The sequence below is a fragment of the Rahnella sp. ATs2 genome (assembly GCF_051851855.1).
In the GTDB taxonomy this organism is placed as follows: domain Bacteria; phylum Pseudomonadota; class Gammaproteobacteria; order Enterobacterales; family Enterobacteriaceae; genus Rahnella; species Rahnella variigena.
Map to the genome: position 1 here is coordinate 1 of NZ_JBLYPL010000004.1, position 57,671 is coordinate 57,671.

Genomic DNA, 57,671 nt, shown 5'->3' on the forward strand with positions numbered 1-57,671 from the left:
TAGTAAAGCTTGCTTATAAGCGAGCTGTTAGAAGAATAAGCGTGCTGATATGGCTCAGTTGGTAGAGCGCACCCTTGGTAAGGGTGAGGTCCCCAGTTCGACTCTGGGTATCAGCACCAGTAATAAGCGTAGAGTTCGGTAAATTACAGAATTTGCCTGGCGGCACTAGCGCGGTGGTCCCACCTGACCCCATGCCGAACTCAGAAGTGAAACGCCGTAGCGCCGATGGTAGTGTGGGGTCTCCCCATGCGAGAGTAGGGAACTGCCAGGCATCAAAAAAAGACAAAAGCCCCGTACGAAAGTACGGGGCTTTTGTCTTTTCTACATTCAAAGGCTCTGCGATTTAAGACTGAAGATTCAAACAAAAGGCCATCCTCAGGGATGGCCTTTTGCGTTTCTGAAATCAGAACAATCAGTGATTAGAACTTTGAGAGATCCCGATCCCGGTTTGTGAGCGTACAAACTGAGGATAGAAACGTTCCCTTTCTTTCTGGCCTTCCAGAGAGTTATCAGTAATCGAGAAGAACCAGGTCCCCACGAAGGCGACAATCATCGAGAATAAGGCTGGGTATTCATACGGATAAATAGGTTTGGCATGCCCTAAAATCTGCACCCAGATAGTTGGCCCGAGGATCATGAGTATGACTGCAGTGAGTAATCCCAGCCAGCCACCAATCATTGCTCCGCGCGTAGTCAGTTTGGACCAGTACATTGAAAGCAGGATAATCGGGAAGTTACAGCTCGCAGCGATGGAGAAAGCCAGACCGACCATGAACGCAATATTCTGTTTTTCAAACAAAATACCCAGAGCAATCGCCACGATCCCTAACAAGATGACTGTTATCTTCGAAACGCGTAACTCATCCCGTTCAGTGGCTTTACCATCCTTGATAACACTGGCATAAAGGTCATGCGATACCGCTGAAGCGCCCGCTAATGTCAGACCTGCAACAACGGCGAGAATAGTAGCGAAGGCGACGGCAGAGATGAAGCCAAGGAAGAAGCTTCCTCCAACGGCATCAGCCAGATGGACTGCTGCCATATTATTGCCGCCGAGCAATACACCGCTGGCATCTTTAAAGGCAGGATTCCCACTGACCAGAACGATGGCGCCGAAACCGATAATGAAGGTCAGAATATAGAAGTAACCAATAAAGCCGGTGGCATAAAATACGCTTTTACGCGCTTCTTTAGCATCGTTAACCGTGAAGAAACGCATCAGGATATGCGGCAGACCGGCGGTACCGAACATCAGCGCGAGGCCAAGAGACAGAGCTGATATCGGGTCTGAAACCAATCCTCCCGGGCTCATGATCGCAATCCCTTTAGAATGCACCGCAACGGCCTGAGTAAAGAGCGTATTGAAGTTAAAGCCGACAGATCTCATGACCATCACGGCCATGAATGTCGCACCCGCCAGCAGCAGAATTGCTTTGATGATTTGCACCCAGGTTGTCGCCAGCATCCCGCCAAACAACACATAGAGCACCATCAGGATCCCGACCAGGATCACGGCAACATGATAGTTAAGACCAAACAGCAGCTGGATTAACTTACCGGCACCGACCATCTGTGCAATAAGATACAACGCGACTACGACCAGCGAACCACAGGCTGAAAGCAGCCGGATGGGTTTCTGTTTCAGACGGTAAGACGCCACGTCGGCAAAGGTATATTTACCCAGGTTTCGCAGACGTTCGGCGATGAGGAACAGGATAATAGGCCATCCAATCAGGAAACCGATGGAGTAAATCAGCCCATCGTATCCGGAGGTGTAAACCAGCGCAGAGATGCCCAGGAAAGACGCGGCTGACATAAAGTCACCAGCAATCGCCATACCGTTTTGCAGGCCGGTAATACGCCCGCCCGCAGTGTAGTAATCCTGACGGGATCGTGTACGTTTTGCTGCCCAATAGGTGATATATAACGTCGCACCGACAAACAGTACGAACATTACAATCGCTTCTATATTAAGAGGCTGACGTTTCACTTCACCTGCAATCCCTTCGGCGGCAAACAGGCTGAAGGGGAAGGCTGAAGCCAACGCCAGTAAAAGGAGAGAGCCACGACGCGCCTTCATGGCTGCACCTCGCGGATAATATCTGCCGTCAGCCGGTCAAATTCGCTATTCGCACGGATGACATAAATCCCGGTCAGGACGAAAGAGATAACGATCAGCCCCACGCCAACAGGAATACCCCGGGTAATCGTTGCACCTTCATAAAGTGGGGTTCCCAGCCACTGCGGATCAAAAGCAATCAGCAGGATAAAGGCAACGTACAGAACCAAGGTAATCCCTGACAGTAACCAGGCAAAACGACTGCGTTTTTGCACCAGTTCCCTAAAGCGCGGATTATTTACAACTCTCTGATAAATGAGATCATTCATCTCAGTGACTCCTGTGAGGCATTGATAGAGTTCACCGCGCCAGGGCGGTGAAAATTACGACGGCACTTTCATTGATTGTTTTTCTTCCAACAATTTGTCGACTACGCCCGGATCCGCCAGCGTAGAGGTGTCTCCCAGATTACTGGTGTCACCGGCAGCAATTTTGCGCAGGATACGGCGCATGATTTTTCCGGAGCGGGTTTTAGGTAATGAGTCCGTCCAGTGAAGAACGTCTGGTGTGGCGATGGACCCTATCTCTTTGCGCACCCAGTTGCGCACTTCGGTATAGAGTTCCGGTGACGGTTCTTCGCCGTGATTGAGAGTGATATAGGCGTAAATAGCTTGCCCTTTGATGTTATGCGGAATGCCGACAACAGCCGCTTCTGCTATTTTAGGGTGTGAAACCAGCGCGGATTCAATCTCAGCGGTTCCCAGACGATGGCCGGAAATATTCAGCACGTCATCAACACGACCGGTGATCCAGTAATAACCATCTTCGTCACGACGGGCACCGTCGCCACTGAAATACACATTCTTGAACGTTGAGAAATAGGTCTGCTCGAAGCGTTCATGATCACCAAAGAGCGTACGCGCCTGTCCGGGCCATGAATCGGTGATCACCAGATTGCCTTCGCACGCACCTTCCTGTGGAACACCTTCGTTATCCACCAGCGCAGGCTGAACGCCAAAGAACGGTCGCGTTGCCGAACCGGCTTTCAGCTCAGTGGCGCCTGGCAATGGCGTTATCATGAAACCGCCAGTTTCGGTTTGCCACCAGGTATCGACAATCGGGCAATGGCTGTTGCCTATTGTTTTGTAGTACCACTCCCAGGCTTCCGGGTTAATGGGTTCCCCCACCGAGCCCATGATCCGCAGCGATTCACGGCTGGTCCCTTCAATCGCTTTATCGCCTTCAGCCATCAGTGCACGGATAGCGGTAGGAGCCGTATAGAGGATGTTTACTTTATGCTTATCAATGACCTGAGACATGCGAGCAGGTGTCGGATAATTTGGTACACCTTCAAACATCAGGCTGATTGCGCCGCATGCCAGCGGGCCGTAGAGCAAATAGCTGTGACCCGTTACCCAGCCAACATCGGCGGTACACCAGTAAATGTCCCCATCGTGATAATCAAAGGTGTATTTAAATGTAAGAGCGGCATAGACCAGATAACCGCCTGTGGTGTGCAGCACGCCTTTTGGCTTACCGGTAGAACCGGAGGTATAGAGGATAAAGAGCGGATCTTCCGCTTTCATTTCTTCGGCCGGACAATCAGCTGAAACGCCGTCAATGGCATCATGCCACCAGATATCACGACCTTCTTTCCACTCGCCCTGTTTGCCGGTGCGTTTGAAAATAATGGAATGTGTCACACTGGTGACTGAAGGATTTTTCAGCGCATCGTCCACATTCTGCTTCAGCGGAATAGTGCGTCCCGCACGCAACCCTTCATCAGCGGTGATAACCACTTTCGCGCTGGAGTCGATAATACGACCAGAGACGGCTTCAGGTGAGAAACCGGCAAAGATAACGGAATGCACGGCACCAATACGCGCGCAGGCCAGCATGGCAACGGCAGCTTCCGGCACCATCGGCATATAAATGGCGACAACGTCGCCTTTTTTAACACCCAATCCTTTCAGTACATTCGCAAACTGGCAGACATCATGGTGAAGCTGTTTGTAGGTGACGTGTTTGTTTTCAGCGTTAGGGTCATCGCCTTCCCATATCAGCGCCGTCTGGTCGCCTTTTTCCGCTAAATGACGATCCAGGCAGTTCGCGGCCAGATTGAGGGTACCGTCCTCAAACCAGCGGATATCGATATTTCCCGGTGCGAATGACGTGTTCTTCACTTTTGTGAAAGGTTTGATCCAGTCCAGAACTTTCGCCTGTTCGGCCCAGAATGCATCCGGATCTTCGACAGACTGTTGATAAAACTGCTGATATTTCTCAGGTGTGATCAGGGTACGTTCTGCGACAGAGGCAGGAATAGGGTGCTTATAAACATGGCTCATGGTTTTTCTCCTTTGATTTGTTAATGATATGTCAATCAAAGGTTAAGTGTAGTTTGCTGTTTGGCTTTGTTTGGTTTTTGGGGGTCAGATCACGCAAGCAGAGTAAAAACAGCAGGATATGCGCATGTTCATTGCGGAGCACTCCACATAAATAAAATGGAGCCAGGGAAGAGAAAAAAGGAGTGTTTAGTAAAAATTTATGATTAAAAATGTAATAAATTGGTTAAATAAAGCTTAACTCACCTTATCTAATGCGAAAATTATTATTCATTAGAGAACATTTAATATCATTTATTTTAACTTATAAGTTAATTTCCTTTCATAATGGCAATGTTTAAAGATTAATCCGAGCGTAAAACTCTTAATATTTGCATTAAGCGAATTATTATAACGTTAAATTAAAAATATCAGTATATTGATCTGGCAAGAGAGGGGTGCTCTCTTCGGTACAGCGAATAATATCGCTTAACAGCTGCTTAACGCTTAATAGCTACCGTTACAATCTCAAGGACTTACTATGTTTAACGCTAAGAACAAGACACTGGTTATCGCTTTATCTGCCCTTATTTCTGCTTCAGCTTTCGCAGATGATGTTACAACACCGCCGACAGGAACCGATCAGGGCTCTGGCCGCATTCATTTCACCGGAACCGTTATTAATGCGCCTTGCTCAATTGCTCCAGGAGATGAGGACATTAATGTGAACATGGGTCAGGTAGCAAATAAGGTGCTGGAAAGCGGTAATAAATATTCCCAGAACGTTAACTACACCATTCACCTGCAAGGCTGCGACCTGACTGCACAAACTGCGGGCACCGTCGAATATCCGGCGATGTCTAAAGTGGCCGTTTCATTTGCTGGCACACCTGACAGCAGCGCGAGTGAATTGCTGGCTAACACCGGCAGTGCAAAAGGTGCGGGCATTCGTCTGATTGATGCGAACGGCGACCTGCTGAAAGTCGGTGATACCTCTAAAGATATTAACCTTGTCACCGGTAATAATGAGCTGGTGTTTGCTGCGCGCGTTGAAGCCAACTCACAGCCAGTTTCGACCGGTACTATCGTTTCTCAGGCAACGTACGCCCTGAATTATAAATAAGCATTGTTATTATTTAGGGGAGTTATCTCCCCTTTATTTTCCAGGTGCATCTGCGCCAGGGGTTTATGTTTGATCTATAAAAGCAAAAAGTGATTTTATTATGTTGTTTGCGATGGATGGAACATCGACAAGGAAGGGGACAGGTTTTTGGCTTATTTTCCTTTTGTCGGGATGCTTAATTTCAATCAGAAGCCTGGCGGTGGAATTTAACGTTAACTTTATTGATTCTGCCGATCGCAATAACGTCGATCTGTCGCGTTTTCAGGTTGCCAATTACATCGCGCCTGGAGAGTACCTGCTGGATGTGATGCTTAATGGTCGCACCTTCGGTGACCAGAGTGTCATTCAATATATTCCGGTCGATGATAATAAAAATAGCCGGTTATGCTTACCACCTTCACTGGTGGATAAATTCGATCTGACCAAAGCAGCCCGGGAAAAAATAACCCTCTGGCATCACGGCAAATGTACGTCACTGGATAAAATGCCGGAAGTGACCACACGTTACGATCAGGAAAGGCAGACGCTTAATATCAGCATTCCGCAAGCCTGGCTGACGTTCCACGACCAGAACTGGGTGCCACCTTCTCAATGGGATGAGGGCGTAAACGGCGTTTTGCTCGACTATAACCTGCTTGGCAGCCGTTACATGCCTCAACAGGGCGATACTTCGACCAGTTTCAGCAGCTACGGTACCACCGGGTTTAACCTCGGGGCGTGGCGCGCCCGTGCGGATTATCAGTATTCCTCTTCCCGCACCTCAGGTTCGCCAGCCAGTGATAATTTCACCTGGACGCAGAAATACGTGTATCGCGCTTTACCCTCTATCGGCGCACGCCTGACCGGGGGACAAACGTATCTGAGTTCTGACATTTTTGATTCATTCCGCTTTCTCGGTGCGTCGCTAAACAGTGACCAGCGCATGTTGCCACCGTCGTTACGTGGCTATGCGCCGCAGGTGACCGGGATCGCCAAAACCAATGCCAAAGTCAGTATCAGCCAGAATGGACGGGTCATCTACCAGACCAACGTCTCGCCGGGGCCATTCGTGGTTCAGGACCTGACCGAAGCGGTACAGGGTTCGCTGGACGTCAAAATCGAAGAAGAAAATGGCAGCGTCACTACCTATCAGGTGACGACGGCCACCATTCCCTTTCTGACCCGCAAAGGCCAGGTGCGGTTTAAAACGGCCATGGGGAAACCGACCACAGGCAGCAGCAACCGCGTTTTACAGCCGGGTTTTTACAGCGGGGAAATGTCCTGGGGGGCACTAAATGATTTCTCGCTTTATGGCGGGCTGATTGCGACGACCGGGAATTATCAGGCGCAGGCGCTGGGTATCGGGCAAAACCTGCAAAAACTCGGCGCGGTATCTTTTGACGTGACTCGCTCTTCTGCGACCGTACCAGATGCGGGTAAACAAACCGGTTTCAGCTACCGCGCCAACTATTCCAAACGCTTTGATTCGACCGGCAGTCAGATCACGTTCGCCGGTTATCGCTTCTCACAAAAGACGTTTATGTCTTTTAACCAGTATCTCGACAAGGTGAACGGCGACGGCTATTCCCGTGATGACAAACAAACGTACACAGTGACCGCTAACCAGTATCTGCCGTGGCCGGCGATCACCTTATATCTGTCAGCGACACATAAGGTCTACTGGAACGAGGACCCGAGTAACAACTACAGCGTATCCGTTAGCAAGATTTTTGATATCGGGCGTTTTACCGGTGTCTCTGCCACCTTTTCGGCCAGCAAGCTGAACTACCGTGATACCGATGAAAACCAGATGTTCCTGTCACTCAGCCTTCCGCTGTCTTCAGGACAACAAATCAGCTACGACGCGCAGCAGGATTCGCAAAGCGGCTTCTCGCAAACCGCGTCGTATTACAACAGTCAGGACCCGAATAATACCTGGCGCGTTGGCGCGGGCGGGAGTAGCCCGGATATACAAAAAGGTAACGGCGTGTTTCGCGCGAACTATCAGCATATGTCGCCGTACGGCCAGTTCGGCGCTAACGGCAGCGTGAAAAATAACGATTACCGTTCGGTGAATGCGAACTGGTACGGCTCGTTTACCGCCACTGCGGCGGGTGCGGCCTTGCATCAGAGCAGCGCGGGCAGCGAGCCTCGCATGATGGTGTCGACCGGCGTGAAAGGCATTCCGATAAGCGACGGGGCGTCCGTGACCAATGATTACGGCATTGCGGTGGTGAATGGCGTGTCCAGTTATCAGACCTCTGATATCCGCGTTGATGTGAACCATTTACCGGATGACGTGGAAGTCTACAGCTCAGTGGTCAGTAAAACCCTGACCGAAGGAGCAATAGGTTTTCGCAAAATCCGCGCGATTAAAGGTGAGCGTCTGATGGCGGTGATCCGCCTGAAAGATGGCAGTCATCCGCCGCTCGGGGCATCAGTTACCGACAACAGTTCCGGTTTTGAAGCCGGACTAATCGGTGACGGCGGTCTGGCCTATCTGGCCGGGGTGTCAGGTGAGAAATCCCTGACTGTCCGCTGGGGAGACGACCAGCAGTGCCAGGTTCAGGTGCCGCCGCAGCCTGAAACCTCTTCAGGGCAGGTATTGCTGCCGTGCAATTAATGATGAAAAGCGGTCTGAAGGGATCGCACTAGTAAGGGAATAACCAGATGAAAAAAATGATTTTACGCTGCGTAGCCGTACTGATGTTGGCCGGAGCATGTTATCCGGCAGTCGCCGCGGTGAATCTTGACCGGACGCGCATCATCTATAACGCCAGCGATAAATCCGTCAGTGTCATGCTCGAGAACCAGAGCAAGGAGCTGCCTTATCTGGCGCAGGTCTGGCTGGAGAACGCACAGGGCGAAAAAATCACCTCGCCGCTGGTGGCGCTGCCGCCGATGCAGCGAATTGATGCCGGGCAGAAAAGCCAGATCCGTATCCTGCAACTGCCGGAAACCGCCGGTTTACCGAAAGACCGTGAGTCGCTGTTCTACTTCAACGTGCGCGAAGTGCCGCCAAAAAGTGATATGGCGAACGTGATGCAGGTGGCGATCCAAAGCCGCGTGAAATTGTTCTTCCGCCCGGCGGAACTGAGAAAACTGTTGAAAGCCAACTGGCAGGAACAGCTCCAGGTTTCCCGGCTTAGCAACGGGCTGAAACTGACGAATCCGACACCTTTTTACATCACTGTCGGATATCTGGGTAAAGACAACAAAGGCAATGCTTCGGGTTTTGACAGCGTCATGCTGGCGCCGTTTGCGACGGAATCTCTGACCGGCAGTCAGTACGTCAGCGAACGTTACAGTCTCGGGTACATGGACGATTACGGCGGTCTTCAGGTCAATCAATACAATTGCCCGTCCGTGCAATGTCAGCTTATCAGCAAGGATGATAAGCGATAACAACCACGTGAGAAGCCGTGACTGAACGGGTTTACCATAAAGAAAAGGGATTGTTATGCCTGATATTTGCAGATTATCCATTGGCCGGATGGCAATCATCATCCTGCTCTTCTTATTTTCCCACAGCGCCCTGGCGCTCGATTGTGTGGAGAAAGGCACAGGTATTGTGGATAAACCGGCGATACCTGTAGGGCAACTGGCTATTCCGGCGAATGTACCTGTCGGCACCAAGGTCTGGGAATCGAATGACATCAACGTCACGGCGTATTGCGACAATGTGCTGGGGTCGATTATTGACGTTGTGCATTTCTACTTTAACCCTAAATCCCAGTCGATCGGGGAAGGCTTATTGCTGGGCGTGAGCTACAACGGGCAGGATCTGGAACAGAACGAGCAGAGACTCAGTACTAACAGTACGCCTATCAAAAAAGGCCAGAACGTCACCGTCAACGTGACGTTCCGCCTGTATATCAAAGTCAGTGGAAATGCACCTTCCAGCGGGCATTACCAGGGCGCGGACCAGTTCACCGTCTTTCAGCTTGATGGCAGCAGAGGTATTAACAAATCCCCCGGTGCTAAAAACCTCAAATACAATCTTTCTGGCTTGCAGGGAATCCGTTTTCTGGCCTGCGGTTCTGATCTGAAAGTGTATCCGGAGTCTCAGATTGTCGATTTTGGCGCCATTCAAAGCACGACCCTTTCACGGTCTTCAGGTATTTCACTGCCGTTTGCCATCAAGGCTGTAAAACAAGGATGTCTGGATAACTTCTCACTACAGGCAGAATTTTCAACGGCCAGTCCGCTGCTGGATGACACCGCGATTGACCTTTCGAACGGTGCCAAGCTCATGCTCTACAACGACCAGCAGAAGGCCATTACTTTCAACCGGTACGATAACTTTGCAGAGCTTAACAATGTGAATGAGGTCACCAAAAACTTCACTGCAAAACTGAGTGCCATCCCGGGAAAAACACTTTCTCTCGGGCAGTTTGATGCGTCGGTGATCGTCAAGATTAACTATTACTGACCGCAAAGATAAGGGAGAACGATATGCTAAGAACGGCAAAACTGCGGGCTCAGGCGCTGGAGGAACCCATATACTCCGCACAGGCACCGGAACTCATCGCAGAAAAGCACATTCACGCCCTGCTGCAAACCCTGCGCGAAGATGCCGGATTGAGTAAAACTGAACTGGCCAGACGGCTTGGGATCACGCCACCGGCAATCACCCGTCTTGAGAAGCGGCCAGCTCAGGCAAGCTTCAGTACTTTGTCTCGTTATGCCCAGGCTTGCGGTTATGATTTATATCTTTACTATAAATAACCAGGCTTCATCCATTTCGCTGTTTTTAAAAAGATTTTTTGAAAACACATAATGCAAACGGAGACTGATTACTTTCTATCAGCATGGTGTTGTCATCATATTTCTTCAACACCATCGTATCGGTATGCCCGGTTAGAAAAAAACTGTTTATCATCAGAAGCGAAGAAATCCCCCAGTCCATATTGTCTATGCTATCAATGTTAATCTGTCTGCTGGTCATTGAATAGGTATCGGTCACTTTGCTCTCCTGTACGTAGTCATAATAGATATTCCTCAGCAAAGTTTTCCTGTTTACCAGTTTTCCTTCCTCATTGTATAAATATGCAGTTCCACTGAGTGAAACTAAAATTTTACGATTATCAAGAAAACTAAAGTACAAAGAGGTCACCATTTTCGCTCTCTGATGATCATATTGTGCTTCTACGATCATACTTCCCCTGCAAGGGATATTAACCGGAAACGTATGCTTGTCCTTTCTCAGAGACATTCCATATAACACTAACAGCAACGCAGCGACAGGAAGTAACGTGTAAATAATAGTTTTCTTGCCCGGAGGAATAAATTTTCTATCACTGATCATGCGTGGTCCTGTCATTTGTATAATAGCTTATGCAAACACTTGCTTTATGATTGTCATCGGTGCTGCATTGTGCGAGAAACTCCCGCACTGAACCGGTATTTATTGGCGAAGAGAAAAGCTCGCTTTGAAATATAAGAATGTGTCCTGGTTTGCATGAGATATTGTTCTTATGCAGAAAATCTTCTGCCAGTTGAATAAAATTACTCTTATTTGACCGGGAAACCGGGGCCGTTGCGTACAAGCTGCAGGATCCGATTTTGGCAATCTCTAAGTCAGCTTTCGGATCACTCATGTCATTGTAAAAAATGAAAATTGCCCAGACTGTCAGTGCGGCAGTGACCAGAATGCTCATTATAAAATAATGATGATATTTTCCCTTCTGCGGTTCAGGTTCAGTTGCATTTTGCTGTGGCGCCACAGAATGATTTATTATTTCGTCATCCGGCATCGCTTCGCCCGGAACATTATCGGGCTCTTTAGCGACTTCATCACCATTTTCTACTAATACCTGAGTCTCAATCTTATTGGCACAGGTCTCAATAATGATTTCCTTCCGGATGATAAAACCGACCTTAGGGACAGTAACGATAAATTCATTTTGGTATCCCAGGGTTGAGATGACTTTACGTAATTTGCTGATACAGTGATTAAGGTTATTATTGCTAGCGTTCAGGCCGTAGTCATCCCATACTTTTTTAAAGAATGTTTCACGCTGAACGACCACGCCTTGTTGTTCAATTAACAATAATAATATTCTCCGTGCAGGATTTGAGACGGTGATCTTACTTTCATCATCACTCAGTAATGAAAGCGAATTTTCCTCCGGATTGAAGACTATTTGATTTTCAATCAGATAAACCATGGGCATGCCACTCCTCCCTGTTTAGAATATTCGGTCATTTCCGCTGCATCAGTTAATTAGTACAGTGCTGCTTTACGGGTGTTTTATCTTTATATACTGCTTCACAGAGGGCAGTTAGTATAAACCCTTCTATTTTAAAAACAGATTTCTGTAGTAAATGTTTACAGAGCAGTCACTTGAAATGTAAATGGCCGGGATATGAAACAGGAAGATGATAATAAATCACATACGGAATTTTAGTAGTACGTGATTTCGGAGGTATCAGCGCAAGTAATGACCAGAGATGTCGATATGCTGGTGATCAAAGTCCACAATAATATCAGTACCCAGAGGGAGTGTTAACATCGGATGGGTATGGCAACAGTCAAAGCCATCGACCAGGGGAATTTCCTGCCCGTTCAGAATCTCCAGCAGAACGTCCGCCGGCTGTCTTCCCGTACCGGCATTATCGAACAGTTCGTGTTTTCCGAGCAGAATGGCGCTTACACGATCGAAAACTCCGTTGAGCTTCAGCATCGAGAAAGAGCGTTCAACGGTGGCAATATCTTTAAGGCTGTCTTCAATAAACAAAATATCGCCCTGATGAATTTCCGGCATATAAGGGCTACCCCAGATGCCTGATAAAGTATTCAGGTTCCCGCCGATAACCCGTCCCTCAATGCGTCCTGCCCCGAGAAAACGGCAGGTATTTGCATACAATTTTTTGGCTCTTACTGGCGTGACGTCATTCCAGTTGAGCTTTTCGTCCGTCCAGTATGCAGGAAGAGGATAACGGTAAGGCGCTTTATGGCGGGTCATCAGGATATCGGCAAAAGAGGCCCAGGTATCATCAACCAGCGGGGGAAACTCGCCGAAAGAAGCCACCAGCGCCGGACCGTAGAACGTGATGAGACCGATCTGGGCATAAATTCCGGCCAGAAGCGCCGTGGAATCGGAGTATCCGATAATGATTTTCGGGTCGGCGCGCAGCGCATCGTAGTCCAGATAAGGCAGCAGGGAATTGCTGTTATTGCCTCCAATCGTCGACATCACACAACGCACCTGCGGATCGCGGATCAACTGATTGAATTCTTCCGCTCTGGCGGCAACTGAACCTGAACGGTAATGGTCAGAATGCCCCGTCAGTGAGCCAGCTTTCAGTACAAATCCTTTTTCTTCAAGAAATTTCTTTCCACGAGAAAAACGCTCAGGTGCCGTAGCAGTAACAGGTGACGACGCAGAGAAAAAACCAACGGTATCGCCGGTTTTCAACGGAGAAGCGAGTAGCGGATTTGTGGACGAAGGCATTTTATATCCTATAAATTTGCTCAATGTTCAATCTGCAATGTATCAGCTCAAGTGCAGGTTTAATATGAGTTTATAGGGGATAACAGTGGGGGATTTCACAGGAAATGATGTGGGCTGAGCAAGCGTCAGACAATTGGGGATGAGGTTCGATGGAGAGTCCATGATCTTTTATAAGAACCCAGAAAGCAAAAAACCAGCCGTTAGGCTGGTTTCTTTAAATATGGTGCCCGGACTCGGACTAACGCCGCAGGCGTTTGAACAACGGCTTTGCCGTTGGCCCGCAGGGCGAGCCTGCTAAGGCGAGTCATCGAACGAAGTTCGATGGAGAGTCCGTACCGCAGAAAGCAAAAAACCAGCCGTTAGGCTGGTTTCTTTAAATATGGTGCCCGGACTCGGAATCGAACCAAGGACACAGGGATTTTCAATCCCTTGCTCTACCGACTGAGCTATCCGGGCAACGGGGCGCATTAAACCGTATTGGGCCTGTGCCGTCAACGGCTTTGTCATCTAAAACACATAAAATGCGTTCGTTTGCTGCCTTTTCATTCAAAAAAAGCGAATTCGCGGGTCTGAAGACCAGAGAAGTCAGGAAAGCGCGCCATGTTCGCGGCAACGGGCGACGTTCAGCACATCCTCTGCCAGACGGCGGGCGACTTCCACGTCGTTCAGCTGGCGCTTAACCAGCAATTTACTCAGACACCCTTCCAGGATCAGTTCCATCTGCTGAGCGACCATTTCTGCATCATCCGACCCCATTTCCTGCAAAAGCGCCAGAGTGTAGTCATAGGATGCCCGTTTCTGTTGCTGAGCTAACTGATGGATCGGCATATCGCTGTCAGGGAAAAACGTACAGGCGGCGATAAACAGGCAACCGGGGTAGCGCTGCTGGCGCACCTGCTCATCCAGTACTTTGTACCGAGCCAGCAATTTCTGCGGCGCAGAAAGGGATTCATCAAGCATCAGCTGACGTCGCCAGATATCAATCTGTTCACCGTGATAACGCAGGCTGTCATACAGCAGAGCTTCGGCATCCGGCCAGAAACGGCGTAATTCATTGAGCGGAACATCCACCAGTTCGGCGACAGTTTCCAGTGACAATGTTGCAAGGCCACGTTGTTCCAAAAGATTAAGGGTTTTATCGAGAACTTGTTCACGTAGCACGTTTGCCTCCTCACAATTCGCGTACTTCAAAAGGTAGTGTCGTTTAAGGGCGGGTTTTCTGCAAATGCGCGCTGAACTCTGCGGCATTCATAAACCCTGTCACCCTCGACTGTGGCAACTCATGTCCATCAGGTCCGAAGAATAAAATCGTCGGCAGGCCCAGAACCTTCAAACGCTCTAATAACGCTTTCTGCTCCGCGGAGTTTTGGGTGACATCAGCCTGCAGCAACAAGGTATTCGTCAGTTCATTCTGCACTTCTGGCGCTGAGAAGGTATATTTTTCGAACTCTTTACACGCCACACACCAGTCCGCGTACAAATCCAGCATGACGCGTTTGCCCTGAGCCCCCTGAAGGGCGGCATCCAGTTCACCTACATTATGGATTTTCTGGGAATTCAACGCGTGCTGCGGCGCAGTTGTTTCACCGGCTGGCGTAAATGCCCAGTCCTGTAAGGGGCGACAGACAATCAGTGCCGCGGCAAGGAAGACTAACTGCAGTACCCGAACCACGCCTCGCTGGCTTTTCAGGCTCAGTGCCAGCGCCCAGCCGAAGAAGGCCACGCCGAGCAGACTCCACAAACGCAGTCCCCAGGTGTCGCCAATCACGCGTTCCAGCAGGAAAACCGGCAGTGCCAGTATCACAAAGCCAAAACCTTCCTTAACGTACTGCATCCACGGCCCGCTACGTGGCAGCAGTTTGTTGCCAAACATCGTGACGATAATCAGCGGAATGCCCATCCCCAGCGCATAAAGATACAGCGTGCCAGCCCCCGCCAGCAGATCCCCGCTCTGGGCGATATACAACAAAATCGCGCTGAGCGGCGCGGTAGTGCAGGGCGAGCAGATCAGTCCCGCCAGTGCGCCCATAATAAAGACGCCGGGCAGCGAGCCGCCTTTTTGTTCATTACTCCACAAAGCCAGACGGGTCTGGACTGAAGAAGGAAGTTGCAGGCTGAACGTGCCAAACATCGACAGCGCCAGTGCAATGAACATAACCGAAAGCACAATCAGTACCCACGGACTTTGCAGCGCCGCCTGGAACTGCAAGCCAGCGGCAGCCACTATCATGCCGAGCAGCGTGTATGTCAGCGCCATGCCCTGCACGTAAACCAGTGCCAGCAGGAAGATACGCTTCATACTGTGAGGGCGCTGGCGTCCGAGAATGATGCCTGAAATCAGCGGATACATTGGCAGCACGCAAGGCGTAAAGGCAATCCCGATGCCGATCAGCAAAGCCCATAGCGGAGAAAACGGCAGGGGCGTGGATTGTGTTTCAGGCGTCGCGATAACCGACGCGTTATCCGTTGCAGGCGTGCTGGCGAGTTCCGGTTGTGTTACAGCACTCAGCGGAACCTCACGGGTTTCCGGCGGGTAACAGAACCCTGCGGCAGCACATCCCTGATAAGTGACACGAACCGTCGCCTCGGCGCTTGCCTCACGTATCGGAACTACAATATTTAGCGCGTTTTCATAAACTTCGCTCTCACCAAAAAATTCGTCGTGATGTTCGCGCCCCTTCGGCAAAAGGAAGGCGGCGAGCTGCGCATTCTTCGGTTCAAGCTCAATTTTACTGCGGTACAGATAATAGCCGTCGCGGATTTGCCAGCTAAGTTTGAGATCATGTCCCTGCTGGTGAAAATCAAAACTGAAAGCCTGATCGACAGGCACAAACTGCGCCGCAGCGGGTTTGCCAAACAAAGAGGCATTCGCCTGAAAGGGCAAAAGACACAGGCTGCAAAGCAGGAAGAAAATTCGAAGAATGCGGTGATCCATGCGGAGTAAAGTTCTCTTTGTCGCGGCAGATATACAGCCACTGAGTGAATCGACAGAAGAAGCGGACGGCTTCATGCCGCAGCGCGTTAATGAAATGCGAGTATACCCCGCACAATCGGTGAGCAGAAAGCCCTGCAGGTGCTGAACGTGGTCTGACGCGGGAAGAATGCAGAAACAACGGGGGCCGTAGCCCCCGGAAAAACTGTCAGAGAATAATACTGCCGAAGCCAAATCCGAAAAGTACCGACAGGAACACGCCGATGGTGCCCGGGATAAAGAACGGATGGTTGAAGACGAAGCGTCCGATGCGTGTGGTGCCGGTGTCATCCATCTGCACGGCTGCAACCAGCGTCGGGTATGTTGGCAGAATGAATAAACCGGAAACGGCAGCAAAAGAACCCACTGCGGTCAGTGGCGATACGCTCAGCGCCAGCGCCATCGGCAGCAGGGCTTTGGTGGTGGCAGCCTGTGAATACAACAGCGCAGAGCTGAAGAAGAAAATTACGGCCAGCAGCCACGGATGTGCCTGAATCAGGGTGCCTGCCGTTTCTTTGATCCAGCCGAGATTGGCCTGGACAAAAGTGTCGCCCAGCCAGGCTACACCGAGAATACAAATACAGGCGCTCATGCCGGATTTAAAGGTGCTGGAGGACAGAATTGAATCCGTATCGATACGGCACAGCAGGGTAATCAACGTCGCGACGCTGAGCATGATAATCAGAATGGCGCTGTTAGTGGTCATCACCGGTTGTGCGACCCAGCCCAGACTCGGGCTGTTGATCACCGCGTATCCGACCACACCAAAAACGCCGAGCAGGAACAACAACACGGAGAGTTTTGCGCCAGGTTTGATTTCCATGACCTTATCGCCACGCAGCTCAATCAGTCCTTCTTCATAACGTTTCAGGTAAACCGGATCGTTGGAAAGTTTGGAGTCAAAGCACCAGCTGACAATCAGTGACATCAGGATAACAGCGGCCAGCGTTGCCGGGATCATCACCATCAGCAGATGCAGATAACTGACGCCGTGGCCTTCCATGGTTGACGCCATATAAACAACGGCGGCAGAAATGGGGGATGCGGTAATCGCTATCTGCGCGGAAACGACGGCAGTCGAAAGCGGACGACAGGGTTTGATCCCCTGTTCTTTCGCCACTTCTGAAATCACGGGCAGGGCGGAAAGCGAGATGTTGCCGGTGCCGGCCATAATCGTCAGGAAATAAGTGACGATGGGCGCGAGGATCGTAATGTGCTTGGGGTTACGGCGCAGCAGCTTTTCAGTTTGCTGCACCAGATAATCCATTCCGCCCGCCACCTGCATGGCCGAGATAGCCGCGATTACTGCCATAATGATGGAGATGACATCAAAAGGGATGGTACCCGGTTTGACGCCAATCAGCGCCAGCACCAGCACGCCCAGTCCTCCGGCGAATCCGATGCCGATACCGCCCAGGCGCGCGCCGAGGAAAATCGCTGCCAGTACAATAATAAGTTCGATGATTAGCATGGTTGTCCGTCCATAATCCTGCTACTCCTTAAGGGATTGATAATTAATAAGGAATTGATAATTAATTGTTATGTAATTGTTGTATCGCAAAAAGTAAAAAGGCCCGTTATTCCGCAGAACAACGAGCCTTTAAAAGGTCAGTAATTTAATCTGTTACTGTTCATTTTCATCAGTATAGCGTTTCGCTTTGTAGGCCGGATGCTTCAGGTTCTCGATAGAGAAAATGTCGTCCAACTCGGCTTCAGTCAGCAATCCGCGCTCAAGAACCACTTCTCTGACACTCTTGCCGGTTTCCGCACAGATCTTCCCGACGATATCGCCATTGTGGTGGCCGATGAACGGGTTGAGATAGGTGACGATACCGATAGAGTTGAAGACGTAGAACTCGCACACTTCTTTATTGGCTGTAATGCCGTTGATGCATTTTTCCAGCAAGTTGTAGCAGGCGTTCGTCAGGATATGCACTGACTCAAACATCGCCTGACCAATCACCGGTTCCATCACGTTCAGCTGTAACTGACCTGCTTCGGCAGCCATGGTGACGCACACGTCGTTACCGATGACTTTGAAGCACACCTGGTTCACCACTTCCGGGATAACCGGGTTAACTTTGGCTGGCATGATAGAAGAACCGGCCTGCAATTCTGGCAGATTGATTTCGTTCAGGCCAGCGCGCGGGCCGGAAGAGAGCAGGCGCAGGTCGTTACAGATTTTAGAAAGTTTAACCGCCAGACGTTTCAGTGAACTGTGAACCATCACGTAGGCGCCGCAGTCAGACGTCGCTTCGATCAGGTCTTCTGCCGGTACACAAGCCAGATTGCTGACTTCAGCCAGTTTCTCTACTGCCAGCTGCTGATAACCTTCCGGTGTGTTCAGACGTGTACCGATCGCTGTCGCGCCGAGGTTCACTTCCAGCAGTAATTCGCCGGTGCGCATCAGGTTGCGGGTTTCTTCTTTGAGCAGCACGTTGAATGCGTGGAATTCCTGACCGAGGGTCATCGGAACCGCATCCTGCAACTGCGTGCGTCCCATTTTGATGATGTTTTCGAACTCTACCGCTTTACGCTCGAAACCGTCGCCCAGCTGAGAAATCGCATCAACCAGTTTCAGCAAAGAGGTGTACACGGCGATACGGAAACCTGTCGGGTAGGCATCATTGGTGGACTGGCATTTGTTCAGATGATCGTTTGGATTCAGGAACTGGTAATCGCCTTTCTGGTGTCCCATCAGTTCCAGACCGATGTTCGCCAGCACTTCATTCGTGTTCATATTTACCGAGGTTCCCGCACCGCCCTGATAGACGTCGATAGGGAACTGGTCCATGCATTTGCCTTTATCAAGCACTTCGTCGCACGCCTGAATAATGATGTCCGCAATATGACGTGGGATGGTACGCAGCTCTTTGTTGGCCAGAGCCGCCGCCTTTTTCACCATCACCATGCCACGAACAAACTCAGGGACATCGCTGATCTTGGTGTTGCTGATATAGAAGTTTTCAATCGCCCGCAGGGTGTGAATGCCGTAATAAGCTTCTGCCGGTACTTCGCGCGTGCCCAGCAGGTCTTCCTCGATACGAATGGTGTTTGACATGAGAACCTTCTCTTCGGTACTGAATGTGTTATGCGATGTTTAAAATTATGTTACTTACCGTGTTAAATATAAAACGATCAACCGTTGTTTAGGCAACGAAGGCGATCATATGCTGCTTCAGGCGAATTGCACGTACTAAGATCACTATCCTGCCCTATTACTGTGCATGTTTTTGGTATCTGTGAGAATTCTCACAATTCATTCAGCGGCTCAATTAAATCAGGTCTTACGCTTGAAATCACTGTGATGTAGCACCATCTCAGTGTAGTCAGCCTGCATTTCTTTGAAAGCAAAGATCCTGAGCAGGCACTTATTCCTGGTTTCGATTGCCTCTGTGACCGTATTTTACGACAGAGTTTTCGGAGCCTAATTACAAGGAGAATGCGGTGCGCTGGTTACCGTTATTACTGTTATTTCTGCTGGCCTACATCGAAATCACCTTATTTATCAAGGTGGCTGCGGTGGTCGGCGTTGCCACAACATTATTGCTGGTGGTGTTTACTTCCTGCGTAGGTGTTTCTCTGGTGAAGAATCAGGGCATGAAAACCTTTATGCAATTGCAGCAAAAGCTGGCGGTCGGGGAAAGCCCGGCTGCTGAGATGGTGAAAAGCGTTTCGCTGGTGATTGCCGGTTTCCTGTTGCTGGTACCGGGGTTCTTTACCGATTTCCTCGGTTTACTGCTGTTGTTACCGCCAATACAGAAACGCCTGACCTTAAAACTGATGCCGCACCTGAACATTGTCCGCTCTGGCGGCAACTGGGGGAGCAGCGCGCCGACAGGAAATACCTTTGACGGCGAGTTTCAGCGCACGGATGAAACGCAGGAACGTCTGGTTTCACCAAAAAAAGATGACGACACAGAGCACCGCGATCGCTAATCTCTGTGGCCTTGATTGTTAAAAGATTGTTGGGAAGCGCTGCGAAAGCCGATTTTTAGCGGTCAGAGCAGCGAAAGAAAAAGCGAAAATTTTTCTGTTCTTCCCCTTGAAGGGCAGGGTATCGCCCCCATTAAACTAACCACGAGGCCAGGCAGGTTTTGCCAGGCATTCAACCCTAAAAATAGATATGGACCCGCTCACAGGAGAGTTATCAATGAAAATTCGTCCATTGCATGACCGCGTTATCGTCAAGCGTAAAGAAGTAGAATCTAAATCCGCTGGCGGCATCGTTCTGACTGGCTCAGCTGCTGGTAAATCTACCCGTGGCGAAATCCTGGCTGTCGGCCATGGTCGCATTCTGGAAAACGGTGAAGTTAAAGCGCTGGACGTGAAAGTTGGCGACATCGTCATTTTCAACGACGGTTACGGCGTTAAAGCTGAGAAGATCGACAATGAAGAAGTGTTGATCATGTCTGAGAGCGACATTCTGGCAATCGTAGAAGCCTGATCGTCCCCCGATCCACTTTTTTCTGAACAGAACGAATTTAAGGGAAATTAACAATGGCAGCTAAAGAAGTAAAATTCGGTAACGACGCCCGTGTGAAAATGCTGCGTGGCGTAAACATCCTTGCTGATGCAGTAAAAGTGACCCTGGGCCCTAAAGGCCGCAACGTGGTTTTGGACAAATCTTTCGGCGCACCAACCATCACTAAAGACGGCGTGTCCGTTGCACGTGAAATCGAACTGGAAGACAAGTTCGAAAACATGGGCGCACAGATGGTGAAAGAAGTCGCGTCCAAAGCGAACGATGCAGCGGGTGACGGTACGACTACCGCAACCGTTCTGGCACAAGCCATCATCACTGAAGGCCTGAAAGCTGTTGCCGCCGGTATGAACCCGATGGATCTGAAACGCGGTATCGACAAAGCTGTCGTTCATGCGGTTGAAGAACTGAAAAAATTATCTGTCCCTTGCGCTGACTCTAAAGCTATCGCACAGGTTGGTACCATCTCTGCTAACTCCGACGAAACTGTCGGCAAACTGATCGCTGAAGCGATGGAAAAAGTAGGCAAAGAAGGCGTCATCACTGTTGAAGAAGGTACCGGCCTGCAAGACGAGCTGGACGTTGTTGAAGGTATGCAATTCGACCGCGGTTACCTGTCTCCATACTTCATCAACAAACCAGAAACCGGTTCTGTTGAACTTGAAAGCCCGTTCATTCTGCTGGCTGACAAGAAAATTTCTAACATCCGCGAAATGCTGCCAGTACTGGAAGCCGTTGCTAAAGCCGGTAAACCACTGCTGATCATTGCTGAAGACGTTGAAGGCGAAGCCCTGGCGACTCTGGTAGTGAACACCATGCGTGGCATCGTGAAAGTAGCTGCGGTTAAAGCACCGGGCTTCGGCGACCGTCGTAAAGCTATGCTGCAGGACATCGCAACTCTGACCGGCGGTACCGTTATCTCTGAAGAGATCGGTCTGGAACTGGAAAAAGCGACTCTGGAAGATATGGGTCAGGCGAAACGTGTTGTTATCAACAAAGACACCACCATCATCATCGATGGCGTTGGCGAAGAAGCAACAATCCAGGGCCGTGTTTCTCAGATCCGTCAGCAGATCGAAGAAGCGACTTCTGATTACGACCGCGAAAAACTGCAAGAGCGTGTGGCTAAACTGGCAGGCGGCGTAGCTGTTCTGAAAGTTGGCGCAGCGACTGAAGTTGAAATGAAAGAGAAGAAAGCTCGCGTTGAAGATGCCCTGCACGCAACCCGTGCTGCGGTAGAAGAAGGCGTAGTTGCTGGTGGTGGTGTTGCGCTGATCCGCGTTGCTCACACTCTGGCTAACCTGACCGGCGACAACGACGACCAGAACGTGGGTATCCGCGTTGCTCTGCGCGCAATGGAATCTCCACTGCGTCAGATCGTTGTGAACGCAGGTGAAGAAGCTTCTGTTATCGCCAACAAAGTGAAAGCGGGCGAAGGCAGCTTCGGCTACAACGCTTACACCGAAGAATACGGCGACATGATCGCAATGGGTATCCTGGATCCAACTAAAGTAACCCGTTCTGCTCTGCAGTACGCGTCTTCTGTAGCTGGCCTGATGATCACCACTGAGTGCATGATCACCGACCTGCCTAAAGACGATAAAGTCGATATGGGCGGCGCTGGCGGTATGGGTGGCATGGGCGGTATGGGCGGCATGATGTAATCATCATCCCCCTGCGTTCATCCGCAGGTACGCGAAATCAGCGGACATTTTTGTTCACTGACACAACGTACTGAAGAAACCCGGTCTGAAAAGGCCGGGTTTTTTTATTTGACCATTTTTTATCGGGTTCAGTAAGATAACTCTCATTGTCGTCGGCCATAAACGTGTAGACTCATTTTTGCGTGATTTTCGGATTGATTCCGATAGCGCAAACCTTGGGCATGCGTGGCAACGGATGCCTAAGAGAGCCAGGTGTTTTCTGATAGGCTTTATGTGATTACAAAAACAAATGGGGAAAGTGATGCGGATTAAAATGTTACTGGGCCTGTCAGCTATCGCGCTGCTTGCCGGGTGCAGTACCACTCATCAACTGGATGCAGCGGGCCAGCAGGTGAAATTCACGGATGACAAACCAGGCGCAAATTGTCAGCTGCTTGGCGAAGTCACCGGTGCCCAAAGCAACTGGTTCTCCGGTACCGGCGGTGACGGTAGCTCCATGCGTGGTGCAGCCAATGACCTGCGTAACAAAGCGGCAGCGATGGGCGGCAACACTATTTATGGTGCCAACAGCCCGTCCCAAAACTTCCTGTCCAGCTTTGCACCGGTTGACAGCAAAATGGTCGGCCAGGTTTATAAGTGCTCATAGTCGGGCTGTACGCCGTTTAATTGCGTGAATGCCAGATAGAATAAAGGGATGCCAGTGGCATCCCTTTTTGCGTTCCCCCTTCATATCTCAAGCCGCTGGTGCGTTGGCTACGTTCAGTCACCCGAATCATTTACCTGAGTAAGCTCATCGGGACTCCATCACTTGTCGCCTTCCCGCAACTTGATTTATTTTGGGGTAAGGTATGCGTGTTAAGACTGCTTCAGCCGCAGATCCAGAATGGTTTTACTCGGCTCGCCGCCAATCTCGCGGGTCAGCTTCGGTACCATATAACCAGACACCTTACTCATCAGCCCTTTCATGATGACGCGCGCTTCGTCGTCGTTGACCATGAAATGCGCCGCGCCCTGGACTTTATCCAGCACGTGGATGTAGTAAGGCAGAATACCGGCATCAAACAGCGCATTGCTCAGTGTCGCCAGCACATCAGCAGAATCATTCACGCCACGCAGCAGCACACTTTGGTTAAGCAGCGTCACGCCGTGGTGTTTCAGCTTCGCCATGCTGGCGCGCAGCGCATCATCAATTTCATTTGTGTGATTGATATGCGTCACCATCAGCACCTGAAGGCGTGATTTTTCAAGGCGCTGGCAGAAGGTATCCGTGATACGTGCAGGGATCACCACCGGCAGACGCGTATGAATACGCAAGCGTTTAATGTGTGCGATGCCTTCCAGTTCACCTATCAGCCAGTCGAGTTCGTGATCTTTCGCCATCAGCGGATCACCGCCGGAGAAAATAATTTCATCGAGTTCGGGGCGTGTGCGGATATAATCCAGCGCCTGAACCCAGTTGGCCTTATTTCCCTGGTTGTCCTGATACGGGAAATGACGACGGAAACAGTAGCGGCAATTCACCGCACATCCGCCTTTCACCAGTAACAGGGCACGATTGCTATACTTGTGCAACAGACCCGGAACAACGCTGCGTTGTTCATCAAGCGGGTCGGTGGTAAAGCCCGGCGCGGCGATAAATTCCTCGCGTGCGGTCAATACCTGAAGCAATAAAGGATCCTGTGGATCGCCCGGCTGCATACGTGCCACAAAGGCGCGTGGTACGCGAAGCGGGAACAAACGACGGGCTTCACGCCCACTTTGCAGTTCTGCATTGTCGTTAAGTGCCAGAAGAGTAAGCAGTTCATCCGGGTCAGTGATAACATCGCCGAGTTGATACAACCAATCTTCTCTAAATGGCGTGTTTAGGGTTACAATGTTTGCCATTTTTTTGGCTAATACCAGTTTAAAATTAGAGGGCCATCATGGCGACTTATTCTAGCAACGATTTCCGTCCGGGTCTTAAAATCATGTTCGAGGGCGAGCCTTACGCTATCGAATCCAGTGAATTCGTAAAACCAGGCAAAGGCCAGGCTTTCGCACGCGTTAAAATGCGTCGTCTGCTGACCGGTTCCCGTGTAGAAAAAACCTTCAAATCTACTGACTCATGCGAAGGCGCTGACGTTGTAGATACCAACATGAACTACCTGTACAACGATGGTGAGTTCTACCACTTCATGCACCCTGAGACTTTCGAACAGCATCAGGTTGAAGAGAAAACTGTTTCTGACGCCTCTAAATGGCTGCAGGACAACGCAGAATGTATCGTAACTCTCTGGGATGGTCGTCCTATCGCTGTTCAGCCACCGAACTTCATCGAAGCTGAAGTTGTTGATACTGATCCAGGTCTGAAAGGTGATACCGCAGGTACCGGCGGCAAGCCAGCAACCCTGAGCACCGGCGCTGTGGTTAAAGTGCCATTATTCGTGCAGATCGGCGAAATCGTCCGTTGTGACACCCGCTCTGGCGAATACGTTTCCCGCGTTAAATAAGTTCTCAACGCTTATTACGTCGGATGAAAGCTGCCGCAGGTGAAAGCCTGTTGCAGCTTTCCAGCCCCAACTTGTTGAATTGGATTGTGTTTACCATGTTGAAGAAGATGATGTTTATCGTAGTTTCAGTGATGTTGCTGGCTTCGTTATCCGGTTGCAACACGGTTCATGGTTTCGGTGAAGACATCCAGCACCTGGGTGGCGCGATTTCCAAAGCAGGCTGATCCCTTCAGCCTCATTTTTACCAACTTTCCTAAAAATCCTGCCTGTTTCCTTCTCTATCCAGAAAGTTAGCTACACTAAAAGTGTCGTACTTTACATTCTCTTATAGGAAGGAAATTTATATGCTGAAGAAAAGTATCCTCGCTATCTTATCTGTTCTTGTTCTGTCTTCTGCGTTGACTGCCTGCAATACCACGCGTGGCGTGGGTGAAGATGTGTCTGCGGGTGGGCAAGCAATCCAGAAAAGCGCGCAATAGCGGGTGAATCACCTGAAGTAAGCTGAAGTCTGCCTGCACATTGATGCAGGCAGTGTTGTTTCTGGCGTCCGGAAATGAGGTAAATTAAGGCTGTTTCACCCATACCAGTTTGCTGGTATCAAATCCGTATCGCTGCGCAGTTTGCAGAAGCTTCTGCTTCACGCTGTCATCCAGCGTCGGTGTGCGCGACAGGATCCACAAATAGCTTTTATCCGGCCCGCAGACCAGCGCGTAGCGGTAATCTTTATCCAGCTCAATGACGTTATAGCCGCCATAGAACGGGCCAAAGAATGACACCTTAAGCGCCGCCCTATCCGCAGAACCCGTGAAGTATCCTTTGCCCTCACTTTCCTGCCATTTGTTTTTCTGCGGATTAAACCCGCGGTTAATGACTTTCACACCGCCGTCGTCGCGCAGGCTGTAATTGGCCGTGACGCGTTCCAGACCGCTTTCAAAACTATGATCCAGTCTGGCGACTTCATACCAGGTGCCAAGATAGCGGCTGAGTTCGAAGTTATTAACGACGTTGACGTCTTTTGGTGGTGTGACGCTGCAGGCCACAGACATGAGAGCTGTGACGATGACGCCGAGTTTTGACCAGATACGCATAGAGTCTCCTTCCTTAGGTTGTTCTCTAAGTGTAGGTAACAAAAAGGAAAAGGAAAAACAAGTGGGGAAGAAATGAAAACAGCGGCCAGAGAGCCGGCCGCTGGAAAGTCAGATCTTAAGCGATCACAGACGGATCAGTACGATAAGAGTAACAATACTTAAGATCGTTGCCAGACCGTAGAATACCCATTTTCCGGCCGGAACGTGGATCTTCAGGTCATGCATAGCGTGATGGATCCGGTGCAGTCCGCACCAAAGCGGCAGCACGATCATCAGCAGCAGGAACAGGCGTCCGATCCAGCTTTGCGCGAACGCCAGCACGCGCGGATAACTCAGGGCGTCGCCGGGGAAGAAACCCAGGGGCAGCAGGAAGCACACCAGCAGAATCATCACTGGCGCGAAAATTGCGCTCCACATACCGCCTGCACCAAACAATCCCCAGAACACCGGCTCGTCTGAACGTTTAGGAAGAGTATTTTTCATGTCGCCTCCTTAAAGAAACAGTGCGATGACGAGAACAACCAGCGTCACGACAATGGTCACGCCCCAGAAACCCGCAATCACCGGCTCCGGCCCCATTTTTTTACCTTTCACCACTACGATCGAGGCTTTCGGTGCCAGTTCAAACCAGGTTTTGGTATGCAACAAAGCGGCAAGCAGGGCGATCAGATTAATCAGCATGACCACCGGATTTTGCAGAAAATGCATAAAACCCGCCCAGCTTTCCGGCCCGTTACGTAACGAGAAAACCCCTGCCAGCAGCAAAAGGCTAAACCACACAGCCGGAACCGCCGTGCCTTCGCGCAGCATATAAAAACGGTAGAACGGTAAGCTTTTCCACCAGCTGGCTTTCATCTCACGCACGTAGGGTTTACGTTTGCTGCCCGTACTTTGAGTCGTCATATTTTCCTCCCTCATTGCGGTCTCAGCCTCGCTATCATGAAGTCTTTTGAGCTTTCGACTTTGCCTTGCTGAATGGCGGCGGCAGGGTCTACGTGCTTCGGACAGACTTCGGAGCAATAACCCACAAACGTACAGCTCCAGACACCGTTCTGACCGTTTAACTGCGGCATACGTTGTGCTTTGCCGTGGTCACGGTTATCGAGGTTGTAGCGGTGCGCCAGAGTGATAGCAGCCGGGCCAATGAACTCCGGATTTAGACCGAATTGCGGGCAGGCGGCGTAACATAAACCACAGTTGATGCAGCCGGAGAACTGGTGATATTTCTCCATTTGCGCCGGGGTTTGTTTACCCGGGCCTTCCCCGACCGTGCGGGTGTTGCCGATGATATAAGGTTTGATGGCTTCCAGGCTTTCGATAAAGTGGGTCATATCGACCACCAGATCACGTTCTACCGGGAAGTTACCGAGTGCCTCGACCTGCATACCGTCCGGGTATTCCCGCAGGAACGTTTTGCACGCCAGCTTTGGCACACGGTTCACCATCATGCCGCACGAGCCGCAAATCGCCATACGACATGACCAGCGGTAGGAAAGGTCAGCGGCCAGATGGTCCTTGATGTAGCCCAGAGCATCGAGCAGAGACGTTGTTTCATCGAAAGGCACGTCATATACCACCGGATGCGGCGCGCTGTCCGTTTCCGGGTTATAGCGCATGATTTCAACCTTCAGGCTGCGCATTTTAGCCACGTGATTGCTCCTTATCTTTTTTATCGTGAGTCTCAGATTCCCCGCCGTACACACGTTTTGCCGGAGGCAGCGTGGTAATTTTCACGTCACCGTATTCCAGACGCGGGGCGGAATCCGGCTGATAAAATGCCAGGGTATGCTTGAGGAAATTCACGTCATCGCGTTCGGTACAACCTTCATCAAGACGCTGATGCGCGCCGCGTGATTCGCGACGGTGCAGGGCTGAGTGCGCCATACATTCAGCCACTTCAAGGCCATGACCCAGCTCGATGGTGTACAGCAGATCAGTATTAAAGACGCTGGAGGTATCCTGAATTTTCACCCGTTTGAAGCGTTCTTTCAGTTCGGCCAGCTTATCGACGGTTTTTTGCATCAGCTCAGTGGTGCGGTAAATCCCGCAGCCTTCTTCCATCGCCAGACCCATTTCGTCGCGGATGGCTGCCCAGCTTTCATCGCCCTCCTGCGCCATCAGAGCGGCAAGACGGTTTTCGATATCACACACCTGCGCGTCGAGCGCGGCGCTGTTCCCGGTATCTTTGGCTTCCACGGCACGCTCTGCCGCTTTTTCACCGGCCATACGCCCGAACACCACCAGCTCTGCCAGTGAGTTGGAACCGAGTCGGTTGGCGCCGTGCAGACCGACGGAAGAACATTCGCCGACCGCAAACAGGCCTTTGATACGGGTTTCACACTGCGCATCCGTTTCGATGCCGCCCATGGTGTAGTGCGCGGTAGGGCGAACCGGGATCGGATCGGTGATCGGATCGACGCCGACGTAGGCTTTAGCCAGCTCGCAGATAAATGGCAGACGTTCGCGCAGTTTTTTCTCGCCGAGATGACGTAAATCCAGATACACCACGTCGCCACGCGGCGTTTCGATGGTGCGTCCGGCGCGCCATTCATGCCAGAACGCCTGAGACACTTTGTCGCGCGGCCCCAGTTCCATGTATTTGTTTTTCGGCTCGCCGAGCGGGGTTTCCGGTCCCATGCCGTAATCTTGCAGATAACGGTAACCGTCTTTATTGACCAGAATACCGCCTTCACCACGACAGCCTTCCGTCATCAGAATGCCGGAACCCGGCAGGCCGGTCGGGTGATATTGCACGAATTCCATGTCGCGCAGCGGAATGCCGTGGCGGAACGCCATACCCATGCCGTCGCCGGTGACGATACCGCCGTTGGTGTTGTAGCGGTAAACGCGGCCAGCGCCGCCGGTGGCCATGACCACCGCGTTGGCACGGATTTGTACGCGTGTGCCTTCCATCATATTGATGGCGACGACGCCGCGTACCTGGCCTTCATCGACCAGAATATCGAGGACAAAATGTTCGTCGAAGCGTTTGATTTGCGGGTATTTCAGCGAGGTCTGGAACAGGGTGTGCAGCATGTGGAAGCCGGTTTTATCCGCCGCAAACCACGTACGTTCGATCTTCATTCCGCCGAAGCGGCGGACATTGACTGAACCATCATCCTTACGGCTCCACGGGCACCCCCACAGTTCCAGCTGGGCCATTTCAGTCGGGCATTGATGAACGAAGTGATCCACCACGTCCTGCTCACACAGCCAGTCGCCTCCGGAAACGGTATCCTGGAAGTGAAAATCGAAGCTGTCGTGATCTTGCGTCACAGCGGCAGAACCGCCTTCGGCCGCCACGGTGTGGCTGCGCATAGGGTACACTTTCGAAATCAACGCGATATTCAGGTTGGGATTGGCTTCCGCTGCGGCTATTGCTGCGCGTAAACCCGCCCCACCTGCACCTATAATTGCAATGTCGGCGTTAAAGGTTTGCACTGCATTCCTCCACTATCATCAATGAGATCGGGTTTGAAACACCCGCGAAAAGCTCTTCATAATCGAAGAGTTAGTGAACCCCGATGACACACAGGCGCTGTCCCGGTGGCTGGTATTCTTATTGTTTGTAAGGGAATTATGATACCAAAGGGGTAGAAGTGGTAATTTGATGTGAACGCGCATTTAGGCTTTCTGTGCTTTATGCATCTCAAAATGAGATATTTGTTTGCCTGCGGGGATGCAGGTAGACTGCATGACTTTTCTGAATTCGGAGTAAATCACCATGAGCGAAACAGCAAGCTGGCAACCCAGTGCTTCTGTCGCCAATTTGTTGAAGCGTGCGGCTATCCTCGCTGAGATTCGACGTTTCTTTGCCGATCGCGGCGTGCTGGAAGTTGAAACGCCGGCGATGAGCCAGGCTACGGTGACCGACATTCATCTGGTGCCGTTCGAGACACGTTTTGTCGGGCCGGGTGCGGCTGATGGCATGACGCTGTATCTGATGACCAGCCCGGAATACCACATGAAACGCTTGCTGGCTGCGGGCAGCGGGCCGATTTATCAGATGGGGCGCAGTTTCCGTAACGAAGAAGCCGGACGTCACCACAATCCCGAATTCACCATGCTCGAATGGTACCGTCCGCGTTATGACATGTACCGACTGATGAATGAAGTGGATGATTTACTCCAGCAGGTTCTCGATTGCGATACCGCTGAAACCCTGTCTTATCAGCAGGCGTTTACCCGCCACCTGAATGTTGATCCGTTATCCGCCGATAAAGCGGAATTGCGTGAAGCAGCGGCAAAACTGGATTTATCCAACATCGCCGATACTGAAGAAGATCGCGATACGCTGTTGCAGTTGCTGTTTACGATGGGTGTTGAACCGCACATCGGGCGCGACAAACCAACCTTCGTTTATCACTTCCCGGCGACTCAGGCCTCTCTGGCGGAAATCAGTACGGAAGATCACCGCGTCGCGGAGCGTTTCGAGGTGTATTACAAAGGCATTGAGCTGGCGAATGGTTTCCGTGAACTGACGGACAGCCGTGAGCAGCGTCAGCGTTTCGAGCAGGATAACCGCAAACGTGCGGCGCGCGGCCTGCCGCAGCATCCTGTCGATAACAATCTGCTGGATGCGTTAGAGCACGGTATGCCGGAATGTTCCGGTGTGGCGTTGGGCGTTGACCGCCTGATTATGATTGCGCTGGGCGCTTCCAGCCTGAGCGACGTGCTGGCCTTCCCGGTGACTCGCGCCTGATAGTGATTAAGCCCTGATCTCAGGTCGGGGCTTCCTTCCCAAACTCTTCCTGTTACGCCCCATCATTGTGCAATTAATCCAAAATCGCGCATTTACTGAAACAAAAGTACCCAAATGGCGCAACACTGATTTTAAAGTTTCAGTGTCAGGCGCAGTGCGCCACACCCCGTAAACAGGGCATTCCTCATGCTTTAACGGAAATTTTCCTCCGGCTGGCCTGATTTATGCATTACCGGATTATCATTCATCATCCGGAAAACCCGTTATGTCAGAATCCAACGACAAAGAACTTCTTTATGGACTGGAAGAACGCATTGCACCGGCACCGGCATTTTTTACCGCCATCCAGCACGTGCTGGCAAGCGTGGTGGGGATTATCACGCCGCCGCTGATTATCGGTTCAGTGCTGGGGCTGAATGCGTATTTACCCTATCTCATCAGCATGTCTTTGCTGGCGTCCGGCATCGGGACATTTATTCAGGCGCGCCGCTTTATGTCAGTCGGCGCGGGGATGATTTGTCTGCAGGGCACCAGCTTTGCGTTTCTGGGGGTGATCCTCTCCGGCGGTATGCTGGTAAAAAGCCGCGGTGGTTCGCCGGAAGACATCATGGCGATGATTTTTGGGGTGAACTTTGTGGCGGCATTTATCCCGCTGCTGGTCAGCCGGTTCATCGGCCAGATGCGCCGCGTGTTTACGCCGCTGGTGAGCGGCACCGTCATTGCGCTTATCGGTATCAGCCTGATTAAAGTCAGCATTACCGACTGGGCAGGTGGGCATGGCGCGGTGAATTTTGGCGCACCGGCTAATCTCGGGCTGGGGGCGCTGACGCTGCTGGTGATTGTCGCCTGTAACCGTATCGAGGTGCGCTGGCTGCGCCTGTCATCAATCGTTTTGGGCATTGTTGTCGGCTGTATCGCCGCTGCGCTGACCGGCCATCTGACGGTGAAACCTTTGCAGGGTGACTGGTTTGCATTGCCGCAACTGTTCCGTTTTGGTTTTAAGTTTGACTGGATTATTTTCGTACCCATCGCGCTGGTGTCGTTTATCAGCATTCTTGAAGCGGTGGGGGATCTGACGGCTAACTGCATGCTGTCACAGCAGCCGATTGAAGGGGAAAGCTTCCGTAAGCGTCTTAAAGGCGGCATTCTGGCCGATGGCATCAGCTGTCTAATCGCGGCGGCCTTCTCGTCATTTCCTAACACGACCTTTGCACAGAATAACGGCGTGATCCAGATGACCGGCGTCGCCAGCCGTTATGTCGGTATGTATATCGGCGCGGTATTATTAGTGCTCGGATTGTTCCCGTTCATCGGTGAAATCCTGCAGCAAATTCCTGCGCCAGTGCTGGGCGGTGCGACACTGGTGATGTTCGGCAGTGTGGTTGCGGCGGGGATCCGCATCATGACGCAGTCGCCGATCGGGCGTCGCGAAATGTTGATTATCGCTATCGCCTTTGGCATCGGTCTGGGCATTGAAGCGGTGCCGGATGTCCTTGGCCAGTTCCCGCCAATCGTCGGTAATATTTTCGGCCATGCGGTGACCAGTGGTGGCGTTCTCGCTATCCTGCTCAACTTACTGATGCCGGCAGAACGCAGCACAAGTGTTGCGGCACAGGAAGTTAAGGTTCACTGAAATCCCGCGCGTTGCGCCCCTGGATCAGCAGACAGGGCATAACTGAGCTGACTCACTTTTTGAATTTATTGTGACCTTAAAAAGGAAGTCAGATATGTCAGAACAACGCACGTGGATCAAAAATCCGCTGGCGGTTTTTACCGCCAATGAACTCGATGCCCGTGGCGGCATCGTCATTGAGGGGCAGAAAATTGCCGAAGTGCTGGCCTCTGGTCAGCATCCCTCACACCCGGTCGATCACATCTTTGATGCCTCAGAATCTGTACTGCTGCCGGGCCTCATCAATACACATCACCATTTCTATCAGACACTGACACGCGCCTGGGCGCCTGTGGTCAACGTGCCGTTATTCCCGTGGCTGAAAAAGCTTTATCCCGTGTGGGCTCGTTTAGGTCCGGAGGCGCTGGGGCTGGCAAGCCGCGTCGCGATGGCTGAGCTGCTGCTTTCCGGCTGCACCACCACCACCGACCACCATTATCTTTTCCCGCAGGGTATGGAAGAAGCCATTGATGTGCAGGTCGAGGTCGTTCGTGAACTGGGCATGCGTGCGTTGCTGACCCGTGGCTCGATGAGTCTTGGCGAAGAACAGGGCGGTCTGCCGCCGGAACAGACGGTGCAGTCGGGCGAGGTGATTTTGCAGGACAGCCAGCGTCTTATTGACCGCTATCACCAGCGCGGCGAGGGCGCATGGATGCAGATTGCGCTGGCGCCGTGCTCGCCGTTTTCGGTCACGACCGAGATTATGCGCGAGAGTGCAAGGCTGGCCCAGCACGAAGATGTCCGGCTGCATACGCATCTGGCGGAAACGCTGGACGAAGAACAGTTTTGCCTGAAAATGTTTGGCCTGCGTACAGTCGATTATCTGGAAAGCGTCGGCTGGCTGAGCGACCGCACGTGGCTGGCGCACGGTATTCATTTTAACGACGATGAGATCCGCCGTCTGGGTGCGGCGGGCACCGGTATCTGTCATTGCCCTGTGTCGAATATGCGGCTGGCGTCCGGCATGTGTCCGACACGTGATCTGGAAGCGGCAGGCGTGCCGATTGGTCTGGGCGTTGACGGCTCTGCGTCGAACGATGCCTCAAATCTGATGTATGAAGCGCGGCAGGCGTTGTATCTGCAACGTTTGAAATACGGTGCGGAATACGTCACGCCGGAAAGAGTGCTGGGTTGGGCGACGCGCGGTTCGGCGAAGCTTATCGGTCGCGATGATATCGGGCAGATTGCCGTGGGCAAACAGGCCGATCTGGCGCTGTTTAAACTCGATGAATTACGTTTCAGCGGCAGCCATGATCCGGTTGCCGCGCTATTACTGTGTGGCGCGGAAAAAGCCGATCGCGTGATGGTCGGCGGAAAATGGCGGGTCATTGACGGTGAAATTGTCGGCATGGATATCCGATCGCTGATAACTCACCATCGCAAAGCGGCGGCGGCGCTGATCGTCGGTCTCTAAACTGCGGGTATTAAAAAGGGCAGAGGAATCTGCCCTTTTGCTGTACTTGTTACTGCTGTACTTGTTACTGCTATAAATCGACTGCTATAAATCGCCCGGCGAACGCGAACTGTTTCCGCTGCGGCCACTGCCGCTGCTGCTGGTAAAGGTCGCGTTATTGCCATTTTGCGCACGATGCAGTGTTTCCATACGCACCTGGAATGGCGGGAACGGCAGTGTGATACCGTGTTCGCGGAATCCGGCCAGGATCAGCTGATGGATTTCATGACGAAGCGGCATACGGTGCGCCATTTCAGCGGCGTGCATACGCAGCTCGAAAATCTGAATACCTTGCTGTAAATCAACCAGATAGGCTTCCGGCGCTGGCATATCCAGCACCAGCGAGCAGCGGTGCGCCGCATTCAGCAGGATTTCCGTCACTTCTTCCGAATTGGCTTCTGACGGCGCAGGAACGGTGAGTACCACACGGGTGACGGAATCCGACAGCGACCAGTTGATGAACTGCTCGGTAATAAAGGCCTTGTTCGGCACGATAATCTCTTTGCGGTCCCAGTCAGCGATCGTGGTGGCGCGGGTGTTGATCTTGGTGATGCTGCCGGTCAGATTACGGATCGTCACGGTATCGCCGATACGGATTGGTTTTTCAAACAAGATAATCAGGCCCGAAATGAAGTTGGCGAAAATCTCCTGCAAACCAAAGCCCAGACCGACACCCAGTGCGGCGACCAGCCATTGCAGTTTTGCCCATTCGATGCCGATCAGCGAGAAGCCGGTCAGGCCACCAATCAGCAACAACACGTATTTGGTGACGGTCAGCACGGCGTAACCGGTACCCGGCGTCAGATCCAGATGTTGCAGCAAGGCCAGTTCAAGCAGTGCAGGCAAATTACGCACCAGCTGCGTGGTGATAATCAGCACCAGAATGGCGATCAGTACCGATCCCAGGGTGATCGGCTGCATACTTTCCACGCCCTGCACGGTAGAGGCAACCTGCCACAGATGGATATTTTCCAGGAACGAGAAGGCTGAATGGATCTCAGACCACAGGAAGATCACTGAGATCAGCGCGATCAGCGTCAGCAGCGAACGAACGAGGCGTAATGATTGCGCGGAGATCGCATCCAGATCGACCACCGGCTCTTCCACTTCTACCGTACCTTCGTTGCTGGTGTTGACGTGATTCGCATCCTCTTCACCACGGGCGCGCTGATTCAGCATTTCCGCACGGCGCTGTTTGGCGCGCTCGAAAGCAATACGACGTCGCTGGATCAGCATCCAGCGGCGGATAATGTGATAAATCACCAGCAGCACGAACCAGATGGCCACCGAGGTTTCCAGACGCGCCAGTAATGCCTGCGACGTCGCCAGATAACCCAGCAGTGAGGCCAGCGCCGCCACAATTGGCGCGCCCAGCAGCATCCACCACAGCGTTTTGTTGATGACGTTTTCGCTGTTGCCCTTTTTATCGTGATATAGCGGAATACCGGCTCGTTTCAGGCTGTGAGTGACCAGCGCAACCACCAGACACAGAATGACAAAGCACAACCGCCCGAGCGTATTGGAGAATTCGCGGTCATTGAGATTATCGAAAGTAATCAGCGCCATAATCAGCGGCACCATGACCCAGATCGACAGCGCGTAATAGCGCAGTGCGCGTGAAACGGCACGCTGCGGCCAGCCGAAGTGCGCGACAAACAGCCCCTGAGGATGTGCCAGTGCTGCGCTGACCATAAACGCCCACAGAATCGGCAGCGTAGCGGTCACGCCATCACCAATCGCCACCGCAATAGGATACGGCCAGGCACTTTGCAGCCCGAAGCCCAGCGCGGCCCACAAGACCGGCAGCGGCATCGCCACCAGAATTGACCAGAATACGGTGCGCATCGTCAGCGAGAACTGATCCTGCGTAACTTTACCGACCCGGCTGCTGGCACGTTCAAGGAATGCATAGTAATGCTTGCGGGAGCTGATGCTGATAATCACCAGGATCAGCGCACCAAACAGCGGCAACAGCGTTTCTTTGCTGGTGACCATCATCATGAAAGCGCCGCCGAGCTGGGTCAGTGAATCCAGTGACACCAGACGTTTCAGGTCATGCGCCACCTGCACCGGATAAGAAATCCCGATGGCGCTGACGTCCGCCACCCAGAACAGATAGCGGTGGGCGGCCTCATGTACATCATTCAGCGCTTCGACCAGCTGACTGTTGGCCACTTTCAGCTTGGTCAGTTCAAGAATTTGGGTATCGCAGCCTGAAAGCAGGGAATTGAGCAAATCACGCTGAGTCCGCAACTGGGCATCAAGGATTTTCTGCTGCGCGGCGGTCAGCGGCTTGCCGTCGTCCTGCCGTGCCTGACGATAAATCGGCTGCTTATCGAGTAAATCTTCATAGTGCAGACGCTGAACGCGTAGCTGGCCCATGTCGCGGTCAAGCTGTTGCGGTTTTGGCATTTCCGGCAGACGGGAGACCTGCGCCCGCAGCGTTTCCCCCAGAAGATTGGATGCACCGAGCCATTGCGCCTGTTCGCGAATGGTATTGATCGCCTGACGCACCTGCTGTGTCTGAGCGGCAGCCTGACGTTGCTGGGAAGATATCAGATCCATCCGCTGCGCCTGCTGATTCAGTGCCAGCGACAACTCACGGTTGGACTGCAATTGCTGACTGATAGAATGCGGCAGTTCGCCACTTTGCTCGGCCAGCAACTCGGTTTTTTCCAGCGCCTGTTCGGCTTCACGCTGGCGCTGATTATTCAGCGTATTGTGTAAAGCCTGTAATTGCTGATCCAGATAATCGGCGCGCTTTTTGTAGAGATCGGTGCGCATTCTCGACAATTCCTGCCGGTTATTGGCAGAAAGCTGAGCCAGCTCCAGTTCATCGACTTTGGCTTTGCGCGCGGCAGATTCCGCCTGCAATGCACTCAGCTGCGCCTGCGCCAGCGGGGACGATGTGGCTGCCGCCGTTGCCGCCTGCATCCGCTGCTCAATGTCACCAAGCGCATTGCGGGCCTCAGATTGCTGTTGCGGGATCAGACTCAGTGAATCGCTGATGTCCCGTGAGCGATCCTGCTCCTGACGTAACTGGCGGGTTTCTTCCAGCTGCTGGCTGCTGACTTGCAGAATTTGCTGCTCGAGCTGAGCAGTAGGAATGCTGCCATCAACCGCTGGCGGTTTATCCGGCTGATTTTGTAATTCCTGACGCAGTGCCTGCGTCAGTTTTGGGAAGTCATCAATGACCTTCTGGTATTGCTCGGTGCGACCGGCTGAAACACTGGCTTCATTCAGCCAGTTGAGCGCGCTTTGCAGCGCCTCAACCACCTGTGTCTGATTGGCCATTTCTTTGTTGGCTTCCGCCTGTTTCAGTTCCTGTTTGAGCTGATCTTCAGTCGGCGCTGCACCCGCCATCAATGGCAGGGACAGCAGTAAACTCATCAGCAAGGCGGGGATCAGGCGCACTCGGTCACATCCTTTTCTTCAGTTCTTTATGTCAGTTCAGTCTGAACTCAGTAGTCTTTAGGCGCTTGTGGTTCAGCCGTTGCCACACCTGCTGGTGTTTCTGTTTTGACAGGGACTTCGGTAACTACAGGCTCAGCAACTACAGGTTTTGTAACTACAGTTTCTGCAACGACTGGCTCCGCGACGATCGGTTCTGCTACAACCGGTTCCGCCGTTGCAGTTGCTGGTGTACGCAGAGCTTCGGCGAACGGTTCGCCCATGCGGGTCACGGTGCCATTTTTCAAATTTGGCATGAAACGGGTCTGATTTGCTGCAAACAGGTTGATCACGGTGGAACCCAGTTTGAAGCGGCCCATTTCCTGACCTTTTTCCAGTGCGATTGCGCCTTCTTCGCCTGCAGCCGGATAGGTCCAGCGCTTGATAATGCCTTCGCGCGGCGGTGTGACACAGCCAGCCCAGACGGTTTCAATACTGCCGACAATCGTCGCGCCAACCAGAATCTGCACCATCGGACCGAATTCAGTATCAAAGACGCAGATGACGCGCTCGTTACGGGCGAACAGATTCGGCACGTTGGCGGCAGTCAGCGGATTCACGGAGAACAAATCGCCCGGCACATAAATCATTTCGCGCAGCACGCCGTCGCACGGCATATGCACGCGGTGATAATCGCGCGGTGCCAGATAGATAGTCGCGAACTGACCGTCTCTGAACTGCTCTGCCAGCAGATAGTTACCCGCCAGCAGCGCTTCTAAACTGTAAAAATGGCCTTTGGCCTGGAACAGTTTGCCATCGGTAATTGCGCCTAACTGACTGACTGCACCGTCGGCTGGCAGGCAAAGCATATCCAGACCGCTGACCACCGGCCGTGCGCCATCGCGCAGCGGGCGGACGAAGAATTCGTTGAATGTCGCGTAAGATTTCAGATCCGGATTTTGTGCTTCTTTCATGTCGACGTTATAAAAACGCGCAAAGGCTTTAATCACCCAATGGGTCAGCGTGGCGGCACGTTTATCTGCGCCCCAGCCTGCAAGACGGGTCAGTCCTTGTTTAGGAAGTAAGTATTGAAGTTTGATTTTGATACTGTCCAGCACGGGGAAAACCTCTTGGATGGTATGAATGACCGGTGTTACCGGCCATTTTGCAGGAAACTCTGAATCCTGTTCAGAGTCACGCAGTGTTGTATGGCGGAGGATTGTAACGGGGTGAAATCAACGGTTCAACTTCCGTTAACTTCACCCGTTTGCCATTAACATGTTAATTCAATTAATTAGCATTAAAGCGCGTCAAAGTTTTTACGCGTTTTTACGTCTTCCATACTTTCCAGAATACGGTGGTAGTTGTCGAAACGTTCTTCGGCAATTTCGCCACGGTCTACGGCGTCACGGATTGCACAGCCCGGATCGCTGCCGTGTTTACAGTCGCGGAATTTGCAGTAGCCGAGGAAAGGACGGAATTCGACAAAGCCCTGGGTGATCTGCTCTGGCGCAAGGTGCCACAAACCAAATTCACGCACGCCCGGGGAATCGATAACGTCGCCGCCATGCTGGAAGTGATACAGACGCGCTGCAGTGGTGGTGTGCTGGCCAAGACCTGAGTTATCAGACACTTCGTTCACCAGAATTTGTTTTTCATCCGGTGGCAGAAGGGCATTCAGCAGGCTTGATTTACCTACACCCGACTGACCCGCGAAAATACTGATGCGATCGGTCAGCGCCGTTTCAAACGCTGGCATGCCTTCGCCGGTCTGGCTCGACACTTCAAGTACGCGATAATTGATATTGCGGTAGATATCCATCATGCCCTGAACGAATTTACGGCCTTCGTCATCAAGCAGATCGATTTTGTTGAGCACAATCAGCGGCTCAACTTCCACGGTTTCGCACGCAACCAGATAACGGTCGATGATATTAAGCGACAGCTCCGGCAGAATGGCAGAGACAATCACAATCTGGTTAATGTTCGCGGCGATGGGTTTTACGCCATCATAGAAATCAGGGCGTGTCAGAACGGATGTGCGTTCGTGTACCGCCTCGACGATGCCTTTCACACTGGTGTTTTCCCCGGCGCGCCATACAACGCGGTCACCGGTGACCAGAGAACGGATGGTACGGCGGATATTGCAACGGTGCTGGCTGCCGTCGGCCGCTTCAACGTCCGCATGCATCCCGAAACGGCTGATGACAACACCGTCCTGCGGTTCGCCATGCAGAGAATCGTCCAGCTCTTTCCGTTTGTCGGTCTGTGTCAGACGACGCTGATGGTTAGTCTGAACGCGACGTTGTTGCCCTTTAGACAGTTTTGACTTAGTCACTGCGCCTCACTTAACTGGCTTTAATCGCTCGGTGCGACCAAAACGACTATGATACCAGCTATTTTATATTAAATGCCCGAATGACGGAGATCTCCGTCAACTCTCTACTTTGTAACAGGACACATCATGGCTGCAAATGACTCGAACTTAATTTGGATCGACCTGGAAATGACCGGTCTGGATCCTGAACGTGACCGCATTATTGAGATTGCCACGCTGGTGACCGACGCGCATCTGAACATTCTGGCCGAAGGGCCGGTGATGGCAGTGCATCAGTCTGACGCTCAGCTGGCGCTGATGGACGACTGGAATGTGCGCACGCACACCGGCAGCGGTCTGGTGGAACGTGTGAAAGCCAGCCCGTTTGATGACAATGCGGCGCAGCAAAAAACCATCGAGTTTCTACGCGAGTGGGTTCCGGCGGGTAAATCGCCGATTTGTGGTAACAGCGTCGGGCAGGACAGACGCTTCCTGTTTAAGTACATGCCGGAGCTGGAAGCCTATTTCCATTACCGCTATCTGGACGTCAGCACGCTCAAAGAACTGGCGCGTCGCTGGAAACCGGAAGTGCTGGGCGGCTTTAAGAAGCAGAATACCCATCAGGCGCTGGACGATATTCGTGAATCCGTGGCTGAGTTAGCGTATTACCGCGAACACTTTATTAATCTTTAATCTCCGTCATCCTTCTGGCTGCTGATGCGTTGGCTGCACTCTCTCACCCGAATCACTGACCATGTCAGCCCATCGGGATGAACGAGTTTGCCGCCTTCCTGCAACCGGAATGATTCAGGAGAAATATTTTAAAAATCTTTAAAAAGGTCTGTGGAACACGAATTCACCGTGTTTCGCTGATTAATTCATCATTTTGATGTTTTAATCGGCACTTGAGCGAAAAATTCATTTTTTTGCTTTCAGGGGCTTGCGGCTAAAAGGATTTCTCGTATAATGCGCACCCCGTACCGATGAAGAATTTCGTTGAGTGCGCAGAGCGGGAATAGCTCAGTTGGTAGAGCACGACCTTGCCAAGGTCGGGGTCGCGAGTTCGAGTCTCGTTTCCCGCTCCAAATTTCTAAGTGGTTAGATTTAAAGATTAAGACGTAAAAAATGCAGTGCCATGCGACGCGGGAATAGCTCAGTTGGTAGAGCACGACCTTGCCAAGGTCGGGGTCGCGAGTTCGAGTCTCGTTTCCCGCTCCAAAATTTCAAAGTCTGTACATTTTTAACAGTACAGCAGATGCCAGACATCTCAATGCGGGAATAGCTCAGTTGGTAGAGCACGACCTTGCCAAGGTCGGGGTCGCGAGTTCGAGTCTCGTTTCCCGCTCCAATTTTCTTCTTCAGTACAAAATCATTTCTTTATGCCTTTCTGGTGCATGTTTCGTGCGCAAATGAAACAATCATTACACGGTTTGTATTATTTTTTTAAACAGACTTATCCACAGTTTTAGTTGTTTTTTTGCACTGTCTGTTTTTTGTGCCCGCCATATTGCCAAAATATAACACGCTGATTTATATCAAAATAAATTTATAGCGAAACGTTATGACGATCACTTGCTCTTTTTTTTGCACTTGATTGGCAAAGCATTTTTATTTTTATGCACAGCAAATTATACAAAGCAGATCATCGTTTTTTGGGAAATGTTATGCATCCCTTGGCAAACCTTTTTCCACCGCTCGGATCAGCCGTTTCTGCTGCAGTGTTTGTACTTCAATACGATGTTCATTTCTTCTTTGAACCTGTTGCGCGATAGCCCAGCTGATATGTTCATCCAGCAGCGCATTTTCCCCTTCGCGCGAATGCAGCGAATCCATCACGTCCTGCGAGTAGGGCGCATTGCCTAATGCCACTGCTATGTTGCGCAGCCAGCGCAGATGTCCGATACGTCGTATCGGCGAACCTTCCGTAATCCGTAAAAACTTCTCTTCCGTCCAGCCAAACAAAGTCACCAGCTCCGGCGCATGCAGCGCGGCGCGCGGGCTAAAATCCTCTTCATCAGTCAGTTGCGAATAACGATTCCAGGGGCAGATCAGCTGACAGTCATCGCAGCCGTAGATGCGGTTGCCCATCAGCGGGCGGAATTCTTCCGGTATTGCCCCTTCAAGTTCGATAGTCAGATAGGAAATACAGCGGCGCGCGTCAACGGTATAAGGCGCAACGATGGCACCGGTCGGACAGGTAGTGATACAGGCCACGCATTTGCCGCATTTCTCTTCCTGAGGCTGATCGACGGGCAACGGCAAATCAATCAGCAGTTCGCCGAGAAAGAACCACGAGCCGGATTCACGGTTGAGAATAAGTGAGTGTTTACCAACCCAGCCAAGACCGGCTTTCGCTGCCAGCGGGCGTTCCATGACCGGCGCGGAATCGACAAAGGGGCGGAAGGTGACGGTCTGATCAGCATGCTCAGTACAATGCGCCTGGATCATGTCGCCCAGTTTTTTCAGGCGCTGCCGCAACACCTTGTGATAGTCGCGTCCCAGGGCGTAACGGCTGACATAACCGAGTTGCGGATTATTCAGGGTTTTGGCAAAGGCGGCTTTGGCGGGCAGATAGTTCATGCGCACGCTGATCACCCGCAGCGTGCCGGGCAGCAATTCATGCGGACGGGCACGTAACATGCCGTGGCGCGCCATCCAGTCCATCTCGCCATGATATTGTTTATCAAGCCAGTCTTGCAGTTTGGGCTCTTCAACAGATAAGTCTGTATCGCAGATGCCAACCTGCTGGAAGCCTAGCGATTGGCCCCATTGCTTGATATGTTGAGCCAGTTGAACGAGATCGAGAGGGAGTGTCATGACGAACCAACGTGAAAAACGAAACGAGGCGAGTTTACCACATTCCGTGTTTTCTGCTGACTGGCTGCGAAAAGCTGAGCGTCAGGCGGCGCAGGAAACGGGGATTTCTCTGTTTACACTGATGCAACGTGCGGCGAAGGCCGCTTTTTTACTGGCGCAGCGTGAATTTCCACATACGCGTCACTGGCTGATTTTATGTGGTCACGGCAATAACGGCGGTGACGGTTTTGAAATGGCGCGTCTGGCGAAAAGCGCAGGCATACGCGTGACGCTGCTGGCCGTGGAAGGGAGCAAACCGCTGCCAGAAGAAGCGGAAATGGCGCGAACAGGCTGGCTGAAAAGTGGCGGAGAAATCAATTCTGCCGATTCTGCATGGCCGCATGATGCTGATCTGATTATTGATGGTTTGCTCGGCACCGGTTTATCTTCTGCGCCCCGCGCACCTTACGACGGGCTGATTGACGCCACTAATTCGGCATCTTTGCCTGTGATATCTCTCGATATTCCTTCGGGGCTTGATGCGCAAACTGGCCAGACAGCGGGGAAGGCGGTTCACGCCACGTACACTGTCAGTTTCATCGCCCTTAAACCCGGTTTGCTGACCGGACAGGCGCGCGATTACACCGGTAAATTACATTGTGATGCGCTGGGGCTGCAAAGCTGGCTGGGTGGACATCTGGCAGCGTTACAGCGGCTGGACGCGTCGCAGTTAGGCACATGGTTGCACCCGCGCCGTCCATGTTCTCATAAAGGAGAACACGGGCGTTTATTGGTGATTGGCGGCGATACCGGTTTTGCTGGAGCAATCCGTATGGCGTCGGAAGCCGCTTTGCGCGCCGGTGCCGGATTGGTGCGAGTACTCACTCACAAAGAGCACGCTGGCCCGTTGCTGACCGCCAGACCTGAGCTCATGGTGCAGGAACTGACCGCAGCATCGCTAGATGAAGGGCTGGAATGGGCTGATGTGTTAGTCATCGGCCCCGGTCTGGGCCAGAAAGAATGGGGTAAACAGGCGGTTGATCGCGCGGCAAAATGGGATAAACCGGCGTTATGGGACGCTGATGCGCTTAACCTGCTGGCAATCAATCCCGGGAAACGGCAAAATCGCGTACTGACGCCTCATCCTGGCGAGGCAGCCCGCTTACTCGGTTGCAGCGTGAAGGAAATTGAGAGTGACCGCTTACTTTCGGCGCAGAAACTCACGGAACGCTATGGCGGCGTGGTGGTGCTGAAAGGTGCGGGCAGTCTGATTGCCAGTGAACATGGCGAAATGGCGCTGGCAGATGTCGGCAATGCCGGTATGGCATCGGGCGGCATGGGCGACGTGCTTTCTGGTATCATTGGCGGATTGCTGGCTCAGAAACTGAATATTTATGATGCGGCCTGCGCGGGCTCAGTAGTTCATGGCGCTGCCGCAGACGAAATTGCCCACCGGCAGGGAACGCGCGGTATGCTGGCAACTGATCTTTTAGCGGTGATTGCCCCGTTAGTTAATCCAGACCTGAAGAAATAGATATCACTGAATGAATCAACTTAATATCTCTCTACCCGACGAAGCGGCAACGCTGCAACTAGGTGCTTCACTGGCGAAAGCCTGCGAAGGCTCTACGGTTATCCATCTTTATGGCGATCTGGGAGCCGGTAAAACAACCTTTAGCCGGGGATTTCTTCAGGCATTGGGGCATCAGGGCAATGTGAAAAGCCCGACCTATACGCTGGTTGAGCCTTATCAGCTGGAAAAGATCGCCGTCTATCATTTTGACTTGTATCGCCTGGCTGATCCTGAAGAACTGGAATTTATGGGTATCCGAGACTATTTCGCACAGGATGCTATTTGTCTGGTGGAATGGCCGCAGCAGGGTGCTGGCGTGTTACCCGAACCAGATATAGAACTGACGCTGGATTATTCCCAGACCGGGCGCACCGCGAAGCTGGTGGCGGTTTCCGAATCTGGTATAAATTTGCTGCATCGTGTTCAACAGCAAGGATGATCACGCGATGAACTCACGTTTTACCTCTCTGTTTACGTCGGCGGCGATGTCATTATCGACGCGGATGTTATCGACGCTGATGTTGTTTGCTGTGCTGGCGTCGCCGGTTTTTGCGGCGGGCATGAAAAATATCAATGTTTCCAATGGCCAGACGCAGTCGACAATTACGATTACGTTTGACGGTTCGCCGGATTACTCCTTTTTCCCGCTGCATAATCCTGAACGTGTGGTGATGGATATCCGTCAGGACGGCGTGATGAAAGGCCTGCCGCTGAATTTTAACGGCCAGAACCTGGTGACGCGTGTGCGTGCCAGTACGCCGCCGAATGCACAAAGCCAGCGTCTGGTGTTTGAGCTGAATCAGAAAGTCAGAACCAACGCGACGAAACAAAAAGACGGCAGCCAGTACACGGTAGTGCTGACCATGAATGCCGCCGCGCCCGCACCACGCCGTGCTGCGCCGGTTGTCACAGCCACCAATACGCCTTCGCCAAATGCAGGCAAAACGGTCACGCCGTCGTCGAAATCCAATCCGTTTACCAACGATCAGACTAAAGTGGTTTCCACTTCCGTCGCCCCTGATAACTCGCGTTCATCAACTGTCAGCACCAGCGACAGCAGAATCATTGTCGCGATTGATGCCGGTCACGGCGGACAGGATCCCGGAGCCATCGGTGCGGGCGGTCTTAAAGAAAAGAACGTCACTATTGCCATCGCCCGGAAATTGCAGGCGATTCTGAATGCTGATCCTATGTTCCAGCCGGTATTAACCCGTGACGGTGATTACTTTATTTCCGTTATGGGACGTTCCGATGTGGCGCGTAAGAAAAACGCCAACGTACTGGTTTCCATTCACGCCGATGCCGCGCCAAGCCGCAGCGCGCGTGGCGCATCGGTCTGGGTACTATCGAACCGCCGTGCGAACAGCGAAATGGGTAACTGGCTCGAGCAGCACGAGAAGCAATCTGAGCTGTTAGGTGGTGCGGGTGACGTGCTGGCGAATACCGCATCCGATCCTTACCTGAGTCAGGCCGTGCTCGATTTGCAGTTTGGTCATTCTCAACGTGTCGGCTATGACGTTGCGACCCGTGTTCTGCGCGAACTGCGCTCCGTCGGCTCGTTGCATAAAGCCAAGCCGGAGCACGCCAGTTTAGGCGTATTACGCTCGCCAGATATTCCTTCACTGCTGGTGGAAACCGGCTTTATTAGTAACTCAACTGAGGAGCGGCTGCTGGGCAGCAGCGCGTACCAGGATAAAATTGCGAGGGCCATTCACATCGGTCTGCGTAATTATTTCCAGTCGCATCCGATACAAAACGGCCCAAAGGTCGAAAACCGTCCGCTGCTGGCCTCATCAGCAGCGGCGGCCGGCAGTAGCGCGAAAGCCAGTAATCAGCCGGGACCGATTGAAGTGACCGCCGGTGCAGCCGGTGCGACGCAGATCCATAAAGTGACCCGCGGCGAAACGCTGACCGGCATCGCAAACAGCTACGGCACGACGACTGCGGCGCTGCGTGATCTCAATAAACTGAAAAAAGACGGTGTCTGGGTCGGCCAGCGATTGAAAGTGCCAGCGGGCACCCGCACATCTTCTGGTACAACGGCAAAAGCGTCGAAGAAATCGTCGAAACATACGGTTAAACGCGGTGATACGTTGTCGGCAATCGCGAGTAAATATGGTGTCAGTATGAATGACATCAAAACCGCAAATCACATGAAGTCTGGCGAGGTACAGCTCGGCCAAACCTTAACTATTCCACAGTCATAGGCGGTTCATCACCGTCAGCCACAGGAGCCGCTATGCCGATCAAGGTACTGCCGCCGCAACTTGCTAACCAGATAGCTGCGGGCGAAGTTGTCGAAAGGCCGGCTTCCGTGGTGAAAGAGCTGGTGGAAAACAGCCTTGATGCCGGCGCAACGCGAATTGATATTGATATTGATCGCGGCGGTGCCAAGCTTATCCGCATTCGCGATAACGGCTGTGGTATTGGCAAAGACGATCTGGCACTGGCACTGGCGCGTCATGCGACCAGTAAAATTACCTGTCTTGACGATCTCGAAGCTATCCTGAGTCTGGGATTCCGCGGCGAAGCGCTGGCGAGTATCAGCTCGGTTTCGCGTCTTATCCTGACATCGCGCACGGCTGAACAAAATGAAGCCTGGCAGGCTTACGCTGAAGGGCGCGACATGGCGGTGACGGTCAAACCCGCGGCGCATCCGCAGGGCTCGACCGTAGAAGTGCTGGATTTGTTCTACAACACCCCCGCCCGCCGTAAGTTCATGCGCACCGAGAAAACCGAATTTACCCATATTGATGAAGTTGTCCGCCGGATTGCGCTGGCGCGCTTTGACGTGTCCGTCAATCTCAGCCACAACGGCAAGCTTATTCGCCAGTATCGCGCGGTCAAAGACCCTTCGCAGTTCTCCCGCCGTCTGGCAAGCATTTGCAGCCCGACATTTGTCGAGCACGCGCTGGAAGTGGAATGGAGTCACGGTGACCTGGCGATCCGCGGCTGGGTGGCGGATCCGGCGGGTTCGCGTAACCTGACCGACATGCAATATTGTTATGTGAATAATCGTATGATGAAGGATCGCCTGATAAATCACGCGATCCGTCAGGCCTATCAGGATCAGCTGAAAGACGATCAGCAACCTGCGTATGTGCTTTATCTGGATGTCGATCCGCATCAGGTGGATGTGAATGTGCATCCGGCCAAACACGAAGTGCGTTTCCATCAGTCGCGGCTGGTACACGATTTTATTTATCAGGCGGTAATGTCCGTATTGCAGCAGGCGGGCGCGCCGGTTCTGGATGAGCCACAGCTACAGGAAGATACACCACGCTGGCAGCAAGAAAATCGTCAGGCCGCAGGCGGGAATCATTTCTCGCAACCGGCAGAACGTAAATCATCACCACCGCGTGAAAATGTGTTTCCTGAAACAGCACGTGCCAGCCAGCCCCGGGAACCGGCTTTTCGCAGCAATGAACCGGCTTACAATCCTTCTGAAAGCAAGGCTTACGGCCGTTTATTGCAGCCTGCGCCGGAGTCATTCATCTTACAGGAACCGGCTCCTGTCGTGGCACAGCCCGCTAAGTCTGCCGCTTCTGCGGCCCGTACACTGGCTGAACCGGCGCTGGAATCACACAGCCAGAGTTTCGGACGTGTGCTGACGGTCTGTTCGGCGGAATATGCGTTACTCGAGCGCGGCAAACAACTGGTGCTGCTGTCGTTGCCGGTGGCCGATCGCTGGCTGAAATGGGCGCAGCTGACACCGCCGGAAGAAGGGTTACGTCCGCAGCCGCTTTTGATTCCGCTTAAACTGAACGTCAGTAAAGAAGAGGCCGCTGTCATGGCGCGGCATCAGACGTTATTGCAGCATTTTGGTTTAGAAATGCTCAATGAGTCGCATCGTGTGACGGTTCGCGCGGTACCTTTACCATTACGACAACAAAATTTACAAAAGTTGATACCTGATCTGTTAGGTTACCTTGCTGTTCAGCAGGAGGTGACTTCTGATGCGGTAGCCATGTGGTTTGCCCGCCACTGTGGCTGTGAGCACGAGGTCTGGACGATTTCACAAGCCATACAATTACTCACGGATGTTGAGCGTCTTTGCCCGCAGTTGGTGAAATCGCCTCCGTCCGGACTTCTGCAACCTCTTGATTTACAGCCCGCGCTGGCGGCTTTTAAGCATGACTGACTCTGAAAACAACGCGCTTCCCCCGGCAATCTTTATCATGGGGCCGACCGCATCCGGTAAAACGGCACTGGCGATGTCGCTGATGAACCATCTTCCCGTTGAGTTAGTCAGCGTGGACTCGGCTTTAATCTATCGTGGGATGGACATCGGCACAGCGAAACCGACGGCGGAAGAGCTGGCGCAGTCGCCGCACCGTCTGATCGACATTCTGGATCCGGTCGAGGCTTATTCCGCGGCAGACTTTCGTCGCGACGCATTACGCGAAATGGCTGAAATAACCTCACGCAATAAGATCCCGTTATTGGTAGGTGGGACTATGCTTTATTTCAAGGCATTGCTTGAAGGACTTTCCCCGTTACCACCGGCCGACCCTGAGGTTCGTGAACGTATCGAAAAGCAGGCGGCGGAGCAGGGTTGGGAAGCACTTCATGACCAATTGCGCGAGATAGACCCGGTGGCGGCAATGCGAATTCATCCGAATGATCCGCAGAGACTGTCCAGAGCACTGGAAGTTTTTTTTATTTCGGGTAAAACTTTAACGGAACTGACTAAAATTTCGGGTGAAACATTGCCCTATCGTGTTCATCAGTTTGCGATTGCCCCGACCCGTCGTGAATTATTACATACGCGGATCGAGGAACGTTTTAGTCAGATGTTGTCCAATGGTTTTGAAGACGAAGTCAGAACGCTGATAGCTCGGGGCGATTTGCATACCGATTTGCCTTCTATTCGCTGTGTAGGCTATCGCCAGATGTGGTCATATTTGTCTGGTGAATTCGATTACGATGAAATGGTTTATCGTGGTGTTTGCGCGACACGACAGCTGGCCAAACGTCAGATGACCTGGTTGCGAGGTTGGGAGGGTGTCGAATGGCTCGATTCTGAGAAGCCAGAAGAGGCCTTAAACCGTGTAATTCAGGTTGTTAGTGCATAGGTTGGGTGATTGTGTACAATTGATGAGTACTCAGCGCGCAAATTTTTTATGTGATTTATTTTCGAGCCGATAGGCTCAAAGTTACAAACAACAAACTAATAAGGAAAAGATAGAATGGCTAAGGGGCAATCTTTGCAAGATCCGTTCCTGAACGCATTGCGTCGTGAACGTGTTCCGGTTTCTATTTACTTGGTGAATGGTATTAAGCTGCAAGGCCAGATTGAGTCTTTTGACCAGTTTGTCATTCTGTTAAAAAATACGGTAAGCCAGATGGTGTATAAACATGCTATCTCCACCGTAGTGCCTTCCCGCCCGGTGTCACACCATAGCAATAATCCAGGTTCGGGCAGCACCAACAATTATCACCAAGGTAGTACTCCGTCTGCGCAACAGCCGCAGCAGGAAAACGATGACGCTGAATAAAGCGCAGCGTTGGTCAACCACGAAGGGGTTCATAAGTATTCCGATTATGCTTATGCACCCCCGGCTGGCGAATATTTCCCAAATGAGAGGTCGCAAGCTTGTTTGACCGTTATGAAGCCGGTGAGCAGGCCGTACTGGTTCATATCTATTTCTCGCAAGACAAAGACACGGAAGACCTGAGCGAATTTGAATCGCTGGTTTCTTCTGCAGGTGTAGAGGCGTTGCAAGTCGTCACCGGGAGCCGTAAGGCACCGCACCCTAAATACTTTGTCGGTGAAGGAAAGGCCCAAGAAATCGCAGATGCCGTCAAAGCAACGGGCGCCTCTGTCATCCTGTTTGATCACGCCTTGTCTCCCGGCCAGGAAAGAAACCTGGAAGCCTTATGCGAATGTCGCGTTGTCGACCGCACCGGATTGATATTAGATATTTTTGCCCAGCGGGCCCGAACACACGAAGGTAAGTTACAAGTAGAACTGGCGCAATTACGCCACATTGCTACCCGACTGGTTCGTGGCTGGACGCACCTTGAACGACAGGGCGGCGGTATTGGCGCACGTGGTCCGGGTGAAACCCAGCTCGAAACTGACCGCCGTTTACTGCGAGACAGAATCACTTTAATCCTCAGCCGTCTTGAAAAAGTGGCTAAGCAGCGTGAACAAGGTCGCCGTTCACGCGTTCGTGCGGATATTCCGACGGTGTCTTTGGTTGGATATACCAACGCCGGGAAATCCACACTTTTTAACCGTATTACTCAGGCCGATGTTTATGTGGCCAATCAGTTGTTTGCTACGCTTGATCCTACGCTGCGCCGTATTATGGTCGCAGATGTCGGGGAAACAGTTTTGGCGGACACCGTAGGGTTTATTCGTCACCTGCCCCATGATTTGGTTGCGGCCTTTAAAGCAACGTTGCAGGAAACCCGACAGGCATCTCTGTTATTACATGTTATTGATGCAGCGGACATCCGTGTTCAGGAAAATATTGACGCGGTGAATACGGTGCTGGCAGAGATCGAAGCAGATGAAATTCCTGCGCTGTTAGTGATGAACAAAATAGATATGTTGGATGATTTTGTCCCGCGTATCGACCGCAACGAGGAGAATTTGCCTGTCAGAGTCTGGCTTTCAGCCGTGACAGGTGAAGGCATTCCGTTGCTATTTCAGGCATTAACGGAGCGACTCTCCGGCGAAATCGCGCAGCATGAATTGTGCTTGCCGCCGGAAGCAGGCCGCCTTCGTAGCCGTTTTTACCAGCTTCAGGCAATTGAAAAAGAATGGATTGAAGAGGATGGCAGTATTGGTCTGATGGTGCGAATGCCCATCGTTGACTGGCGCCGCCTCTGCAAACAAGAGCAGGAACTGGAAAGCTATGTCCGCAACCAGAGCCTGTCTGATTTGGCCTGAAGAACACCAATCATAGAATAATGGAGCTATAACATGGCGTGGAATCAGCCCGGTAATAACGGACAGGACCGCGACCCCTGGGGCAGCAGCAATAATAATAGCGGCAACTCTGGTGGAAATTCTGGTGGAAATAATGACAACAAAGGCGGCCGCAATCAGGGGCCACCTGATCTGGATGATATCTTCCGTAAACTCAGCAAAAAACTGGGTGGTTTCGGTGGAAAAGGTTCAGGCAACAATAACAACAACAGCAATAACAACGGTGCGCCAACCGGTTCCGGTCATGGAATGAGTGGCACCCGGATTGCCGGCATCGCGGTCGCTGCGGTGGTGGTTATCTGGGCTGCAACAGGTTTCTATACCATTAAAGAAGCCGAACGTGGCGTTGTGACCCGTTTTGGTAAGTTCAGCCATCTGGTTGAGCCAGGCCTGAACTGGAAACCGACCTTCATCGACCAGGTACGCGCAGTGAACGTAGAATCGGTACGTGAACTTGCTGCGTCTGGCGTGATGCTGACCTCTGACGAAAACGTGGTACGCGTTGAAATGAACGTACAGTACCGCGTGACGGATCCTGAAGCTTATCTGTTCAGCGTCGCCAATCCTGACGACAGCCTGAGCCAGGCAACGGACAGCGCATTACGTGGCGTAATCGGCAAATACACGATGGATAAAATCCTGACTGAAGGCCGTACCACGGTGCGTAGCGATACCCAACGTGTACTGGAAGAAACCATTCGTCCGTACAAAATGGGTATCACTATTCAGGACGTTAACTTCCAGACCGCGCGTCCGCCGGAAGAAGTGAAAGCTTCCTTCGATAACGCGATCGCTGCCCGTGAAAGAGAGCAACAGTCTATTCGTGAAGCAGAAGCTTATGCGAACCAGATCCAGCCTCTGGCAAACGGTGAAGCACAGCGCTTACTGGAAGACGCAAAAGCCTATAAAGACCGTACTGTTCTGGAAGCACAGGGTGAAGTTGCCCGTTTCTCCAAACTGTTACCTGAATATAAAGCCGCGCCGGAAATTACCCGTGAGCGTCTTTATATCGAAACCATGGAAAAAGTCCTCAGTCACACCCGTAAAGTTCTGGTGAGTGACAAAGGGAATAACCTGATGGTATTACCGCTGGATCAGATGCTGCGTGGCGGCAATGCAGCAGCCAATGACACCAGCAAAAATGATGAATCAGGTTTGTTGCCTTCCGTTCCGGGTTTAACCAGCAGTAATGGCAAAAGCAGTGCCGGTACCAGCAGTTCCCGTTCGTCTGGCAGTGTCATGGACCAGCGCCGTGCAAATGCACAGCGTGACGATACACTTCGCGTAGGGAGAGAATAACAATGCGTAAGTCATTTTTACTTATCGTCGTTGTGGTGCTGGTGGCGCTTTATGCCTCACTGTTTGTCGTTCAGGAAGGTCAGCGCGGGATCGTGCTGCGTTTCGGTAAAGTCCTGCGTGACAGCGATAATAAACCGCTGGTCTATGCGCCGGGCCTGCATTTTAAAGTTCCTTTTGTGGAATCCATTAAAATGCTCGATGCGCGTATTCAGACCATGGACAACCAGGCTGACCGCTTCGTGACCAGCGAGAAGAAAGACTTGATCGTCGATTCTTACCTGAAATGGCGTATCAGTGATTTCAGCCGCTACTACCTGGCAACAGGCGGTGGTGATGTGTCTCAGGCAGAAATTCTGCTGAAACGTAAATTCAGTGACCGTCTGCGTTCTGAAATTGGTCGTCTTGATGTGAAAGACATCGTGACCGATTCCCGTGGACGTCTGACACTGGACGTGCGTGATGCGCTGAACACCGGTAGCGTAGGTGATGAACCTGAAGCGACCACTGAAGCTGATGATGCGATTGCCTCTGCGGCCAAACGTGTTGAACAGGAAACCAAAGGCAAACAGCCTGCGGTCAACCCGAACAGCATGGCAGCACTGGGTATTGAAGTGGTGGACGTCCGTCTGAAACAAATCAACTTGCCGGAAGAAGTGTCCAGCGCGATTTACGATCGTATGCGCGCTGAGCGTAATGCAGTGGCATTGCGTCACATTTCTCAGGGTAAAGAAGAGGCGACCAAGATCCAGGCAGCGGCGGATTACGAAAGAACCCGTACTGTGGCTGAAGCAGAACGTACAGCCCGTATCACCCGCGGTGAAGGTGATGCCGAAGCGGCGAAACTGTTTGCTGATGCATTCAGCCAGGATCCTGACTTCTACGCATTCATCCGTAGCCTGCGTGCTTACGAGGCCAGCTTCAAGAGCGGTAACGACGTCATGGTGTTGAGCCCTGACAGCGATTTCTTCCGCTTCATGAAGTCTCCTGATCAAAAGAACAAATAATTGCTGATGCAATTTCCAAAAGGCCCTTAACGGGCCTTTTGTCTTTTCTGAAACCGGTATAATTTTCCGCAAAGGAAGCACTGAGACACTCAACATGAATTCGACAATTTGGCTGGCGCTGGCGTTAGTTTTGGTTCTTGAAGGTTTGGGGCCGATGCTTTATCCAAAAACATGGAGAAAAATGATCCTCTCACTGGCGAATCTTCCGGACCACATTTTACGGCGTTTTGGCGGGGGACTTGTGGTGGCAGGCTTCGTTATTTACTACATGTTGCGTAGTCGTCTGGGCGGCTGAGGTTTTGTTACAACCCTGGTGTCACGTCTTGCTGCGACGCGTAGCACGCAATTAAAATTTTTCCCGCAAACGTGTGCTAAAAGTGCTGGAAAGCACAGAATGAGATGTTAGAATCCTTTTTTAAGCAACCTGGTGATTCTTGAGATGGGTAAGAACGTCGTCGTACTCGGCACTCAATGGGGTGATGAAGGGAAAGGCAAGGTCGTAGACCTGCTTACTGAACGGGCTAAATATGTTGTGCGCTATCAGGGCGGTCACAACGCCGGTCACACTCTGGTTATCAACGGTGAAAAAACCGTTCTTCATTTAATTCCTTCTGGCATTCTGCGTGAAAACGTGACCAGCATCATCGGCAACGGTGTTGTTCTGGCGCCTGACGCGTTGATGAAAGAAATGGGCGAACTTGAAGCTCGTGGCATCCCTGTACGCGAACGTCTGTTACTGTCTGAAGCTTGCCCGCTGATCCTGCCTTACCATGTCGCGCTCGACATGGCGCGCGAAAAAGCGCGTGGCGATAAAGCGATCGGCACTACCGGTCGTGGTATCGGCCCGGCTTATGAAGATAAAGTTGCCCGTCGCGGTCTGCGCGTAGGCGATCTCTTCAACAAAGAAACTTTCGCTATCAAGCTGAAAGAAATCATCGATTACCATAACTTCCAGCTGGTTAACTACTACAAAGTAGAAGCCGTTGATTTCCAGAAAACGTTGGATGATGTCATGGCTATCGCCGACATCCTGACGGCTATGGTTGTTGACGTGTCTGAACTGCTGGATGGCGCGCGCAAGCGTGGCGACCTGATCATGTTCGAAGGCGCGCAAGGCACGCTTCTGGATATTGACCACGGGACTTATCCGTACGTGACCTCTTCCAACACCACCGCTGGCGGCGTCGCTACCGGTTCAGGTATTGGTCCGCGTTATGTTGATTATGTTCTGGGTATCGTCAAAGCCTACTCCACCCGCGTGGGTGCAGGTCCGTTCCCGACTGAACTGTTCGACGAAACTGGCGAGTTCCTGCGTAAGCAAGGTAACGAGTTTGGCGCGACCACTGGCCGTAGCCGTCGTTGTGGCTGGCTGGACATCGTGGCTGTACGTCGTTCTGTGCAGATCAACTCCCTGTCTGGTTTCTGTCTGACCAAACTGGACGTGCTGGACGGTCTGAAAGAAGTGAAGCTGTGTGTCGGTTACCGTATGCCTGATGGCCGCGAAATGACCACCACTCCGCTGGCTGCTGAAGGCTGGGAAGGTATCGAGCCAATTTACGAAATCATGCCTGGCTGGACCGAAACCACCTTCGGCGTGAAAGAAGTAGAAAACCTGCCACAGGCAGCGTTGAACTACATCAAGCGTATTGAAGAGCTGACAGAAGTGCCGGTCGATATTATCTCTACTGGCCCGGATCGTAGCGAAACCATGATCCTGCGCGACCCGTTTGACGCATAACAGCTTGAGCTGATTGCGTAAAAACGTCTAACCGGGCAAAACTGCCCGGTTTATTTTTTTGTGAATCCCTTCTCTTGTGTACTTTCCATAAACCATCCACTATCTAAATGATTAGCTGCAAAGTTCGCGGCTGGTTTATCATCAAAGTGTCATAATAAACAATCATCTTCACCCTGTTGGCATGGCTGACGTGGAAAGACCGGGTAATAGCTACCCAGAGGTATGTGTGCAGTTAACGAGTTTTACTGATTATGGTTTGAGAGCGTTGATTTATATGGCTTCGTTGCCGGATGATCAGATGACCAATATTTCGCAGGTCACCGAGGTTTACGGTGTATCGCGCAACCACATGGTGAAAATCATTAATCAGTTGAGCCGTGCTGGCCTGGTGACTGCCGTTCGCGGAAAGAACGGAGGGATCAAACTGGGCAAGCCCGCAGAGACCATTCGCATTGGCGACGTGGTGCGCGAACTGGAACCTCTTTCGCTGGTCAATTGTGCCAGCGACTTTTGTCATATCACGCCTGCATGCCGGCTAAAACAAGTCCTGCACACTGCTGTAGAACATTTTCTTGATGAGCTGAATCAGTACACTCTGGCCGATATGGTCAAAGACAACTCAACGCTCTACAAATTATTGCTTGTTGAATGAAAGACTCTCAACAAACTGCTGATGACAACGGAGGAACCGCTATGTCACAAGATCCATTCCTGGAACGAGAAGCAGAAAAATACGAATCACCTATTCCCAGCCGTGAATTCATTCTGGAACATCTCGCGAAACGTGAAACCCCAGCCAGCCGGGAAGAAATCGGTAACGAACTGAATCTGTCCGGAGAAGAAGCGCTGGAAGCCCTGCGCCGTCGTCTGCGCGCGATGGAACGTGATGGCCAGTTAGTCTTCACCCGCCGTCAGTGCTACGCGCTGCCGGAGCGTCTGGACTTGCTGAAAGGCACGGTTATCGGCCATCGCGATGGTTACGGATTCCTGCGCCTCGAAGGCGTGAAGAAAGACGATGTGTATCTTTCTGCTGAACAAATGAAAATGTGCATCCACGGCGACGTGGTTCTGGCACAGCCGGTCGGCACCGACCGTAAAGGCCGCCGTGAAGCGCGCATTGTGCGTGTTCTGGTGCCGAAAACCAGCCAGATTGTTGGCCGTTACTTTACTGATGCCGGTGCCGGTTTTGTGGTGCCTGACGACAGTCGTCTGAGCTTTGACATCCTGATCCCGGCCGACGCCATTAACGGTGCGCGCATGGGCTATATGGTTGTTGTTGAACTGACTCAGCGTCCGACCCGCCGGACCAAAGCGGTGGGTAAAATCGTTGAAGTCCTCGGCGATAAAATGGGTACCAGCATGGCGGTGGATATCGCGCTGCGCACTCATGAAATTCCGCACGTCTGGCCGCCACAGGTTCTGAAACAGGTCGAAGATCTGAGCGAACAGGTGCCGGAAGAAGCGAAAAAAGGCCGTGTCGATTTACGCAGCCTGCCGCTGGTTACCATTGACGGTGAAGACGCGCGTGACTTCGATGACGCCGTGTACTGCGAGAAAAAACGCGGCGGTGGCTGGCGCCTGTGGGTCGCCATCGCCGACGTGAGCTATTACGTCCGTCACGGCACCGCGCTGGACGACGAAGCTCGCAGCCGCGCGACGTCCGTTTACTTCCCGTCGCAGGTTGTCCCGATGCTGCCGGAAGTGCTGTCCAATGGACTGTGTTCCCTGAACCCGCAGGTAGACCGCCTGTGTATGGTCTGTGAGATGACTATCTCCGCGCAGGGCAAACTGACCAGCTCTAAATTCTACGAAGCGGTGATGAGCTCCCACGCACGTCTGACGTACAACAAAGTCTGGCGCATCATCGAAGGCGATCCGGAACTGCGCGAGCAGTATTCGCCGCTGGTTAAGCATTTGCTTGAACTGCACACCATGTACAAAGTGCTGGATCAGGCGCGTGCAGAACGTGGCGGTATCGCATTCGAAACCGAAGAAGCTAAATTTATCTTCAATGCCGAGCGCCGTATCGAACGTGTCGAACCGACCGTGCGTAACGACGCCCACAAACTGATTGAAGAGTGCATGATCCTGGCGAATATTGCTGCGGCGCGTTTTGTTGAAAAACATAATGAGCCGGCGCTGTTCCGTGTGCATGACCGTCCAAGTGATGACCATATTTCTGCGCTGAAAAGCGTGCTGGGCGAACTGGGTCTGGTGATGGGCGGTGGTATGAAACCTGAGCCGAAAGATTACGCTCAGATCATGGATGAACTGGCCGATCGTCCTGACCGCGAAATGCTGCAAACTATGCTGCTGCGTTCGATGAAACAGGCGATTTACGATCCGGAAAACCGTGGCCACTTTGGTCTGGCATTACAATCTTACGGACACTTCACTTCACCAATCCGTCGTTATCCGGATCTGGCGCTGCACCGTGCGATCAAGTACCTGCTGGCGAAAGAGCACGGCACGCTGAAAGATCGCTGGACGCCAACCGGCGGCTGGCACAGTGATTACGAAGACATGTTGCAGTTAGGCGAGCATTGTTCAATGGCAGAACGCCGTGCGGACGAAGCGACCCGTAACGTGGCGGACTGGCTGAAATGTGACTTTATGCAGGATCACGTGGGTGAAGTCTTCACCGGCATCATCGCCAGCGTGACCGGCTTCGGCTTCTTCGTGCGCCTCAACGATCTGTTCATCGACGGACTGGTGCATGTGTCCTCGCTCGACAACGATTACTACCGTTACGATAACATCGGCCAGCGTCTGGTCGGCGAGTCTTCCGGTGCCGTTTACCGCCTCGGCGATACCGTCGAAATCCGTGTTGAAGCCGTGCATATGGATGAGCGTAAAATCGATTTCGCGCTGGTTTCCAGCACCCGCAAAGCGCGTGGTGAAGGCAAAACCGCACGCGATCGCGCTAAAAAAGGCGGCGAGCGTTCTATGCGTTCCGCAGCACCGGCCAACGCCGGCCGTCGTCGCACCGGTAAGAAAAACGTGAACTTCGAGCCGGACAGCGCCTTCCGCAAAGATGACGCGAAACCCGCCAAGCCGAAGAAAGAGAAAGCGGTAAGCGCGGTCGGTAAAGACGGTAAGCCGAAGAAAGCTAAAAAGCCTTCTGATAAAACAGCAAAAATTGCTGCGGCCACC

Annotated in this window: 49 protein-coding genes, 5 tRNA genes and 1 rRNA gene (1 of these 55 running past the window's edge); 34 read left to right on the forward strand and 21 right to left on the reverse strand. The window is 52.1% G+C overall.

Annotation, left to right across the window (positions count from 1 at the left end):
* The first annotated feature begins 43 nt into the window (after window positions 1-43).
* Window positions 44-119, forward strand: a tRNA-Thr gene (locus tag ACJY2G_RS04550).
* Between the two features lie 36 nt (window positions 120-155).
* A 5S ribosomal RNA gene (rrf, locus tag ACJY2G_RS04555) occupies window positions 156-271 on the forward strand.
* A 141-nt stretch (window positions 272-412) separates the two neighbouring features.
* Here rrf and actP read toward each other — a convergent pair.
* Genes actP through acs form a run of 3 tightly spaced genes read right to left on the reverse strand, consistent with a single transcriptional unit; the run spans window position 413 to window position 4,404 of the window.
* Window positions 413-2,080, reverse strand: a complete 1,668-nt coding sequence (gene actP, locus ACJY2G_RS04560) for a cation/acetate symporter ActP (RefSeq protein WP_430320075.1) — start codon at window positions 2,078-2,080, stop codon at window positions 413-415.
* On the reverse strand, window positions 2,077-2,388 hold the full coding sequence (locus tag ACJY2G_RS04565; protein WP_112289154.1) for a DUF485 domain-containing protein: 312 nt from the start codon (window positions 2,386-2,388) through the stop codon (window positions 2,077-2,079). Before ACJY2G_RS04565 ends, actP begins: the two co-directional genes overlap by 4 nt.
* A 54-nt stretch (window positions 2,389-2,442) precedes the next feature.
* Window positions 2,443-4,404 carry an acetate--CoA ligase gene (acs, locus tag ACJY2G_RS04570; protein WP_430320074.1) on the reverse strand — a complete coding sequence of 654 codons (1,962 nt, stop codon included), beginning with the start codon at window positions 4,402-4,404 and terminating at the stop codon, window positions 2,443-2,445.
* A 517-nt stretch (window positions 4,405-4,921) separates the two neighbouring features.
* Here acs and ACJY2G_RS04575 point away from each other — a divergent pair.
* From ACJY2G_RS04575 to ACJY2G_RS04595, 5 genes are all read left to right on the forward strand, one after another.
* Window positions 4,922-5,503: a fimbrial protein gene (locus ACJY2G_RS04575; RefSeq protein ID WP_112289156.1), complete on the forward strand. Its 582-nt coding sequence runs from the start codon at window positions 4,922-4,924 to the stop codon at window positions 5,501-5,503.
* Window positions 5,504-5,702: 199 nt separating this feature from the next.
* Window positions 5,703-8,105: a fimbria/pilus outer membrane usher protein gene (locus ACJY2G_RS04580; protein ID WP_243701067.1), complete on the forward strand. Its 2,403-nt coding sequence runs from the start codon at window positions 5,703-5,705 to the stop codon at window positions 8,103-8,105.
* Between the two features lie 56 nt (window positions 8,106-8,161).
* Window positions 8,162-8,887, forward strand: coding sequence for a fimbrial biogenesis chaperone (locus ACJY2G_RS04585; protein WP_430320088.1), 726 nt, complete (start codon window positions 8,162-8,164; stop codon window positions 8,885-8,887).
* 55 nt (window positions 8,888-8,942) lie between these two features.
* Complete coding sequence (locus ACJY2G_RS04590) at window positions 8,943-9,914, forward strand: fimbrial protein (RefSeq protein WP_430320073.1); 972 nt, start codon at window positions 8,943-8,945, stop codon at window positions 9,912-9,914.
* 23 nt (window positions 9,915-9,937) lie between these two features.
* On the forward strand, window positions 9,938-10,210 hold the full coding sequence (locus ACJY2G_RS04595; RefSeq protein WP_112289160.1) for a helix-turn-helix domain-containing protein: 273 nt from the start codon (window positions 9,938-9,940) through the stop codon (window positions 10,208-10,210).
* 25 nt (window positions 10,211-10,235) lie between these two features.
* Here ACJY2G_RS04595 and ACJY2G_RS04600 read toward each other — a convergent pair whose 3' ends face one another.
* The 8 genes from ACJY2G_RS04600 to aspA form a co-directional block, all read right to left on the reverse strand.
* Complete coding sequence (locus ACJY2G_RS04600) at window positions 10,236-10,790, reverse strand: FidL-like protein (protein ID WP_120162443.1); 555 nt, start codon at window positions 10,788-10,790, stop codon at window positions 10,236-10,238.
* Window positions 10,780-11,652 (reverse strand): winged helix-turn-helix domain-containing protein, encoded by an 873-nt coding sequence (locus ACJY2G_RS04605; RefSeq protein WP_244220157.1) that lies wholly within the window; start codon window positions 11,650-11,652, stop codon window positions 10,780-10,782. The genes ACJY2G_RS04600 and ACJY2G_RS04605 overlap by 11 nt, the downstream gene beginning before the upstream one ends.
* Window positions 11,653-11,913: 261 nt before the next feature.
* Window positions 11,914-12,939, reverse strand: coding sequence for a S66 family peptidase (locus ACJY2G_RS04610; protein ID WP_430320072.1), 1,026 nt, complete (start codon window positions 12,937-12,939; stop codon window positions 11,914-11,916).
* Between the two features lie 380 nt (window positions 12,940-13,319).
* Window positions 13,320-13,395: transfer RNA gene (locus tag ACJY2G_RS04615), tRNA-Phe, on the reverse strand.
* 129 nt (window positions 13,396-13,524) lie between these two features.
* Entirely contained in the window at window positions 13,525-14,100 is a 576-nt protein-coding gene (gene dicD / locus ACJY2G_RS04620) for a division control transcriptional repressor DicD (protein WP_430320071.1), read from the reverse strand.
* A 43-nt stretch (window positions 14,101-14,143) separates the two neighbouring features.
* Entirely contained in the window at window positions 14,144-15,874 is a 1,731-nt protein-coding gene (locus ACJY2G_RS04625; RefSeq protein WP_430320070.1) for a protein-disulfide reductase DsbD, read from the reverse strand.
* A gap of 205 nt (window positions 15,875-16,079) precedes the next feature.
* Window positions 16,080-17,381, reverse strand: a complete 1,302-nt coding sequence (locus ACJY2G_RS04630; protein ID WP_120162438.1) for an anaerobic C4-dicarboxylate transporter — start codon at window positions 17,379-17,381, stop codon at window positions 16,080-16,082.
* 153 nt (window positions 17,382-17,534) lie between these two features.
* Complete coding sequence (gene aspA, locus ACJY2G_RS04635; protein ID WP_112289751.1) at window positions 17,535-18,971, reverse strand: aspartate ammonia-lyase; 1,437 nt, start codon at window positions 18,969-18,971, stop codon at window positions 17,535-17,537.
* Between the two features lie 386 nt (window positions 18,972-19,357).
* Here aspA and ACJY2G_RS04640 point away from each other — a divergent pair, with 386 nt between their 5' ends.
* The 4 genes from ACJY2G_RS04640 to ACJY2G_RS04655 all read left to right on the forward strand — a co-directional run bounded on the left by ACJY2G_RS04640 (window position 19,358) and on the right by ACJY2G_RS04655 (window position 22,703).
* Window positions 19,358-19,849: an FxsA family protein gene (locus ACJY2G_RS04640; protein WP_014333639.1), complete on the forward strand. Its 492-nt coding sequence runs from the start codon at window positions 19,358-19,360 to the stop codon at window positions 19,847-19,849.
* Window positions 19,850-20,063: 214 nt separating this feature from the next.
* Window positions 20,064-20,357: a co-chaperone GroES gene (locus tag ACJY2G_RS04645; protein WP_009636718.1), complete on the forward strand. Its 294-nt coding sequence runs from the start codon at window positions 20,064-20,066 to the stop codon at window positions 20,355-20,357.
* Between the two features lie 53 nt (window positions 20,358-20,410).
* Window positions 20,411-22,057, forward strand: a complete 1,647-nt coding sequence (gene groL / locus ACJY2G_RS04650; protein ID WP_112289754.1) for a chaperonin GroEL — start codon at window positions 20,411-20,413, stop codon at window positions 22,055-22,057.
* A gap of 301 nt (window positions 22,058-22,358) precedes the next feature.
* Window positions 22,359-22,703 (forward strand): DUF4156 domain-containing protein, encoded by a 345-nt coding sequence (locus tag ACJY2G_RS04655; RefSeq protein WP_112289755.1) that lies wholly within the window; start codon window positions 22,359-22,361, stop codon window positions 22,701-22,703.
* Between the two features lie 209 nt (window positions 22,704-22,912).
* Here the strand turns inward: ACJY2G_RS04655 and epmB are convergent, their stop codons facing one another.
* Window positions 22,913-23,941 carry an EF-P beta-lysylation protein EpmB gene (gene epmB / locus ACJY2G_RS04660; protein ID WP_430320069.1) on the reverse strand — a complete coding sequence of 343 codons (1,029 nt, stop codon included), beginning with the start codon at window positions 23,939-23,941 and terminating at the stop codon, window positions 22,913-22,915.
* A 38-nt stretch (window positions 23,942-23,979) separates the two neighbouring features.
* Between epmB and efp the strand changes: the two genes are divergently transcribed.
* The 3 genes from efp (at window position 23,980) to ACJY2G_RS04675 (ending at window position 25,025) form a co-directional block, all read left to right on the forward strand.
* Window positions 23,980-24,546 (forward strand): elongation factor P, encoded by a 567-nt coding sequence (efp, locus tag ACJY2G_RS04665; RefSeq protein ID WP_013573742.1) that lies wholly within the window; start codon window positions 23,980-23,982, stop codon window positions 24,544-24,546.
* A gap of 95 nt (window positions 24,547-24,641) precedes the next feature.
* Window positions 24,642-24,770, forward strand: a complete 129-nt coding sequence (locus tag ACJY2G_RS04670; RefSeq protein WP_013573743.1) for an entericidin A/B family lipoprotein — start codon at window positions 24,642-24,644, stop codon at window positions 24,768-24,770.
* A gap of 120 nt (window positions 24,771-24,890) precedes the next feature.
* Window positions 24,891-25,025, forward strand: coding sequence for an entericidin A/B family lipoprotein (locus tag ACJY2G_RS04675; RefSeq protein WP_014333643.1), 135 nt, complete (start codon window positions 24,891-24,893; stop codon window positions 25,023-25,025).
* 84 nt (window positions 25,026-25,109) lie between these two features.
* Here ACJY2G_RS04675 and blc read toward each other — a convergent pair whose 3' ends face one another.
* From blc to frdA, 5 genes are all read right to left on the reverse strand, one after another.
* A complete protein-coding gene (blc, locus tag ACJY2G_RS04680) occupies window positions 25,110-25,634 on the reverse strand; it encodes an outer membrane lipoprotein Blc (RefSeq protein ID WP_112289761.1) in 525 nt (174 codons plus the stop codon).
* Between the two features lie 123 nt (window positions 25,635-25,757).
* Entirely contained in the window at window positions 25,758-26,117 is a 360-nt protein-coding gene (frdD, locus tag ACJY2G_RS04685) for a fumarate reductase subunit FrdD (RefSeq protein WP_095923716.1), read from the reverse strand.
* Between the two features lie 9 nt (window positions 26,118-26,126).
* A complete protein-coding gene (gene frdC / locus ACJY2G_RS04690) occupies window positions 26,127-26,537 on the reverse strand; it encodes a fumarate reductase subunit FrdC (RefSeq protein WP_430320068.1) in 411 nt (136 codons plus the stop codon).
* An 11-nt stretch (window positions 26,538-26,548) separates the two neighbouring features.
* Window positions 26,549-27,274, reverse strand: a complete 726-nt coding sequence (locus tag ACJY2G_RS04695; protein ID WP_238484726.1) for a succinate dehydrogenase/fumarate reductase iron-sulfur subunit — start codon at window positions 27,272-27,274, stop codon at window positions 26,549-26,551.
* A gap of 1 nt (window position 27,275) precedes the next feature.
* The gene (frdA, locus tag ACJY2G_RS04700; protein WP_430320067.1) at window positions 27,276-29,075 is read right to left on the reverse strand and encodes a fumarate reductase (quinol) flavoprotein subunit; all 1,800 of its coding nucleotides are present in this window, start codon (window positions 29,073-29,075) and stop codon (window positions 27,276-27,278) included.
* Window positions 29,076-29,358: 283 nt separating this feature from the next.
* Here frdA and epmA point away from each other — a divergent pair, with 283 nt between their 5' ends.
* The 3 genes from epmA to ACJY2G_RS04715 all read left to right on the forward strand — a co-directional run bounded on the left by epmA (window position 29,359) and on the right by ACJY2G_RS04715 (window position 33,422).
* A complete protein-coding gene (gene epmA / locus ACJY2G_RS04705) occupies window positions 29,359-30,336 on the forward strand; it encodes an elongation factor P--(R)-beta-lysine ligase (RefSeq protein WP_430320066.1) in 978 nt (325 codons plus the stop codon).
* Window positions 30,337-30,601: 265 nt separating this feature from the next.
* Entirely contained in the window at window positions 30,602-31,969 is a 1,368-nt protein-coding gene (locus tag ACJY2G_RS04710) for a uracil-xanthine permease family protein (protein ID WP_430320065.1), read from the forward strand.
* A gap of 94 nt (window positions 31,970-32,063) precedes the next feature.
* Entirely contained in the window at window positions 32,064-33,422 is a 1,359-nt protein-coding gene (locus tag ACJY2G_RS04715) for an 8-oxoguanine deaminase (protein WP_430320064.1), read from the forward strand.
* A gap of 84 nt (window positions 33,423-33,506) precedes the next feature.
* Here ACJY2G_RS04715 and mscM read toward each other — a convergent pair whose 3' ends face one another.
* The 3 genes from mscM to rsgA all read right to left on the reverse strand — a co-directional run bounded on the left by mscM (window position 33,507) and on the right by rsgA (window position 39,189).
* A complete protein-coding gene (gene mscM / locus ACJY2G_RS04720; protein WP_439291411.1) occupies window positions 33,507-36,875 on the reverse strand; it encodes a miniconductance mechanosensitive channel MscM in 3,369 nt (1,122 codons plus the stop codon).
* Window positions 36,876-36,922: 47 nt separating this feature from the next.
* Complete coding sequence (gene asd / locus ACJY2G_RS04725; RefSeq protein ID WP_430320063.1) at window positions 36,923-37,969, reverse strand: archaetidylserine decarboxylase; 1,047 nt, start codon at window positions 37,967-37,969, stop codon at window positions 36,923-36,925.
* A gap of 182 nt (window positions 37,970-38,151) precedes the next feature.
* On the reverse strand, window positions 38,152-39,189 hold the full coding sequence (gene rsgA / locus ACJY2G_RS04730; RefSeq protein ID WP_112289774.1) for a small ribosomal subunit biogenesis GTPase RsgA: 1,038 nt from the start codon (window positions 39,187-39,189) through the stop codon (window positions 38,152-38,154).
* 126 nt (window positions 39,190-39,315) lie between these two features.
* Here rsgA and orn point away from each other — a divergent pair, with 126 nt between their 5' ends.
* The 4 genes from orn (at window position 39,316) to ACJY2G_RS04750 (ending at window position 40,516) form a co-directional block, all read left to right on the forward strand.
* A complete protein-coding gene (orn, locus tag ACJY2G_RS04735; RefSeq protein ID WP_120162429.1) occupies window positions 39,316-39,861 on the forward strand; it encodes an oligoribonuclease in 546 nt (181 codons plus the stop codon).
* A 316-nt stretch (window positions 39,862-40,177) separates the two neighbouring features.
* A tRNA-Gly gene (locus ACJY2G_RS04740) sits at window positions 40,178-40,253 on the forward strand.
* Between the two features lie 57 nt (window positions 40,254-40,310).
* Window positions 40,311-40,386 (forward strand) — tRNA-Gly (locus ACJY2G_RS04745).
* Window positions 40,387-40,440: 54 nt separating this feature from the next.
* Window positions 40,441-40,516 (forward strand) — tRNA-Gly (locus tag ACJY2G_RS04750).
* Window positions 40,517-40,830: 314 nt separating this feature from the next.
* On the opposite strand, the gene queG is transcribed toward ACJY2G_RS04750, so the two are convergent.
* The gene (gene queG / locus ACJY2G_RS04755; RefSeq protein WP_279920187.1) at window positions 40,831-41,985 is read right to left on the reverse strand and encodes a tRNA epoxyqueuosine(34) reductase QueG; all 1,155 of its coding nucleotides are present in this window, start codon (window positions 41,983-41,985) and stop codon (window positions 40,831-40,833) included.
* On the opposite strand from queG, the gene nnr reads away from it, so the two are divergent.
* From nnr to rnr, 13 genes are all read left to right on the forward strand, one after another.
* Window positions 41,984-43,498 carry a bifunctional ADP-dependent NAD(P)H-hydrate dehydratase/NAD(P)H-hydrate epimerase gene (nnr, locus tag ACJY2G_RS04760; protein ID WP_430320062.1) on the forward strand — a complete coding sequence of 505 codons (1,515 nt, stop codon included), beginning with the start codon at window positions 41,984-41,986 and terminating at the stop codon, window positions 43,496-43,498. The genes queG and nnr overlap by 2 nt on opposite strands.
* A 10-nt stretch (window positions 43,499-43,508) precedes the next feature.
* Window positions 43,509-43,976, forward strand: a complete 468-nt coding sequence (tsaE, locus tag ACJY2G_RS04765) for a tRNA (adenosine(37)-N6)-threonylcarbamoyltransferase complex ATPase subunit type 1 TsaE (protein WP_112286833.1) — start codon at window positions 43,509-43,511, stop codon at window positions 43,974-43,976.
* Between the two features lie 7 nt (window positions 43,977-43,983).
* Window positions 43,984-45,744 carry an N-acetylmuramoyl-L-alanine amidase AmiB gene (gene amiB, locus ACJY2G_RS04770; protein WP_430320061.1) on the forward strand — a complete coding sequence of 587 codons (1,761 nt, stop codon included), beginning with the start codon at window positions 43,984-43,986 and terminating at the stop codon, window positions 45,742-45,744.
* Between the two features lie 32 nt (window positions 45,745-45,776).
* Window positions 45,777-47,678: a DNA mismatch repair endonuclease MutL gene (mutL, locus tag ACJY2G_RS04775; RefSeq protein ID WP_430320060.1), complete on the forward strand. Its 1,902-nt coding sequence runs from the start codon at window positions 45,777-45,779 to the stop codon at window positions 47,676-47,678.
* Window positions 47,671-48,612 carry a tRNA (adenosine(37)-N6)-dimethylallyltransferase MiaA gene (gene miaA / locus ACJY2G_RS04780; protein WP_439291414.1) on the forward strand — a complete coding sequence of 314 codons (942 nt, stop codon included), beginning with the start codon at window positions 47,671-47,673 and terminating at the stop codon, window positions 48,610-48,612. The genes mutL and miaA overlap by 8 nt, the downstream gene beginning before the upstream one ends.
* Before the next feature lie 114 nt (window positions 48,613-48,726).
* Window positions 48,727-49,035: an RNA chaperone Hfq gene (gene hfq / locus ACJY2G_RS04785; protein WP_013573763.1), complete on the forward strand. Its 309-nt coding sequence runs from the start codon at window positions 48,727-48,729 to the stop codon at window positions 49,033-49,035.
* 98 nt (window positions 49,036-49,133) lie between these two features.
* On the forward strand, window positions 49,134-50,438 hold the full coding sequence (gene hflX, locus ACJY2G_RS04790; protein ID WP_014333660.1) for a ribosome rescue GTPase HflX: 1,305 nt from the start codon (window positions 49,134-49,136) through the stop codon (window positions 50,436-50,438).
* A gap of 33 nt (window positions 50,439-50,471) precedes the next feature.
* The gene (gene hflK, locus ACJY2G_RS04795) at window positions 50,472-51,776 is read left to right on the forward strand and encodes an FtsH protease activity modulator HflK (RefSeq protein WP_113877087.1); all 1,305 of its coding nucleotides are present in this window, start codon (window positions 50,472-50,474) and stop codon (window positions 51,774-51,776) included.
* Between the two features lie 2 nt (window positions 51,777-51,778).
* A complete protein-coding gene (gene hflC / locus ACJY2G_RS04800; protein ID WP_112286828.1) occupies window positions 51,779-52,780 on the forward strand; it encodes a protease modulator HflC in 1,002 nt (333 codons plus the stop codon).
* A gap of 94 nt (window positions 52,781-52,874) precedes the next feature.
* Window positions 52,875-53,075 (forward strand): DUF2065 domain-containing protein, encoded by a 201-nt coding sequence (locus ACJY2G_RS04805; protein WP_120162421.1) that lies wholly within the window; start codon window positions 52,875-52,877, stop codon window positions 53,073-53,075.
* A gap of 144 nt (window positions 53,076-53,219) precedes the next feature.
* A complete protein-coding gene (locus tag ACJY2G_RS04810; protein ID WP_112286826.1) occupies window positions 53,220-54,518 on the forward strand; it encodes an adenylosuccinate synthase in 1,299 nt (432 codons plus the stop codon).
* A gap of 226 nt (window positions 54,519-54,744) precedes the next feature.
* Entirely contained in the window at window positions 54,745-55,170 is a 426-nt protein-coding gene (gene nsrR / locus ACJY2G_RS04815; RefSeq protein ID WP_013573769.1) for a nitric oxide-sensing transcriptional repressor NsrR, read from the forward strand.
* A 41-nt stretch (window positions 55,171-55,211) separates the two neighbouring features.
* On the forward strand, window positions 55,212-57,671 hold the 5' portion of the coding sequence (gene rnr, locus ACJY2G_RS04820; protein WP_112286825.1) for a ribonuclease R. 39 nt of this gene lie beyond the right edge of the window; 2,460 of the gene's 2,499 nt are visible here — the first part of the coding sequence; it begins with the start codon at window positions 55,212-55,214; the stop codon falls past the right edge of the window.

Bases quoted from the DNA above. Each gene is read 5' to 3' on its own strand.
- actP (WP_430320075.1), bottom strand. From the start codon at position 2,080: ATGAAGGCGCGTCGTGGCTCTCTCCTTTTACTGGCGTTGGCTTCAGCC.
- ACJY2G_RS04565 (WP_112289154.1), bottom strand. From the start codon at position 2,388: ATGAATGATCTCATTTATCAGAGAGTTGTAAATAATCCGCGCTTTAGG.
- acs (WP_430320074.1), bottom strand. From the start codon at position 4,404: ATGAGCCATGTTTATAAGCACCCTATTCCTGCCTCTGTCGCAGAACGT.
- ACJY2G_RS04575 (WP_112289156.1), top strand. From the start codon at position 4,922: ATGTTTAACGCTAAGAACAAGACACTGGTTATCGCTTTATCTGCCCTT.
- ACJY2G_RS04585 (WP_430320088.1), top strand. From the start codon at position 8,162: ATGATTTTACGCTGCGTAGCCGTACTGATGTTGGCCGGAGCATGTTAT.
- ACJY2G_RS04590 (WP_430320073.1), top strand. From the start codon at position 8,943: ATGCCTGATATTTGCAGATTATCCATTGGCCGGATGGCAATCATCATC.
- ACJY2G_RS04595 (WP_112289160.1), top strand. From the start codon at position 9,938: ATGCTAAGAACGGCAAAACTGCGGGCTCAGGCGCTGGAGGAACCCATA.
- ACJY2G_RS04600 (WP_120162443.1), bottom strand. From the start codon at position 10,790: ATGATCAGTGATAGAAAATTTATTCCTCCGGGCAAGAAAACTATTATT.
- ACJY2G_RS04605 (WP_244220157.1), bottom strand. From the start codon at position 11,652: ATGGTTTATCTGATTGAAAATCAAATAGTCTTCAATCCGGAGGAAAAT.
- ACJY2G_RS04610 (WP_430320072.1), bottom strand. From the start codon at position 12,939: ATGCCTTCGTCCACAAATCCGCTACTCGCTTCTCCGTTGAAAACCGGC.
- ACJY2G_RS04625 (WP_430320070.1), bottom strand. From the start codon at position 15,874: ATGGATCACCGCATTCTTCGAATTTTCTTCCTGCTTTGCAGCCTGTGT.
- ACJY2G_RS04630 (WP_120162438.1), bottom strand. From the start codon at position 17,381: ATGCTAATCATCGAACTTATTATTGTACTGGCAGCGATTTTCCTCGGC.
- aspA (WP_112289751.1), bottom strand. From the start codon at position 18,971: ATGTCAAACACCATTCGTATCGAGGAAGACCTGCTGGGCACGCGCGAA.
- ACJY2G_RS04645 (WP_009636718.1), top strand. From the start codon at position 20,064: ATGAAAATTCGTCCATTGCATGACCGCGTTATCGTCAAGCGTAAAGAA.
- groL (WP_112289754.1), top strand. From the start codon at position 20,411: ATGGCAGCTAAAGAAGTAAAATTCGGTAACGACGCCCGTGTGAAAATG.
- ACJY2G_RS04655 (WP_112289755.1), top strand. From the start codon at position 22,359: ATGCGGATTAAAATGTTACTGGGCCTGTCAGCTATCGCGCTGCTTGCC.
- epmB (WP_430320069.1), bottom strand. From the start codon at position 23,941: ATGGCAAACATTGTAACCCTAAACACGCCATTTAGAGAAGATTGGTTG.
- efp (WP_013573742.1), top strand. From the start codon at position 23,980: ATGGCGACTTATTCTAGCAACGATTTCCGTCCGGGTCTTAAAATCATG.
- ACJY2G_RS04670 (WP_013573743.1), top strand. From the start codon at position 24,642: ATGTTGAAGAAGATGATGTTTATCGTAGTTTCAGTGATGTTGCTGGCT.
- ACJY2G_RS04675 (WP_014333643.1), top strand. From the start codon at position 24,891: ATGCTGAAGAAAAGTATCCTCGCTATCTTATCTGTTCTTGTTCTGTCT.
- blc (WP_112289761.1), bottom strand. From the start codon at position 25,634: ATGCGTATCTGGTCAAAACTCGGCGTCATCGTCACAGCTCTCATGTCT.
- frdD (WP_095923716.1), bottom strand. From the start codon at position 26,117: ATGAAAAATACTCTTCCTAAACGTTCAGACGAGCCGGTGTTCTGGGGA.
- frdC (WP_430320068.1), bottom strand. From the start codon at position 26,537: ATGACGACTCAAAGTACGGGCAGCAAACGTAAACCCTACGTGCGTGAG.
- ACJY2G_RS04695 (WP_238484726.1), bottom strand. From the start codon at position 27,274: ATGCGCAGCCTGAAGGTTGAAATCATGCGCTATAACCCGGAAACGGAC.
- epmA (WP_430320066.1), top strand. From the start codon at position 29,359: ATGAGCGAAACAGCAAGCTGGCAACCCAGTGCTTCTGTCGCCAATTTG.
- ACJY2G_RS04710 (WP_430320065.1), top strand. From the start codon at position 30,602: ATGTCAGAATCCAACGACAAAGAACTTCTTTATGGACTGGAAGAACGC.
- ACJY2G_RS04715 (WP_430320064.1), top strand. From the start codon at position 32,064: ATGTCAGAACAACGCACGTGGATCAAAAATCCGCTGGCGGTTTTTACC.
- orn (WP_120162429.1), top strand. From the start codon at position 39,316: ATGGCTGCAAATGACTCGAACTTAATTTGGATCGACCTGGAAATGACC.
- nnr (WP_430320062.1), top strand. From the start codon at position 41,984: ATGACGAACCAACGTGAAAAACGAAACGAGGCGAGTTTACCACATTCC.
- queG (WP_279920187.1), bottom strand. From the start codon at position 41,985: ATGACACTCCCTCTCGATCTCGTTCAACTGGCTCAACATATCAAGCAA.
- tsaE (WP_112286833.1), top strand. From the start codon at position 43,509: ATGAATCAACTTAATATCTCTCTACCCGACGAAGCGGCAACGCTGCAA.
- amiB (WP_430320061.1), top strand. From the start codon at position 43,984: ATGAACTCACGTTTTACCTCTCTGTTTACGTCGGCGGCGATGTCATTA.
- mutL (WP_430320060.1), top strand. From the start codon at position 45,777: ATGCCGATCAAGGTACTGCCGCCGCAACTTGCTAACCAGATAGCTGCG.
- miaA (WP_439291414.1), top strand. From the start codon at position 47,671: ATGACTGACTCTGAAAACAACGCGCTTCCCCCGGCAATCTTTATCATG.
- hfq (WP_013573763.1), top strand. From the start codon at position 48,727: ATGGCTAAGGGGCAATCTTTGCAAGATCCGTTCCTGAACGCATTGCGT.
- hflK (WP_113877087.1), top strand. From the start codon at position 50,472: ATGGCGTGGAATCAGCCCGGTAATAACGGACAGGACCGCGACCCCTGG.
- hflC (WP_112286828.1), top strand. From the start codon at position 51,779: ATGCGTAAGTCATTTTTACTTATCGTCGTTGTGGTGCTGGTGGCGCTT.
- ACJY2G_RS04805 (WP_120162421.1), top strand. From the start codon at position 52,875: ATGAATTCGACAATTTGGCTGGCGCTGGCGTTAGTTTTGGTTCTTGAA.
- ACJY2G_RS04810 (WP_112286826.1), top strand. From the start codon at position 53,220: ATGGGTAAGAACGTCGTCGTACTCGGCACTCAATGGGGTGATGAAGGG.